Source organism: Lacinutrix sp., assembly GCF_037625555.1.
Lineage (GTDB): Bacteria > Bacteroidota > Bacteroidia > Flavobacteriales > Flavobacteriaceae > Lacinutrix.
This window is the reverse complement of the sequence record NZ_JASJHV010000105.1, coordinates 1-57,370: the sequence shown is the minus strand read 5'-3', so window position 1 is coordinate 57,370 and position 57,370 is coordinate 1. Positions and strand designations below refer to the sequence as shown.

Sequence of the window (57,370 nt, the reverse complement as noted above, 5' to 3'; positions counted from 1 at the left end):
CGGCAAGTAAGATTATATCTTTTCCGTTTACGTTGTATTTGTCAACTTGAGGCTTGATAGTATCTTTAGTATGACCATGCTTCTCGTTTAACCAACCTACTTGTATTTCATTATCAAAGTGACCAATATTAGCAACGATAACTTTGTCTTTCATTGCTTCAAAATGCTCAGCACGTACAATATCTTTATTTCCAGTAGTTGTAATTACAATATCGCTATTGCCAACAACAGTTTCTAGTTTTTTAACTTCAAAACCGTCCATTGCTGCTTGTAAAGCACAAATAGGATCAATTTCTGTTACAGTTACAATACTTCCAGCACCTTTAAAAGAAGCAGCAGTGCCTTTACCTACATCTCCATAACCACAAACGGTTACACGCTTACCAGCTAGCATCGTATCTGTTGCACGACGTATAGCATCTACTGCAGACTCTTTACATCCATATTTGTTATCAAACTTAGACTTAGTTACTGAATCGTTTACATTAATAGCAGGCATAGTTAATGTTCCGTTTTTTACACGCTCATATAATCTATGAACTCCAGTTGTAGTTTCTTCAGATAAACCTTTAATTCCAGCAGATAATTCTGGATAACGATCTAGAACCATATTAGTTAAATCTCCACCATCATCCAAAATCATGTTTAGTGGTTGTCTGTCTTCTCCAAAGAATAATGTTTGCTCGATACACCAATCAAACTCTTCTTCTGTCATGTCCTTCCATGCATAGACAGCAGTTCCTGCATCAGCAATTGCAGCTGCAGCTTGATCTTGTGTAGAGAAAATGTTACATGAACTCCATGTAACTTCTGCACCTAAGGCTTGTAAAGTTTCAATTAAAACAGCAGTTTGTATAGTCATGTGTAAACATCCTGCAATTCTAGCACCTTTTAAAGGCTGCTCGTTTTTATATTCTTCACGTAAACTCATTAAACCTGGCATTTCTGCTTCGGCTAAATTAATTTCTTTTCTTCCCCAAGCCGCAAGCGACATATCTTTTATCTTGTTAGGTACGTAAGCAACAGTTTTTGTACTCATAATTATTATATCTTAATTTTATAAATGAAACACCTTTGGGATTAGCACTTAAAATAGTTAAATTCGCTTAACAAAAATACTAAATTCGCCTTAGGCGATGCAAAGATAATCAATAACATTTAGAATATTAAATGGCTCTTTACAAATCCATTAGTGTAAACTCACAAACTACTGTTAAAATCTGGAAGATTGAAGAATCTTACGACGATTTATTTTCGCCTTTAGATTTGAAAACTGAGAGCTTATCTCGTGTTTTAGGTATGAAAAGTGAATTACACCAAAGAGGGTTTTTGAGTGTACGGCATTTGTTACGAGAATTGGGTTACACAGATCGAGATTTGTTTTATGATGACAATGGAAAACCTCATTTAAAAGATGGTAAACACATATCTATAACTCATAGTTTTATATTTTCTGGAGTAATTGTTAGTGACAAAGAAGTTGGAATTGATATAGAAAAGCAACGAAATAAAATAGTTATTATAGCCAAAAAATTTATTGAATATGAGTTTGCATATTTGGATAAAAAAGCGTCAGATTATATCAACAAGCTAACTGTAATTTGGGGAATTAAAGAATCCTTATACAAGCTATTTGCAACACCTGGAATGTTATTTATAGAACATTTTTTGGTGATTCCATTTAGTATTATGGATGCTGAAACCGTTTGTTGGATAGATTACAAAGGGTTAAAAAAACGGTATACTGCAAATTATTTAGAGTTTGAAGGTTTTACTTGTGCTTACGTTATTGAATAATGAGTATTTATAGCAACATAGTTTCCGCGATAACGCAACAAAAAAAGCTTTTGGCTATTTTGATAGATCCAGACAAATTTGATTTAAAATTAACATCGCAATTTGCGGATAAAATTAATAAATCAATAATAACTCATATTTTTGTTGGAGGAAGTAATGTTGAAACTGAAGTTACCCATCAATTAGTTTCTGTTTTAAAACCATTAACAGATTTACCATTAGTTTTATTTCCTGGAGATGTAACACAAATTTCAAAAGATGCAGATGCCATTTTGTTTTTATCATTAATTTCTGGTAGCTACCCTAAATACTTGATTGAAAAACAAATAGAAGCAGTTTCAATTTTAAAAAACACAAATCTAGAAGTGATTTCTACAGGTTATATTTTAATTAAAAATGGAAGAGAAACGATTGTTCAAAAAGTAACTGATACAAAACCAATACCTACAGCAATACATCAATTAATTGCAGACACAGCAAAAGCAGGAGAGTTATTAGGTAAAAAGCTAATTTACCTTGAAGCAGTTAGTGGAGCAATACATCCAGTACCTTTAGAGATAATTAATTTTGTAAAACAAGATTTAGACATACCATTAATTGTAGGTGGCGGAATTAGAAGTAAAAAACAATTAGATGATGCTTATAAAGCAGGAGCAGATTTAGTGGTTATAGGCACTGCTTTTGAAGAAAATGAAGATTTTTTTAATCAAATAAAAAAATAGTTATGAAAATTTCAATAGATTTAACGCTATCACCTTTAAGTAATGATTTCGAACAACACGTTATTGAATTTATAAAAGCATTGCGTAATTCTGGTTTTACTGTTTTAGAAAATCCGTTAAGCACCCAGATTTTTGGAGAATTTGATCAATTAATGCCATTTTTGAATCAAAAAATTAAGGAATCGTTTGAAAAACAAGACATTTGTGTGCTGACCATGAAAGTTGTAAAAACAGATAGAAGCGACTATGAGCCAAATTTTTGATTTCTTTTTTAAACAATATTTAGAATATCAAACCATAGATATTGTACTAGAAATTATTGCAGTTATTTTTGGTTTTTTATCTGTATGGTTTTCTAAACAAAACAAAATTTGGGTGTTTCCAACAGGAATGATTAGTACTGTCATATTTGTTTATTTGTTATTAAAATGTAGTTTGTTAGGTGATATGATGATAAACGCTTATTACTTTGCAATGAGTGTTTATGGTTGGTATATTTGGACTAGAAAGATTGATGAAGATCACGTAACACCCATTTCAACCATAACAAAAAAAGAAAAACAAACTAGTATTATAATATTTATAGCAACACTAATTTTTGTGTTTGTAGTTTACAAAACAATTGAAAAATGGACCAGTTGGGTTGCTTATGTTGACACTATAACGACTGCTATCTTTTTTGTAGGTATGTGGTTAATGGCAAGACGTAAAATAGAAAACTGGATCTTTTGGATTATAGGCGATATTATTTCTGTACCATTATATTTTCATAAAGGATTTACATTTACTTCTTTTCAATATTTAGGATTTACATTTATTGCAATATTTGGTTATTTAGCATGGAAGAAACACTTAAACAAAACCCAGCAAACTGCTTAAAAGTAGTCTTGTTTGGTCCGGAATCTACAGGAAAAACAACCTTGTCTAGACAGTTAGCACGATACTATAATTCGGTTTGGGTTCCAGAATATGCTAGAGAATATCTTCAAAATAAATGGAATAACACACGAACTACTTGTGAACCAAAAGATTTAATACCAATTGCAATTGGCCAAATAGCACTTGAAAATGAATTAGCAAATAAAACTGATACAGTCCTTATTTGTGATACAGATTTGTTAGAAACAAAGGTGTATTCTGAAACCTATTATTCGGGAATATGCGATCCAATTCTAGAAAAATATGCGCTGGAAAACACCTACGATTTATACTTTTTAACGTATATTGATACGCCTTGGGAAGCAGATGATTTAAGAGATAAGCCCAAAGAGCGTGAGGAGATGTTTAAAGTTTTTGAAAAGGCTTTAAAAAAAAACAACAGGCCTTATTTTTTGCTAAAAGGGAATAAAGATGAGCGACTTAAATTAGCAATTAAGCATATAGATAATTTGATGAAAGATAAAATTTGAATTTTACAACATTACAAATACAACAAATTGAGGATAAGGGATTAAACGTTGAAAAAGTTTTAAGTCAAATTGAGATTTTTAAAACAGGATTACCTTGTATAAGCCTAAAATCTGCCGCTATTTTAGGACACGGGATTTTAAGCCTTAATGAAGATGGGAATCTAGATTATTTAAGTTTTTATAATAAACATAAAGAGCAATTAAAAATAATTAAATTTGTTCCTGCTTCTGGTGGTGCTACCCGAATGTTTAAGTTTTTATTCGAGTTTCTAGAATCCTACAACATTAAAAAAGATAGCGTAAATGCTTATATAAATAAACATAAAGCAACAGAGTTATCATTGTTTCTGGTTGGCTTAGAGAAATTCCCTTTCTATAAATTACTTTTAGAAACTACAATAAAAAATAACCCGAATTATAATTCACTTTCAAATAACAAACAAGTTGTTTTGTTAGTTAAAACTCTTTTAGGAGAGAATAATCTAAATTATAGTTGGTACCCTAAAGGGTTATTACCTTTTCATAAATATAAAGACCACATTGCAACAGCATTCGAAGAGCATTTATTTGAAGCAGCGTTATATGCAACCTCTAAAGGCGAAGCTACTATACACTTTACAATTTCAGAAATTTATAAGAATATTTTTGAAGAAGAATTTAAACGTATACGAACTATTGTTGAGCAAAAAACAAGCACAAAATTTAAAATTTCCTATTCTTATCAAAGAGAAGAAACAGATACTATTGCTGTAACATTAAAAAATGAACCTTTTGAAAATGCTAATGGTACTTTACATTTTAGACCTTCTGGTCATGGTGCACTATTGGTTAATTTAAACGATTTTGATGCAGATATTGTTTTTATAAAAAACATAGATAATGTTGTAGTTTATAGATTTGAAAAAGAAGTTGCAAAACATAAAAAAATTCTTGCAGGTGTTTTGTTAAAAACACAGCAACAAGCATTTAGCTACTTAAAAGAGTTAGAGCAAAAGACACTTTCTGAAAACACATTAATTGAAATTGCACGTTTTTTAAGAAAAAAACTAAACGTTATTATTTCTCATGAATTCGAGAAATATTCATCAAAATATCAAGTAGAATATTTAAAAAGCAAACTAAATAGACCAATTAGAGTATGTGGTATGGTTAAAAACGAAGGAGAGCCTGGAGGAGGACCTTTTTGGGTAAAAGAAGAAAGTGGTAACGTGTCTCTTCAAATTATAGAATCTGCTCAAGTAGATAAAAAAAATAGACACCAAAAGAGTATATTAAAAAACTCAACTCATTTTAATCCTGTAGATTTAGTTTGTGGTATTAAAAATTATAAAGGTGAAAAGTTTGATCTTACCAAGTTTGTTGACCATAAAACAGGATTTATAACTATGAAAACTAAAACAGGTAAAGATATAAAAGCTTTAGAATTTCCAGGACTTTGGAATGGAAGTATGGCTAATTGGAATACTATTTTTGTAGAGGTACCTCTAGTAACTTTCAATCCTGTTAAAACAGTTACAGATTTACTTAAAGCAACACATCAAGTATAATGTTTAACGAATTAGCACCTATAAATGAGTTTAGTTATAAAGCGTTAAGAAGTTCTGGTGCAGGTGGACAGCATGTAAATAAAGTGTCCTCTAAAATAGAATTATCTTTTAATATATGCGAATCTTTAGTTTTAACTCAAGAACAAAAACAAGTTATTCAGCAAAAATTATCAAACCGAATAACTAAAGATGGAATTTTAATTTTACAATCTAGCGAAAGTAGAAGTCAACATAGAAACAAGAATATTGCTATTATTCGAGCTATCCAAATAATAAAATTGGCTTTATTTGTCCCAAAGAAACGCATTCCTACCAAAACTCCAAAAGCAGTAATTTTTAAAAGATTAAAAAGTAAACGCCTAAATGCAGAACGCAAAGTAAGTAGAAGAAAGCCTAATTTAGATTAAAAATAAATCATAAGATTTTGGTAAATTAAAAAAATAGACTTACCTTTATGTTGTTCTCAAAAAAGGGGTGCCCAAAACGGCTGAGATCATACCCATTGAACCTAGAACAGGTAATGCTGTTTAGGAAACGAGCTTAAAGAAAACAATTAGTGACTGTTTTTAGATAGTATAATAAGGTTGTAATATTGGTTCTTACTTTTAATCTAAATAATTATTTAGAAATTTTAATTAAAAAACTAATGTGCCATATTTTGATATTTAGAGCTCTTTATATTTTAATAGTAATAAAGAATAATGGCCTCTTTTTATTCGTAATATAAATGTATTTCGAATGAAAATTACAGTAAAAATAATAATTTTAGGTTCAGTTTTTACCTTACTCGCAATAAATAGTTTTGCGCAAAAAATTGCTCAAGATTCAACAAAAGTTGAAGCACTAGATGAGGTTTTAATCAAATCACTTCGAGTAGGTGCAAATTCACCAATTACACATTCTAATGTATCCAAGGAAGAATTAGAAAAACGTAATTTAGGGCAGGATATTCCAATTTTATTAAATTATTTACCATCTGTAGTAACCACTAGTGATGCTGGAGCTGGTGTTGGTTATACTGGTATTCGTGTACGTGGTGTAAGCTCACAATCTACAAACATAACTATTAACGGAATTCCCTATAACGATTCAGAAAGTTTAGGAACTTTTTGGGTTAACTTGGGAGATATGTCTTCTTCAGTAGAAAGTTTACAATTACAACGTGGAGTTGGAACATCTACTAATGGAGCTGGTGCTTTTGGAGCAAGTATTAATGTGTTAACAGATGCAGTTACTAAAGATGCTAAAGGAGAAATTTCTAATAGTTTTGGTAGTTTTAATACAAGAAAGCATACTGTAAAATATAGTACAGGATTGTTAAATAATAACTTTGAAATATCAGGACGTCTATCGCAAATAAATTCTGATGGATATATAGATCGTGCAACATCAGATTTAAAATCTTATTTTCTTCAAGGCGCATACGTAGATGATAATAGACTAATTAAAGCTGTTGTTTTTGGAGGTCAAGGAATTACCTATCAAGCTTGGAATGGTATAGATGCTGCTACGCTTGAAAATGATAGAACATTTAATCCGTCTGGACAATATATAGACCAAAATGGAAACACACGTTTTTACGACAACGAGGTAGATAATTACAAGCAAGACCATTATCAATTACATTGGAATGAAAAAATTAACAATAATTGGTCAACAAACCTAGGCTTAAATTATACTTATGGACGTGGTTATTTTGAGCAGTATATAGAAGATGAAGATTTTTCAACTTACGGTTTTAATGAGATAGCAACAGGTGGAGAAACTATTAACCAGACAGATGTTATAAGAAGGCGTTGGTTAGATAATGATTTTTATGTGCTAAATGCAAATGTTAATTATAAGGATGAAACACTAAATCTAAGCACAGGATTGTTTTATAGCTCTTATCATGGAGACCATTTTGGAGAAGTAATTTGGGCAGAGTATGCAAGTAATAGCGAAATTAGAGATCGTTATTATGAAGGTGATGGAGACAAGTACGATTTTAGTGTATTTACTAAAGCCACTTATCAATTAAACGATAAATTAAGTTTATTTGGAGATTTACAATTTAGAAGTGTAAATTATGATACTAGCGGAATAAGTTCGGATTTAGTCTTGTTTGAAATTGATAAAACATTTCATTTTTTTAACCCTAAAGCCGGAATTTCTCATAATTTAAACGATAAAAACAATTTTTATTTTTCCTATGCAAGGGCGAATAGAGAAGCAAGTAGAAGTGATTTTGAAAGTAATCCAGATATCAAGCCAGAACAATTAAATGATTTTGAGTTGGGATGGAGATTTAAAAGTCCCAAACTAATCTTTAACGCGAATGCTTACTATATGCTGTATAATGAACAACTAGTTTTAACAGGTGATATTGATGATGTAGGAGCACCAATAAGAAACAACTCAGGAGAAAGTTCTCGTTTAGGATTAGAACTAGAGGCTGTAATTAAAATAAACGATAAGTTTTCTTTGCAACCAAATGCAACACTTAGTTCTAATAAAAACAAAGAAACTATAGTTTCTAGAGATGGTGATTTTGTAAATTTAGGAAAAACTAATATTTCTTTTTCTCCAGAAGTTGTAATGGGTAATGCTATTAATTTTAAGCCTGTAGCTAATTTGCAATTAGCATTTTTAAGTAAATATGTTGGTGAGCAATTTATGGGAAATACAGATTCTGAAGTGTCTAAATTAGAAAGCTATTTTGTTAACGACTTTAATGTGACTTACGAGATTAAAACCAATAAAATATTTAAATCCATTCTATTATCTGGTTTAGTAAATAATATTTTTGGAGAAGAGTATGTGTCTAATGGATATTATTTTACTTTCGATGATACTTGGTCTAATCCAGGACAAACTACAACCATAGAAGGTGCTGGTTATTATCCACAGGCCACTACAAATTTTTTAATTGGAGCGACGTTAAAGTTTTAATTATAAAACATTTTAAATAAAAAAAGTGGCTAGATGCCACTTTTTTTTATTGCGAAAAGGATAGAACGGTTTGTTTAAGCTCCTCGAAGCGAGTAGTGATAGCCTGTTTTTTAATGCCATTATAAGCATTGAAAATTTGCCCTAATTATTGAAAACACGAATCACGCTTCCGCTTACTTCTACAAAATAACGTACCATTGTATATTGGCCACCTGTACCTTCTTGCCTTGTACCATTTAAAATTTCGTAGGCGTTTTCGTCTGCACAATTACAAGTAGCAACAATTCCATTTACAGTTAAGTTTGAACATGAACTTATAGCGTGGTTAGGGTCGCTAAGCTCGAAAGCGCTATAATTATTATTCCCTGCATAATATAAAACCACACCTTTTATACCATAATTGCTATTTAATGTTATGTAGTTTCCTGGGAATTGCATTTGGTTATATTGCGGTAAGCTAGTGTTTATAAGGTTTCCTGTATCGAAAACAGCATTAGGTATATTTGGGTTATTATTCTGATTATCATCATCATTCTTGTTACAAGAAGTAAACATAAGACTAGCAAATAAGAGAAGTACAGTTGTATTTAATTTCATATTTTTTTATTTTTTATAGCATTGCAATTTACAACAAAAGTAATTTGCGAATTAAATATTTTGTATATTTGTAGTATAATCTCGTGTATGCGAGATTTTTTTATTCCGAAGTGTTTTCGGAATCTTTTTCTTTATAGAATTAGTATTTAAACGAAAAAATTATGAGTAAAGTATCATATTATACTGCTGAAGGCTTAAAAAGATTAAGAGAAGAACTAAAGCAATTAAAATATGTAGAGCGTGTAAAAGCTAGTAATGCAATTGCAGAAGCTCGAGACAAAGGTGATTTAAGTGAAAACGCCGAGTACGATGCTGCTAAAGAAGCGCAAGGTATGCTAGAAATGCGCATAAGTAAACTAGAAGACCAAATGGCAGGAGCACGAGTAATAGACGAAAGCCAAATGGATACTTCTAAAATTTTAGTGCTTTCTAAAGTGAAAATTAAAAACAAAACCAATGGTATGGAAATGAATTACACTCTAGTTGCAGATGGTGAAGCAGATTTAGCTGCAGGTAAAATTTCTGTTAATTCACCAATTGGTCAAGGATTACTTGGTAAAACAGTAGGAGATATTGCAGAAATAAAGGTGCCAAGTGGTATTATTAAATTTGATATTGTAGAGATTAGTCGTTAATTTTATTTGGCTCTAGTCGCAATAAAGACGTAATAAATATTTTTCCTGTTTATTCTGAAATAATTTTCAGTTTAGCAGGAATCTTTTTTTATCTTTAATTTTTAATAGAAATAAGTATTATGGCATCAATATTCACAAAGATTGTTAACGGAGAAATACCATGTTATAAAGTAGCAGAAACAGAAGAGTTTCTTGCTTTTTTAGATGTAAATCCAAATGCAAAAGGCCATACACTATGTGTTCCCAAAAAAGAAACTAACAAGATTTTTGATTTAGATAAAGCAGAGTATGCTGGCTTAATGGAGTTTTCTAGGTTAGTCGCAATTGCTTTAGAGAAAACAGTAACATGCAAAAGAGTTGGAGTTTCTGTTATTGGTCTAGAGGTACCGCATGTTCATGTGCATTTAATACCTTTAAATACTATGGAGGATGCTTGTTTTGTTAATAAAGTTTCTTTAGAAAAAGAAGAGTTTGAAGCTTTAGCTGAAGCTATTCAAACAAATTTATAATTATTAATACGCTTGCAGTAATAACTACAATTGTAAGGCTTCCAACAAGTACCCAAAAAAGAGTTTTAAACTTTTTAGAAGTTTTTTTAGGTGTAAAAGCTTTCATTTGGTAATCGTACACACGCTCAATATCCTCTGTCCAGGTTACAGGATAAATAGAAGTATCACATATCTTACAATGCATAATAGTAGATATATCTTGAGTAATAGATTTGTAAAACTTAGTTTCAATAAATTTTTGTTTAAAAGTAAGCTCAAGTCCGTTTGTACTAAAACATTCAGGACAATTATTGTTTAGAGAAACCTTTTTTACTGTAATTAATTTTTCGCTCATTATTACACTGTTTTTAATGCTATTTGCATAATAGTACCTTTATCTATTTGTGACTGAACAACTTTTATTTTACCATCATGAAAATCTTCGACAATACGTCTAGCAAGAGATAAGCCTAATCCCCAACCTCGTTTTTTTGTAGTATAGCCAGGTTCGAATACACTTTTAAACTGATTTTTAGTTAAGCCCTTACCTGTGTCAATAACATTTATTTTTACATTATTTTCTAATTGAGTTATTACTATAGTAAGATCTCCTTTGCCTTTCATGGCGTCTATGGCGTTTTTAACTAAATTCTCGATTGTCCAACTGTATAACTGTGGATTTAAATTTACATAAATTGGATCTTCAGGAAGTTTTATTGTAAAATTAATAAGTTTAGAAGATCTAGATTTTAGGTAATTATAAGTGTCTTGAGTTTCTTTTACAATATCTGTTTTTTCTAGGGTTGGTAATGATCCAATTTTACTAAAACGTTCAGTAATTGTTTGTAACCTATCTATATCTTTTTCAATCTCTAATATGTATTCTGGGTTTACGTTTTCGGTTTTTAAAATTTCAGCCCAACCTATTAAAGACGATAAAGGCGTGCCTATTTGGTGAGCAGTTTCTTTTGCCATACCAGACCATAATTTATTTTGTGTTGCAATTTTAGAACTTCGGTAAAAGAAATATACAACAGATCCAAATAAGAAAATTATTAATAAAAGTGCTAATGGATAGTATTTAAGTTTGTTTAAAATATCTGAATCTCCATAATATAAATTTCCAATATTAACTTTCTTGTTGTTTTTGGGATCTATATAGGAAAGTTCAATTGGTTTGTTTTGTTTTTCAAACTGAAGAATCAGTTTGTTTATGTATGTAGAATCGTTTATTCTTTTTTCATTTATGTTTACAGTATTTATTTGTTTTTCTTCATTAATTACAATTTTTGGAGTTAAACTGTCTGAAAAAATAATTTTATCAACTAAAGGATTTATATCATCTGTTAAAAGACTTCTTTGAAGTTCTACTTGAGCAGCACTCCAAATAGCCATTTTAGCACGCTCTTCAGCTTTAAATTTTTGAAAAAAAGTATATGTATTCCAGAGAATTAATGAAATAATTGCAAACGAAGCTGTAATTATAATCCAGCGAACAAGTTGTCTGTTTTTTGTAAAAAACATGTAGTTATTTTTGTGTTAATATAGTTAAAAACTATATAATGAACTATTGTTAATAATATTGTACAAACCTAGAATAATCTTCTTTTAGTTCGTTTGTTAATTAAGTACATTTGCTCAAAATAAATAAGTTAATGACTTCTTTTGAACCTAAAGACTTGCCAACTGCAAAACTGCATGGCTATTTGTTAAGTACTGTGGCACCTAGACCTATAGCTTTCGCAAGTACGATAGATGAAAATGGAAACCCTAATTTGTCTCCCTTTAGCTTTTTTAATGTGTTTAGTGCAAATCCTCCAATTATGATTTTTTCTCCAGCGCGTCGCGTTAGAGATAACACCACAAAACACACTTTAGAGAACGCAGAAAGTACAAAAGAGGTAGTTATAAATGTTGTAAATTATAATATTGTACAACAAATGTCCTTAAGTAGTACAGAATATGCAGAAGGCGTAAACGAGTTTGAAAAAGCAGGTTTAACAATGCTAAAGAGTGATATTGTAAAGCCGTTTCGTGTTGCAGAATCACCTGTGCAATTTGAGTGTAAAGTTAACGAGATTGTAAAGTTAGGAACAGAAGGAGGAGCAGGTAATTTAATTATTTGTGAGGTTGTAAAACTTCATATTAATGATGCTGTTTTAACAGAAAGCGGAAGCATAGACCAAGAGAAATTAGACTTAGTATCTCGTGCTGGAGGAAGTTATTATAGTAGAGCTAAAGCTGGTTTTTTTGAAATACCAAAACCACTCTCAACTTTAGGAATTGGAGTAGATGCTTTACCCAAAAAAATTAGAAATAGTAATATTTTAACAGGAAACGACTTAGGCTTATTAGCAAATGTTGAGGCATTACCAACTAATGAGGTTGTAAACGCTTTTGCTAAAACACATGACAATTTAGCACTAACTCAAATCGAAAAACATAAAAAGGCACAGAATTTGCTTAGTTTTGGTAATGTTGAGAGCGCATGGAAAGTATTGTTATCGTAACAATACGATTAATTTAGACGAATATTTAATAATTATATAGACAATGGAAGTACAAGGAAAAGTAAAATTAGTAGGAGAAACACAAACGTTTGGTAGCAACGGATTTAGAAAAAGAGAATTGGTTGTAACAACAGAAGAGCAGTATCCTCAACACATACTAGTCGAGTTTGTTCAAGACAAATGCGATTTGTTAAACAACTACCAAGTAGGGCAAGATGTTAAAGTAAACATCAATTTACGCGGTAGAGAATGGGTTAACCCACAAGGAGAAACTAAATATTTTAATTCTATTCAAGGTTGGAGAATTGAAGGAGCACAATCTGCAGCTCCTGCTGGAATGCCAGAAGTTCCACCAGCAGCAGCTTTCGAGCCAGCAGCAGATTTAAAAGTAGATGATCACGACGATTTACCTTTCTAAGGTAAAATAGTTTTAGTTTTGCACGAGGTGTAGAATTTTTAAAAAACGGTAATAACATATAATTGTTATTACCGTTTTTTTTATTTTAGTGAAATAGAATTATGCATGTATTAAATAAAAATATAATATTCCCAAACGTTCAAGATACAGACGAAGAAGGTCTACTTGCTTTAGGTGGAGATTTATCTGTAGAACGTTTAATACTAGCATACAAAAGTGGTATTTTTCCCTGGTTTAATGAAGATGAGGTTATTATTTGGTGGTCTCCAAACCCAAGGTTTGTTTTGTTTCCAGCAGATTTAAAAGTCTCAAAAAGCATGAAACAATTTCTTAAAAATTGTAGCTATGAGATTACTATAAATAAAGACTTCAACACTGTAATTATTGAATGTTCTATAGCAAAACGCAGTGGTCAATCTGGCACATGGATTACTAACAACATGATAGATGCTTACATTAATTTACATGAACAAGGCTTTGCTAAATCTATTGAGGTTTGGAAAAACAATAGGTTGGTTGGTGGTTTTTATGGTGTAGACCTAGGTAACGGTGTTTTTTGTGGAGAAAGTATGTTTGCTAAAGAAAGTAATGCTAGCAAAGCGGCATTTATAACATTTATTCAAAATTCAAATTATAAACTTATTGACTGCCAAGTTTATACAAGTCACCTACAAACTCTAGGTGCTAAAGACATTTCTAGAGATAAATTTATGTCTTTTCTTTAACTAATAAAAATCATTTTTTAATTTTAGATAATGTGCGAACTTAGTTCTCTAATTACTAAGTATGCTAACAATTGAAGATTTTAAGAAAACAAAAAACAAACAATAAAAAGCAAGCCAGATTAGAGAGTATGCGTTATGTGTTATCAAAATTTAATTATGATAATAAAGGAAAATCTGGGACAACATTATTTAGAGACCCAAATATTGTACAACGTTACCATAGACTAGTAAAGTAAATAGATTAAAGCGTATGATTGATAAGAAAACAGAAAAAGATTTAAAGAAATTAAATTCTAAAAAAGGGATTAAACAGTTTTTATTAGAAGATGAAATTTCAATTTCTAAAGTTTAAAAAAACTTAAATTACGAATCAAGATTAAAGTCTCTACAAGAAGAACTTATTAAGTTACAACATTGGGTTGTAGAGAATAATGAAAGAGTAGTTATAATTTTTGAAGGTAGAGATGCAGCAGGAAAAGGAGGAGCAATAAGACGTACTACAGAGCATTTAAACCCAAGAGAGTTTAAGGTTGTTGCCTTACCAAAACCAACAGAAGAAGAAAAAGGACAATGGTATTTTCAACGCTATATTAATAAACTACCTAGAGAAGGTGAAATTGTTTTTTTTGATAGAAGCTGGTATAATAGAGCAGTAGTAGAACCTGTAAATGGTTTTTGTACTCAAAAAGAGTATAATGTGTTTATGAACCAAGTAAACCAGTTCGAACGTATGATTACAGAATCTGGCATAAGACTAATTAAATTTTACTTTTCTTTTTCTAAAGATGAGCAAGAAAAACGCTTTGAAGAAGTTAAATCAAGCCCATTAAAGAAATGGAAATATAGTGCTGTAGATCAAAAAGCACTAGAGCTTTGGGATGATTATACAGAATATAAAAAGAAAATGTTAAAAAAAACAAACACCAAAATAACATCTTGGAATGTAATAAAAGCAAATAAAAAAACAACTGCTAGAATAGAAGCTATTGAGCATATTTTAGAAGTTATTCCTTATAACCCAAAAGACGAAGCAATTATAGAGCAGATGGAAGTAGAGGAGAAAGTAATAGATTAAACTTCTTCATATCTAAAACAACCAATTTCATGATCGTTAATCATTCCAGTTGCTTGCATAAACGCATAAATTACTGTGCTTCCAACAAATTTAAAACCACGTTTTTTTAAATCTTTACTTAATTTATCACTTAAAGGAGTATTTGCAGGCGCATCCTTAAAATTCTTAAGTCTATTTTTAATAGGTTTATTAACAAATGCCCATAAGTAGTTGTTAAAGCTTCCAAATTCCTCTTGAATTTTTATAAATGCTTGAGCATTCGTTATTGCAGAATTTACTTTTAATTTATTTCTTATAACGCTTGCGTTATTGAGTAATTCATGCTTTTTGTCATCTTCATATTGTGCTATTTTTTTATAGTCGAAAAAATCGAAAGCCAAACGGAAATTTTCTCTTTTACGTAAAATTGTAATCCAACTTAATCCAGCCTGAAAAGTTTCTAAAATTAAAAATTCGAATAATTGATGGTCATTATAAACAGGAACTCCCCATTCATTATCATGATAGGCTTCGTATAAATCGTCACCTAGACACCAGCTACATTTATGTTTTGTCATCTTCTTTTGTTTTATAGTTAACCAATGTTGCTATAAATGAAACGACTACAAAAACAGCTCTTAAATCACTAAAAAGTTCTGATTGAGTAGTAGGATAACCTTCAAAATAGTTAAGTTTTTCTATAACTAAAAAAACTAACCATCCAATTGCACAAATAATTTGTATTATAATAAAAGGACGCCTTTTAAGTTTCATTGTAAGGATTATATAAATCCCTTACTAATGTAACAACAGTTGCTTAAATAAATAATTAATTAGAGTATTTTTATACTATTAAAACAACACAAGAAACCAGCTTACAAAATATTATAAAAAACAGCCTTGAAAATTCTATGAGTTATCAAGATTATAGAACTTTGGTAAAGGATTTGGTAGAAAAAGAATCTACAACAAGCAAAGAAAAAACCGAAGCGTTAGCAAATTATACAATGCTTAACGATAGACGTATGAAGCGTTGGGACAAAACCATTAAAACTGATGAAACGGTAAAGGAAAATGTTTCTAATTTAAATATAAATCAAACTTGGTTAGTATTAACAGAGAGTTGGTGTGGTGATGCTGCGCATGTTATGCCAGTAATTAATAAGGTAGCAGAATTGAATACTAACATCGATTTTAAGGTAGTACTAAGAGATGAAAACTTAGATTTAATGAATCAGTTTTTAACCAATGGAGGACAATCTATTCCAAAATTAATAATGATTGATAACAACACAAATAAAGTTATAAATACTTTTGGGCCAAGGCCAATAGAAGCAACCCAATTAGTTAACGATTATAAAACTAAACATGGTAAATTAACACCAGAGTTTAAGGAAGATTTACAAAGCTGGTACAATAAAAATAAAGGTCAAAATGTAATTGAAGATTTAGTTGGCTTATTAAACTAATTTAGTTTTAAGAATAATATTAATTACTTGTAGTACTTAAATTAGAAATAAATTTTTCTATTGACAGTGCATTGTCAACATTAAAATCGCCAATTTTTGTGCGCCTTAAAACAGATAGGTGTCCGCCAGAATTTAATGCTTTTCCAAAATCGTTTGCTAAAGAGCGAATGTATGTTCCTTTACTACAAACTACTCTAAAAGAAACAGTATTGCCTTCAATTTTAATAATATAGAACTCTTTAATAGTAACTTTACGCGATTTAACTTCTACAGCCTCACCAGCTCTTGCATACTCATATAAGCGTTTTCCATCTTTTTTTAGAGCAGAAAATACAGGTGGAACCTGGTCTATTTCGCCTATAAATTGTTTTGTAGCTTGGTGTATTAAATCTTCAGTTATATGTTGAGTAGAGAAAGTTTCGTTTATTTCTGTTTCTAAATCAAACGAAGGAGTTGTTGCACCTAAAATAATAGTTCCAGTATATTCTTTAATTTGTCCTTGAAAAGTATCAATTTGCTTTGTCATTTTTCCAGTACAAATCACTAATAATCCAGAAGCTAAAGGATCTAATGTTCCTGCATGACCAACTTTTATTTTTTTAATATTGAAAGCTTGTCTAATTTCCCATCGTAGTTTATTAACCACCTGAAAAGAAGTCCAATTTAAGGGTTTATCAATAAGTAAAACTTGTCCTGCTTGGTAGTCTTCAATTGTCATTAAACTAATTTAAAAGAGAAAAAATAATGGCAATTAAACCTACAATTACGCAGTAAGTTGCAAAATAAGAGAGTTTGCTTTTTTTAACTAATGCAATCATCCAAGTACATGCAAATAATCCAGATATAAATGCAGCAATAAATCCAGCTGCTAGAGCAGTAATGTTTTGGCTCTCGAACGATAATTCACCACCAAGAACATCTTTTGCAATTTTACCAAAAATTAGAGGCACAACCATTAAAAATGAAAAACGTGCTGCTTTAGTTTTATCATTACCTAATAATACCGAAGTTGAAATTGTTGCTCCACTTCTAGAAATACCAGGAAGCATTGCAATAGCTTGAGAGATACCTATAATAAGGGCGTTTTTAAAACTAACTTTCTTTTGTGTGTTTTTTGCTTTATGTGCTAGAAATAAAAGAGCAGCTGTAACTAAAAGCATGCAACCTACTAACATAATGTTTCCGCCAAATAATTGTTCTAATTGTTCTTCAAAGAAAAGACCAACAAAAACAGCTGGAAGCATTGATATTATAATTTTCCCAACAAAACGTTGATTGTCGTTTATGCCAGGTTTAAATATGCCTTTTACTATATCAATAATGTCTTTTCTAAAAATAACTATTGTGCTTAAAGCTGTTGCAAAGTGAAGCACAACGGTAAATAATAAGCTTTCTTCTGGTACAGAGTTATCACCTAAAATAGCTTTTCCTAATTCTAAATGACCACTAGAAGATACAGGTAGAAATTCTGTAAGTCCTTGAATTATGCCTAATATGATTGAGTCTATAATGTCCATTAGGCAAAAATATTAAATTGAATCAGCAATAAGATGGTTTGTAGTTATTTTTTAATATTCTAATCTTCCTTTCGTGTTAGAATAGCATAAATTTGAATACCAAAACCTATTAAAACTAGGGCAGGTGCTAAACGTATGCGTCTCCAGTGAAAAATATCTTCATTAAATATAGTAGGATCATCATTACCACCACCAGACATTAAAATAAAGCCAATTGCTATAAAGGCTAATCCTATAAACATAAATTTATAGTTGCGCTTACCAAAAATAAACTCACCTTTATTTTCTGAACCGATTTCTTTGCGTTTTTGTTCTCCCACCTTTTATGTAGATTTTATTTAATGCTATAAAATTAGCTTATTTCTAATTGCAAAGTAACGGATTTATTTAAAACTTTAGTCGTAAATACCTTTCACATGATGTTTTTTCACATCAGTTTTTACAATCTTAATAGATTTATCTTCTATTTTTTTTTAGATAGCAGCACAAAAGCTGTAATCGATATAATACCTATAAATACAAATGTTATTCGTTTCATAATAATAAAATTAAATAATGAATAAATGTATTGGTATAGTCAGTATATGTGGTTTTTTGTTATGTAAATATAACATCAAACTTTACTAATTATTGTTAAGGCTAAAGTTAAAACGTGTTAAAGTTTAGTAATATAATTTATCTGTATTAAGATTTAAAAAACGCTGAGTCGCGAAAAATGTAGATATCCAAGTAATAAAAATACCAAGTAAAAAGATAACAACAAACAAACCAATGATAAGAACAGGTTTGTTTAATAGTTCTAGTTCAGGAAATGTTTTATCTACAAAATAAAGTACAAAAGCCATACCTATTAATGCTATAATTGCACCTATAACTCCTAATTTAACACTCCTAAAAATAAAAGGTTTTCTTATAAAGCGTTTTGTAGCACCAACCATTTGCATGGTTTTTATGGTAAAGCGTTTAGAATATACAGCCAGTCTTATAGAGCTGTTAATTAGTAGAACAGCAATTAATGTAAATAAACCACTTATAAGTAGTATCCAAAAACTAATTTTTTTCACGTTATCATTCATTAAATTCACCAAGTCGTTATCATAACTTACCTCTTCAACAAAGTTTTTAGCTAAGGCTTGATCTGCTATAATTTGAAGTTTTTTTGAAGTAACAAAATCGGCTTTTAAGTTTACATCAATCGAATTTTTAAGCGGATTGCTTCCAAGAAAATCCATAAAATCCTCACCACTTTCAGCTTTCATAAATTCTGCAGCTTGTTCTTTAGAAACAGAAATGGTAGACTTTACATAGTCTGCCATTGCCAAACTCTTTTCAAGTTGTTTAATTTCTACATCTTTTGCAGTGTCTTTTAAAAAAATAGTAACTGTAACCTGTTCTTTAAAGTGGTCTGCTACTTTTTTAGCATTTAAAACCAAAAGTCCTAATAAACCTAGTAAAAATAAGACTAATCCAATACTTAAAACTACAGAAAAGTAAGAAGAGATTAATCGGCGTTTTTGGTATTTATCAAAAGAGGAGCTCATAAAAAGTATTTAGTTAACAGTGTAAAAATAATAAAGAATTCAAACAATACTACTTTACAACGTTTAAACTTTTAATTCTGTTGTAATATCTTTAAATTTGAAGCGTAAAATCAACACTATGCAATACGATTTTAATAGAATAGAGAAAGATTGGCAAAAATATTGGTCAGAAAACCAAACATTTAAAGCCTCTAACAATTGCGAAAAGCCAAAATATTATGTGCTTGATATGTTTCCTTATCCTTCTGGAGCAGGTTTGCATGTTGGTCACCCATTAGGTTATATAGCTAGCGATATTTATGCACGTTACAAACGCCACAAAGGATCTAATGTATTGCATCCTCAAGGTTACGATAGTTTTGGGTTGCCTGCAGAACAGTACGCAATACAAACAGGTCAACATCCAGCTATTACTACAGAAACGAATATTAAAACCTATAGAAGACAATTAGATCAAATTGGTTTTTCTTTTGATTGGAGTCGCGAAGTACGTACTTCTAATCCAGAATATTACAAATGGACACAATGGATATTTATTCAATTATTTCAATCGTATTATTGCAATAATGATAATAAAGCTAAAGATATAAACGAATTAGTTTCAATTTTTTCTTCGGAAGGCAATGCCAATGTTGCATGCGACGATATTATTGAAACATTTACTTCAGAAGCTTGGAATAGTTTTTCAACAGAAGAACAACAGGCAATACTATTAAAATACAGATTAACCTATTTAGCAGAAACCGAAGTGAATTGGTGTCCAGCTTTAGGAACCGTTTTAGCAAACGACGAAATTGTAAATGGCGTATCAGAACGTGGTGGACATCCAGTTATGCGTAAGAAAATGACACAATGGAGTATGCGAATTTCTGCTTATGCAGAACGCTTACTTCAAGGTTTAGAAACTATAGATTGTACAGATGCCTTAAAAGAAACACAACGTAACTGGATTGGGAAATCTGTAGGAGCAACCGTATCTTTTAACGTTAAAGGTCATGATGAAAGCATTGAAGTTTTCACTACAAGACCTGATACCATTTTTGGAGTATCATTCATGACACTTGCTCCAGAGCATGAACTCGTTTCTAAACTAACAACTGCAGAACAAAAAGCTGAAGTTGAAACTTATATAGAAAAAACAGCAAAACGTAGCGAACGTGATCGTATGGTAGATGTAAAAACCATTTCGGGTGTATTTACAGGTGCTTACGCAGAACATCCTTTTACAAAAGAGCCAGTACAAATATGGATTGGCGATTACGTATTAGCAAGTTACGGAACAGGAGCAGTAATGGCTGTGCCATGTGGAGACCAGCGTGATTACGATTTTGCAAAACATTTTAATATTCAGATTCCTAACATTTTTGAAGGTGTAGATATTAGCAAAGAAGCATTTACAGGAAAAGACAATGTAAAAATTGCAAATAGTGATTTCCTTAATGGAATGAACTACAAAAAAGCCAGTAAACGTGCTATTTACGATTTAGAGCAGTTAGGACAAGGCGAAGGCAAAACAAATTATAGGTTAAGAGATGCCGTATTTTCTAGACAGCGTTATTGGGGAGAACCATTTCCAGTGTATTACGTTAATGGAATGCCGCAAATGATAGACGCAGAACATTTACCAATTAGATTACCAGAAGTAGAAAAATATTTACCAACCGAAGAAGGCGAACCACCTTTAGGTCGCGCCAATGTTTGGGCTTGGTGCACAAAAACTAATACTGTTGTTGCAAACAATAAAATAGATAATAAAACTATTTTTTCTCTAGAGCTAAACACCATGCCAGGTTGGGCAGGAAGCTCATGGTACTTTTTCCGTTATATGGAAGAAGCAGCGAGTAGAGGCAATGTTTTTGCAAGTAAAGATGCGTTAAACTATTGGGAAAATGTAGATTTATACATTGGTGGTGCAGAACACGCAACAGGACACTTATTATATTCTCGATTTTGGGTAAAATTACTTAAAGATCGTGGTTTTGTAAATGTTGAAGAGCCTTTTAAGAAGTTGATAAATCAAGGGATGATTTTGGGTACTAGCGCTATTGCATTAAATGTTACAAATATTAGAGTAAATCATTTATCTAAACTGTATAGTTTAAAAGAGGATGAATTCAAATTTACTACAGATTATTCTCAAAATAGTTCTGGTCAAAAAGTAAATATATTAGTTTCAAAAGATTTGATGTTTGAAAGTACTAACACTAAAAATACCATTAGTTGTTCAGGTATAAATAATTTAAATCATGATCCATCTAAAAAGAATTCGCTTTTTAACACTATTCTCAGTATTTTAGATATTAATGAAGAAGTTAAAGATGAATTATTAAATGGGGAATCTATATTATCATATTTTATTAACCCTATACGAGTTGATGTAAACAAGGTTAATGCTTCAGATGAATTAGATATTGATTCTTTTAAGATCCAAAAAACAAGTAAGGAATATGAAAAATCACTATTTATATTAGAAGATAATGATATTTTTCTTGTTGGGAGAGAAGTTGAAAAAATGTCTAAAAGATGGCTTAATGTAGTGAATCCAGAAGTTATTTGCGAGCAATATGGTGCAGACAGTCTTCGTCTTTACGAAATGTTCCTTGGTCCGTTAGAGCAATACAAACCATGGGATACAGCAGGTATTTCAGGTGTGCACAGTTTCCTTAAAAAATTATGGAAATTGTATGTAGACGATAATGGATTAAAAGTAAACGATGCCGAACCCACAAAAGACAATCTAAAAACATTACACAAAACAATAAAAAAAGTACAAGAAGATATCGAGAATTTCTCTTTTAATACTTCGGTGTCCACGTTTATGATTGCTGTAAATGAGTTAACAGCTCAAAAATGTACGAGTAAAGAAATATTAGAACCTTTACTAGTTTTAATATCACCTTATGCACCACATATTGCTGAGGAATTATATAATAAATTAGGAAATAATACCTCAATTTCTACATCACCTTTCCCAGAGTTTGATGCTAGTCATCTTGTAGAAAGTAGTAAAAATTATCCAATTTCATTTAATGGTAAAATGCGTTTTACGCTAGAATTACCTATGGATTTTACAAAAGATGAAATTGAAAAAGCGGTTATGGCTCACGAAAAAACCATTACTCAATTAGACGGTAGAGAACCTAAAAAGATAATTGTTGTACCAGGTAAAATTGTTAATATAGTTGGGTAAAAAAATAGGAATATTTGTAGGTGTTTTACTTTTAGCAGGTGCTATTAGTTATTTTGTTATAGATGCTAATGAAAAGCAATTTAATAAAATACAATGGCATGAAACACCATCAACACGCTATGATATGGCTAAGGATATTATAGATAGTAATATGCTTTTTGGAAAAACAAAAGCAGAAATTATTTTATTGTTAGGCAGTACTACTAAACCTTCAACCTTAAAAGGTAAAGACCACTTGGTATATTCTTTAGGCAAAGCATCAAGTTTTTTTGAAGTAAAAGAAGAGACACTTATTATTGTTTTTCAAGACGAAAAAGTGATTAATGTTATTCATTCTTATCAAAACTAATTATTTTTATATATTAAAATAATAATAAAATGAAACAGTTTCTTAGTATTCTATTATTTATTACAATTAGTTTTTCTGTCCAAGCACAAGATGGAACCTTAACATTTCCAGAAGATTATTTAGGAGTTTATAAGGGAGAACTTGAGATTACTAATGCTAAAGGAAAGCAAAGTGTTAATATGGAGTTTCATTTAACAGCTACAGATTCTGTTGGTGTTTATAATTATATTTTAGTGTATGTAATTGATGGTAAACCAAGCCCTAGAAATTATACGTTAAAAACTATAAATAAAGAAAAAGGAGAATATGTTGTAGACGAAAATAATGGTATTGTATTGGATGCAAAATATGTAGATAACACTTTGTATTCCGTTTTTGAAGTTGATGATAACCTACTTATAACTACAGAACGCTTTCACCTTGACTATATGATATTTGAAATTGTTTTTTCTGGTAAGAATAAAAAAAATGTTATTGAAGGAAACGAAGAGATACCAATGGTCACAAGTTATTCAGTTACCGTAACGCAAAAAGCGTACTTAGAAAAACAGTAAAACTGACAAATTTTCTTATTATAGAATTGGCTTACTTTTTGATATATTATTAATTAGAATTTAAAACTTAAAATAATGATGATGACAGGACATATGGGATATTATATCCTAATAGGTGCAATAGCTTTAGTAAGTTGGTTAGTTAGTAACCAGTTAAAAAAGAAGTTTGCCAAGTACTCTAAAGTGCAATTGCGAAATGGTATGAGTGGTGCTGAAATTGCAACAAAAATGCTGGCAGATCATGGCATTCGAGATGTTGAGGTGATTTCTTCACCAGGACGTTTAACAGACCATTATAACCCAACAAATAAAACAGTAAATTTAAGTGAGGCGGTTTATAACCAACGTAATGCAGCAGCAGCCGCAGTTGCAGCTCACGAAGTTGGTCATGCTGTACAACATGCTATCGCATACCAATATTTAACAATGCGTTCTAAATTAGTGCCAGTGGTACAGGTTACTTCTAGTATGTCTCAATGGGTTGTTTTTGGTGGAGTAGCACTAATGGCATCTGATGCGCTTGGAGCTGCAGGTCAATATGTTGCCATTGCAGGTTTAGTAATGATGGCTTTTGCAACGTTATTTAGTATTGTTACTTTACCAGTAGAATACGATGCTAGTAATCGTGCTTTGGCTTGGTTAAAAAATAAGAATATAGTTTCTCAAGAAGAGTATAAAGGTTCTGAAGATGCTCTTAAATGGGCAGCAAGAACTTACTTGGTTGCTGCAATTGGTGCAATAGCATCGTTATTATATTGGGCTTTACAGGTTTTTGGTGGAAGAGATTAATTTGAAGCTTTTTATTTTATAAAGTATCGTTTTCTAAGGATACTAATTTGTTTTTTAGCCCATATATAACCTAGCCTGCAATATTTTTAGATTCTGTCTTAAGTAATAAACTGTTTCTATGCCATTCTACAGTTCTTGGACTAATAAAAAGAGTTTCTGCAATATCATTAGTAGTTAATTGCTTACAAATTAATTTTAAAACTTCAATTTCTCTTTTTGTAAAGTAGTTAGTATCAAAGTTTGATTTCACTTTTTTATCTGTAGGGTTAACAATGCTTTCATGGATGTATTTCATGACTTGTTCGTCATAATAAAAACCTTTTTTTGAAACTTCAACAATAGTTTTAATCATTAAATCTGGTGTGCTGTTTTTTGCTAAATAAGCAATAGCACCAATAGAAATCATATTAAGTATAAAGGGTTTGCTAAAATAGCTTGTTAATGCGATAACTTTAATGTTTGGGAAGCGTTTTCTTATAGGTTTAGTCACCTCTACACCATTTAATTCTGGCATTTTAAGATCTGTAATAACTATTTCAGGAAGTATTTTAGTGTTAGTTAATAGGTCTATTAAATGTTGCCCGTTTTCAGTATCAAATAGTACATCTATCGTATCGTTACTTTCTAGAATAGTTTTAAGACCTTGTCTAAATAAAAGCTCATCATCAGCTAATGCAATTTTTATTTTATTGTCCATATTTACAGCGTATTATAAATTGACTTCCACTATTTGGGGTACTCTCTATTTTTAGTGTGCCATTTAATATTTTAACTCTACTTTTAATATTTTGAAGCCCAATTCCAGGCTTTTTTTAACTTCATTAACAGTAAAACCTTTACCATTATCTTGAAATCTAAGTTCTAAGTTATCTTCAGGTATGTACTTAATGACATTAACATCTAATAATGTATCAACAGTTAAAAGTTGATAATTGAGTAAACAATATTTATTCTATAAAAAAAGCTCCTAATATTTTATAAGGAGCTTTTGTTTTGTTGTTAAATCTAAGATTTGTTTATATTTTTATTTGTCTCTCAATTTGCTGGTCTAAAGAAATAAAAGTCTCAGTTCTTGACACGCCTTCAATAGATTGAATTTCGTTATTTAATAAATGCATTAAATGCGCATTATCTTTACAAAGTATTTTAATTAAAATACTCCAGTTTCCTGTGGTGTAATGGCATTCTAAAACTTCAGGTATCTTTTTAAGTTGCTTTACAGCATCAGGATTGCTAATAGCTTTATCAAGATATATACCTACAAATGCCATTGTACTATAACCTAATATTTTAGGGTTAATAATAAATTTAGAACCTGCAATTAAACCTGATTTTTCAAGTTTTCTTAACCGTTGGTGTATTGCAGCTCCCGAAATACAAACTTGTCTCGCTATTTCTAAAACAGAAGTTCTGGCATCTGTCATTAATGTACGAAGTATTTTTTTATCAATACCGTCTATGTGTATGTTTTGATTTATAACTTTCAAAGCCTATATGTATTTTCGAATTAAAACATAAATGTACTAAACATGTAGAGGATTGTAACCTAAGTAAGGAACTTTTTTCTCGTTAAATATAATCCCAAAATCTTCAAGTTTTGTTAAAATAGGTTGGTAAACCTCTTTGGTAATTGGTCTTAAAACTCCAGGAGTTGTTATTTTTTTATTAAGAATAGCCATTGCAGCAATAGCGACTGGTAAACCTACAGTTTTTGCCATTGCAGTGTAAGTTTGATCTTCACCTAAAGTAACCATAGTAGCATCTATTTGGTGCTTTTTACCATTTAATTCGTAACCAAATTTATGGTACATTACAATCATATCTTTATCTGTTGGGTCTAAAGTCCAACTGTCCATCAATATTTTTTGTAAAATTTGAGCAGGTGTTGCTTTATCAAGATCTACCATTTTTGTTGAGCTAAATAGGTCTAACTCTTCCAGTTTATCCCAAACAATATCGTCCTGGTCTATTTTAAGCGCATGTCTAAATTTTATTTCAACAGAGTCTGTTGAGCTATATGGTAAGAATGAGTTTACAAAATCACGATAACTCATATTTTTACTATCGTCTATGGTGTAAATATCGTCAGTCATACCAAGTGCAGCAAATATATTCCAAGCACGACTAAAACCAACGCGTCTAATAGTACCACGATATAAAGTTTTAACATCGTCAAGGCCATAAATGTCTTGGTATTTTAGGGAGTCTCTATTAGCGTATGCCTCAAAACGTCCAAAACCATCTACCTCTAAAAACTCTGTACGTCTAAATAAACGGTTATATGGTATGTATTTATAGGTGCCTTCTTGAAGGAACTTAGCAGCACTTCCTTGTCCTGCAAGCACAACATTTCTTGGGTTCCAAGTAAATTTATAGTTCCATAAATTATTGTCGCTTTCTGGAGCAACTAATCCTCCTGTAAAAGATTCGAATAAAATTAGTTTTCCGCCATCTGCCTCAATTCTATCTATTACTTGCATAGCACTCATATGGTCGATTCCTGGATCTACTCCAATTTCATTCATAAATACTAAGCCTCTATTTTTTGCTTGAGCATCTAAAGCTTGCATTTCATCGCTTACATAAGAAGCTGTTACCATATTTTTACCAAAAGTAATACAATCTTTAGCTACTTCTATATGAAAACGCGCAGGCAACATTGAAATTACAATGTCTGATGCTTTTACTGCTTCTTCTCTAGATTTGTCATTAAATACATCTAAAGTAACAGCAGTTGCGTTTTTATGATTACCAGTTAGCTTTGAAGCATTCCCAATATTTAAATCACCCACTGTTATGTGGAGATTTTCAGTTTCAGATTTATCTAATAGATATTTTATTAAGTATGATGCAGATTTTCCTGAACCAATAACTAAAATGTTTCTCATAATGAAATTTGTTACCTAATTTTGTTTGGACGAAAGTACTAAAATGCAAATTGTTTTAAAACTCAAACAATAAATATATATGAACAAAAAAATATTAGTATTAGGTTCTTTTTTTGGGCTATTAGCAGTTATAATAGGCACCTTTGCAGCTCATGGTTTAAAACCAAAGATTACAGTTGAAGCTATGCAATCTTTTGAGACAGGAGTGCGCTATCAAATGTATCATGCATTTTTACTTTTAATTATAGGAAATCTTGAAGCTATTTCTATAAAAAGTAAAAAAATAATTTTCTATTTGGTAGCAGTAGGCGTGTTGTTTTTTTCAGGATCAATATACGCCTTAGCGACAAATACACTTACTGCTTTTAACTTTAAAGTAATAGGTTTTATAACTCCCATTGGTGGATTGTTACTTATTGTAGCTTGGCTTATATTGTTAATAAACTTTGTAAAAAGCGTTAAGAATTAACGTAGATTTATACAAGAGTTTTAGAATAATATGTACTTTTGCAACCTAAACAATACACCAAATTATGGTAAACCATACACAATCTACTAAAACGATTTCGTTAGAAAAATACGGTATTAAGAATGCTAATGTTCGATACCAATTATCACCAGAAAAATTACAACAAACTACTATTGAAAAAGGTCAAGGTGTGCAAGCATCTTCTGGAGCTCTAGCTGTTAATACAGGAGAGTTTACAGGACGATCACCAATGGACCGTTTTATTGTAAAAGATGATATAACTAGAGATCGCATTTGGTGGGGAAATATTAATATTCCTTTTGATGCAAATAAGTTCGATAAGTTTTATGATAAGGTTGTGAATTATTTGTCTGAAAAGGAAGTGTTTGTAAGAGATAGCTTTGTTTGTGCAGATGAAGATTACAAACTAAACATTCGTGTTATCAACGAGTATCCATGGAGTAACATGTTTGCTTATAATATGTTTTTACGCCCTACAGATGCTGAGTTAAAAAATTTCACGCCAGAATGGACCATTGTTAATGCACCAGGTTTTATGGCTGATGCTAAAGAAGATGGTACAAGACAACATAATTTTGCGATATTAAATTTTGAAAAAAAGATTGCATTAATTGGAGGTACTGGATATACAGGAGAAATTAAAAAAGGAATTTTTTCTGCTTTAAATTTTATACTTCCAGTGTTTAAAAATACATTACCTATGCACTGTAGTGCAAATGTTGGTAAAGATGGTGATACTTCAATTTTCTTTGGCCTTTCTGGAACAGGAAAAACAACTTTATCTACAGATCCAGATAGAAGCTTAATTGGTGACGACGAACATGGCTGGACTTCTGAAAACACAGTCTTTAATTTTGAAGGTGGTTGTTATGCAAAAGTGATTAATTTATCTCAAGAGCAAGAACCGAAAATTTTCGATGCAATAAAAGAAGGTGCTATTCTTGAAAATGTTAAAATGAATGAAAAAGGAGAAGTAGATTTTGCAGATACTTCAATTACACAAAACACACGTGTAAGCTATCCTATTCATCATATAGAAAATATTAAAGTGCCATCAATAGGTAAGAATCCTAAAAATATTTTCTTTTTAACTGCTGATGCTTTTGGTGTTTTGCCTCCTATTTCAAAACTAACACCAGGACAAGCTGCTTATCATTTTATTTCAGGTTACACAGCTAAGGTGGCAGGAACAGAAGCAGGAATTACTGAGCCTGTACCAAGCTTTTCTGCATGTTTTGGAGCGCCTTTTATGCCATTACATCCAACAAAGTACGCAGAGATGCTAAGTAAGAAAATGCAAGATGCAGGAGTAACTGTTTGGTTAGTAAACACTGGTTGGACTGGTGGACCTTATGGTGTTGGCAGTAGAATGAAATTAAAATATACTAGAGCAATGATTACTGCAGCTATGGATGGTTCTCTAGAAGAAGCAAATAAAGGAAACTACCATAAACATTCTATTTTTAATGTAGATCAGCCAAGAATTTGCCCTAACGTGCCAACTGAAGTGTTAAGTCCAAGAAAATCATGGAATAACGATGAAGGTTACTATAAAACTGCAGATAAGCTAGCGCGTTCATTTAATGATAATTTTAAACAGTTTGAAGACAATGCTAATGATGCTATTTTAGCTGGAGCTCCAAATGTAAAATAATACACAACAACAGTTTTGAGCATAACAAAGAAAAGGCTTCTCAATTTGAGAAGCCTTTTCTTTGTTATAAGTAGAAGACCTGAATGAGGTCTACTTTATTAACTTTATATATTTTATTTTTTGTTTACAGAATTTATGTACTTTTTAAGCGCCATTGTCATAGAAGGAGTTTCTGGAGTTGGAGCAGCGATATCTACTCTTAATCCTTTTGCTTCTACTGCTTTTATAGTTGTGTTTCCAAATACAGCAATTCTAGTATCTTTTTGTTGAAAATCTGGAAAGTTATGAAACAAAGAATCAATACCACTTGGGCTAAAGAATACTAATATATCATAGGTTACACTTTCTAAATCAGATAAATCACTAATTACTGTTTTATAAAAAACAGCTTCCTTCCAGTTTACACCTAGTCCATTTAGTACTTCAGGAACTTCTGCTTTTAATTTATCTGCGGCAGGTAATAAAAACGTTTCATCTTTATACTTTTTAATTAAAGGAGAAAGCTCAGTAAAAGTACGTTTGCCAACATATATTTTACGTTTTCTATACACAACATATTTTTGAAGATAATACGCTACAGCTTCAGATTGGCAAAAATATTTCATGCTATCTGACACTTTAAAGCGCATTTCTTCAGCAACTCTAAAAAAGTGATCTACAGCATTTCTACTTGTTAAAACTATAGCTGTAAACTTACTAAGGTCAATTTTTTGTTGCCTAATTTCTTTTGAAGGCAAACCTTCTACGTGAATAAAAGGACGAAAATCTATTTTCACTTTCTGTCTTTCTGACAAATCGAAATATGGCGAATTTTCAATTTTAGGTTCAGGTTGCGAGACTAAAATGGTTTTCACTTTCATATAATAATAGCTTTTTTTAAGGCCTTATTGTAACGTATATAACTTATACAAAACGAGATAAGGTGAAATTTCAAGTGTGCAAAGATACAAAATAAAATAAAACCAATTCTTTTTTATTGTTTTAAGATTATTTTTTATGAATAATAAAATTCCAGCAACATTGATTATAATTAGGAGTGCCAAGAAAATGGCTAGATTTAATTGGTTTGGAAGCCAAGAATAAATTAAAATAGCATTTATAGGAATTAATAAAATACCTATAAAATTCTTGTAACTTGTTTTTTGAAATATATAATTATCAATTATACTGTCTATGTTTAATACACTACTCACTATGCGTTCTAGCATTATTTTAGTAAGTATTAAAATACCAATGCCTAAAGCTAGCTTAGAAGAAATTAAAGGGTTATCTATAGGATAGTTATTGCTTAAATTTAAACACAACAAGGAAAATATTGCTAATCCAATACTTAGATTAGTAAAAAGTAAGCTTTCAAAAAAATCAAAAAACTTATGTTCTCTAACATAAACTTTTAAATATCTAAAGTTTATTAGTAACATTAAAAAATATTGAAATCGTTTTGGAGCCAAAAGCTTAGTAATTGCAACTAAAGTAAGACAAATTACAAGTAAAATGGTATAAAGTTCGGTTGAAAGCACTTCTCTTAGCATGTTGTAAAATTATTATAAAATAATTAAGAAAAGGCACCATTTATTAATAAATATTTACAAAAAACTAAAAGTCAAATATGTACATTTGCCATAATTTAAAAGCTACTAATGCAAGACGCTGTTGTAATTATACCAACTTATAACGAAATTGAAAACATAGAGTCGATAATCATGACTGTTTTTAATCAAGATAAAGCGTTTCATATCTTGGTTGTAGATGATAATTCACCAGATGGTACTGCAAGTAAAGTAAAGGAATTACAAAAGCAGTTTCCACAATCTTTGTTTTTAGAAATGAGACAAGAAAAATCTGGATTAGGTACAGCTTATATTCATGGTTTTAAATGGTGTTTAAAAAGAGATTACAAGTATATTTTTGAGATGGATGCAGATTTTTCTCATAATCCAAAAGATCTTATAAGGCTGTATAATGCATGCCATAATTTAGGAGCAGCAGTTAGTATAGGGTCACGTTATGTCAAAGGTATTAATGTTGTAAATTGGCCTTTAAGCAGGATTATCTTATCTTATGGAGCTTCAATATATGTAAAAATAATCACAGGAATGCTCATAAAAGATAGTACTGCAGGTTTTATTTGCTATCATAGAAGTGTGCTAGAGAGTATTAATTTTGATGATATTAAGTTTATAGGTTATGCGTTTCAAATTGAAATGAAATTTAAAGCCTATTTAAAAAAGTTTAAAATAGTAGAAGTACCAGTTATTTTTACAGACAGAACAAAAGGACAATCTAAATTAAGTTCAAGTATAATTTTAGAGGCAATCTTTGGAGTTGTATCTATGAAGTTTAAAAGTATATTCAACAAAGAAAAAGAATGAGCGAAAAAATAACACTTATTAAAAATGCCAAGATTGTTAATGAAGGCACTATTTTTACTGGAGATATATTAATTGAAGGTGAGTTTATTACAAAAATAGACACCTCTATAAGTGCTAAATCATCAGATGTAAATGTGTTTGATGCGGAAGGTAAATATGTGCTTCCTGGAATGATTGACGACCAAGTACATTTTAGAGAACCAGGTTTAACGCATAAAGCAAATATAGAAACAGAATCTCGTGCAGCAATTGCAGGAGGTATTACTTCTTTTATAGAAATGCCTAATACCAATCCGCAGACTACTACAATAGAAAAGTTAAATGATAAGTTTGCAATTGCTAAAGAAACATCTTTTGCTAACTACTCTTTTATGTTTGGTGGCACCAATGATAATTTAGAAGAAATTTTAAAGGTTAACCCAAAAGAAGTTGCAGGTTTAAAACTATTTTTAGGATCCTCTACTGGAGATATGTTGGTAGATAATCCAGAAGTTTTAAAAAAAATATTCTCAAGTACAGATTTGTTAATTTCCGTACACTGCGAAGATGAAGCAACAATTAAAGCCAATACAGAGGTTTATAAAGCGCGTTATGGAGAAGATATACCAATTAATTTACATCCAATAATTAGGAGTGAAGAAGCATGTTATTTGTCTTCATCCAAAGCAATAGAATTAGCTAAAAAAACAGGAGCAAGATTGCATGTTTTTCATTTGTCTACTGGAAAAGAAACAAAATTATTTAGTAATAAAATCCCTTTAAAAGACAAAAAAATAACAGCTGAGGTTTGTATTCATCACTTATGGTTTAGCGATAAAGATTACGACGATAAAGGCACTTTAATAAAATGGAATCCAGCCGTAAAGACAGAAAAAGATAGAGAGCAGCTATTAAAAGCGTTACTAGACGATAGAATAGATGTTATAGCAACAGACCACGCACCACATACAATAGAAGAAAAAAGTAATGTGTATACAAAAGCGCCTTCTGGAGGCCCTTTAGTGCAACATGCGCTACCAGCCTTATTAGAAATGCATCATCGTGGGCAAATTTCGATTGAGAAAATTGTAGAAAAAACAGCTCATAATCCAGCTATTTTATTTGAAGTGGAAAAACGTGGTTATATTAAAGAAGGGTATTATGCAGATTTGGTTGTTGTAGATTTAAATAACCCATGGACAGTAAATAAAGACAATATTTTATATAAGTGTGGTTGGTCTCCTTTTGAAGGCACTACATTTAAATCTCGTATTACTCAAACTTTTGTAAATGGAGGGTTAGCCTATAAAAACTTTAAGTTTTACGATACAAAATATGCTAAAAAACTTACATTTAATAGGTAATATACTTACAGTATTTTAAACTTTAATAGATATATGAAAAAAAAACACTTTTTATTTTTAATAATATTATTAATACTAAGCTCTTGTTATAAGGTTGAAAAACCTAATAAACCAGAAAATTTAATTTCTGAAGATAACATGGTTAATGTATTAGTGGATATGGCTATTATGTCTTCTGCGAAAGGTGTTAATAAAAGTAATATTGAGAAAAATGGTATTGTGCCAGACGCGTATATTTATAAAAAAAACAATATAGATAGTATTACTTTTGTAGAGAGTAACGCTTATTATGCTTTCGATATTAAAAAATATGATGCTATCTATTTACGTGTAAAAGATAGCTTATCTGTATTGCGAGAAAAATATAAAGCAATCGACACTAAAGAGAAAAAGGAAAAAGAAACTAAAGATTCTATTAATAGAGCAAAAATAAACGAAGAGAAACGAAGAAAATTTAAAGAAAACACAGAGTCTAAATTTCCTCAAGAGCGAAAACCAGTTGCCAAAGGAAAATAGAACTTTTTAGTCCAGTATTAAATATCTTTTAAATACAACTCGCACGTTTTTTTTATTTCAACTTCTAAATTAGAATATTCAAATTTTATAACTGCTTCAATCTTATCTCCATTGTATTGAGATTTTAATATTAAAGAATCTACAAGCTGTTTAGATAACACTCGTCTCTTTCCTGTAACTTTATGTTTTAACCAGTCAAGTCTCCAACCTATTTGTAATAACCAGTTTTTTGCTTCTTTTTTAGGTGGTTTAACATTTAAAGCCTCTGCACAAATAGTTAAGAATTTTTTATAAGTCCAATTTTGCGATACTAAAATAAAGCGTTCGTTTTTTACATTGCTTAGCATGAGTAAAACCATAATATCAACAACATCTTTAATAGCTACGCACCCAACAGTGCCCATGGTGTAATATTTTAACTTATTGTGTATTGTTTTAATTATAGAGCCGCTGCCATAATTCCAAATCCCTGGACCAATAATAACTCCAGGATTAATAATTACAGCGTCCAAACCTTCTTGTGTACCACGCCATACTTCTAACTCGGCTCCATATTTAGTAATAGCATAAACACTATTGTCTACCTCTTCATTCCATTCGGTTTCTTCGGTTGTAACTTCTCCAGATTTTGATTCACCTATTGCTGCAATAGAACTAACATAACATAATTTTTTAATATTATTTGAAACACAAAAATTTACAATATTTGCTGTGCCTTCAATATTGGTTTTTTGCAATAAATCAAATTTATCTGGTTCAAAAGAAACAAATGCTGCACAATGGTAAACATGTGTAATATCCTTAAAAGCTTCTGTTAAGGCAGGAATATCATTTAAATCTGCTTGAATCCAGTCTATTTTATTAAAAAGAGCTTCGGCATTGTTAGAGTAGTAAGAAAAAATTCGTTTAATCGTTTTAAACTTTTTTTCATTTCTATAAATTGCACGTACAGTTTGCTCTTCATTTAACAATTTAAAAAGCAAATGCGCACCTACAAATCCTGTTCCTCCAGTAACTAAAATCATACATCTAAGATAATAAATATTCAATATTGTATCTTAATTATATAGCTATTTTTATCTTTGTGAATCAATACACAAAATCAAGCATAAAATGGCTAATACATTTGTAGAAGAATTACGTTGGAGAGGTATGTTGCACGACATCATGCCAGGAACAGAAGAGCAATTAAATAAAGAGATGACAACGGCTTACATTGGCTTCGATCCTACAAGTGACTCTCTACATATTGGTAGTTTAGTGCCAATTATCTTATTAGTACACTTAGAAAAAGCAGGACATAAACCTGTTGCTTTGGTTGGTGGAGCTACAGGAATGATAGGTGATCCTTCTGGAAAAAGTGATGAACGTAATTTATTAGACGAAGTTGCTTTAGCACATAATGTAGCCGGAATTAAAGGCGTTTTATCTCGATTTTTAGATTTTAATTCTTCAAATAAAAACGCACCAGTTTTAGTAAATAACTACGATTGGATGAAAGATTTTAGTTTTATCGATTTTGCTCGTGATGTTGGAAAACGTATAACGGTAAATTACATGATGGCTAAAGACTCTGTTAAAAAACGTTTATCTGGAGACGAAGGAAACGTTGGAATGTCTTTTACAGAATTCACTTACCAATTAATCCAAGGTTACGATTTTCATCATTTGTACAAAACTATGGGTTGTAAATTACAAATGGGAGGAAGTGACCAATGGGGAAACATAACTACTGGAACAGAATTAGTAAGGCGAATGGACGATGGTGAAGACCAAGCAAAAGCTTTTGCCATGACATGTCCATTAATTACAAAAGCAGACGGTTCTAAATTTGGTAAAAGTGAAGGTGGGAATGTTTGGTTAGACACAAATAAAACATCAGTTTATAAGTTTTACCAATTCTGGTTAAATACTTCAGATGATGATGCTGAAAAGTATATTAAAATCTTTACGTTTTTAGATAAATCTACAATTGAACCATTAGTTAGTGAACATAAGGAAACACCACATTTACGTTTGCTACAAAAGCGTTTAGCTAAAGAAGTAACTACTTTTGTACATTCTGAAAATGATTTTTTAAATGCTAAAAAAGCCTCTGGAATTTTATTTAGTAAAACGTTTAATGAAGATATACGTACACTAGATGAAAGCTTATTTTTAGATGTTTTTGAAGGTGTGGCTCAAGCCGAAATAACAAAAATAGATTTAGCTGAAGGTCTAGACATGATTGCTGCTTTAGCAGATAAAACAAACTTCCTAAAAAGTAATAGCGAAGCAAGACGTGCACTTAAAGAAAATGCTGTTTCTGTAAATAAAGAGAAAGTAAATCAATACTATAAAATTACTGCTAAAGATTTAATAAACAACAAGTATGTTGTTTTAAATAAAGGAAAAAAGAATACTTATATTTTGAAGGTAGTTTAAAACCTTTATTAATGGTAATGTCTCTTCAATAAAAAAAGTCCGAATGCAAAGCTGCAAACGTACTTCTAAAAATTAGTCAACCAACTAAAAACTAATTTTTCTTTCTCATAATTTTAAATCAATCTTTTTCCCTTTCTCGGCTACTGCATAGGCACAGTATCCACCATATTGCGGGATGTATTGTTCTGGGTTTGCTGTAAACTTGTCTAAATGTATTTGAGACACAAACTTAAATTTTGTACCATCGTAAGTAGTTGTGAAGTTCTTATTTCCCTCTTCTGCTTTATTCTCAAAATAAGAAACCACATCATATCCTTCTGCTACAAAACCTTTTTTTGTATTGTAATCAGATTGTGTTTGCGTGAAAAATATTCCAAAGAAAAAAATGTAAATTAATTGTTTCATACCTATTCTGTAGTTATAGGTATACAATAATTACTGTAATACTTTTTTATTTTATAATACCATAAGGTTACAACCTCTAATATCGCTAGTATCAAAGCGCCCAATAATTTCGAAAGAGCCATCAATATTTACTTTACCTAAATCCTGAGTAGCAATAAATGAACAAGAATTAATATTTGCCAAATCGATAACATTAATACCTCCTGTTTTACCTTTTTTTGTTAATGATAAAGCATCTTCAGTATCGCGTGTTAATATTCGCATCCAATTGGGTAAATTAAAAACGCCATTACCTTTAGAATAGGCTTGGCTTAATAACTCTGTCATACCATATTCGCTATGTATAACATTAACTCCAAAGCCAGATTTTAAAACAGCGTGTAGTTCTTCTCTAATTAATTCTTTACGCCTGCCTTTCATACCTCCAGTTTCCATTATAATGGTATTGTTGAGGTTAAAGGATTGTGTTTCAACTAAATCTAATAAAGCAAAAGAAACTCCTATTAGTAATACTTTTTTACCTTTTGCATCTAAATGATTTAAAGTTTCGCTTAAAGCAGAAAGATTATCTAAGTAAAACCCGCTTTCTGGATGCTTAGAATCCTTAATCAAACTATCTACCATATAAATAAGAGACGAACCTTTACGTTCTAAATAACTTGGAAGTAAAGCCAGAACTACATAATCTCTTATATTTCCATAGAAAGCACTAAAGCATTTTTTAAAGCTATTCTGGTAAATAGAAAGTTCTGTTATGTGGTGTTTACTGGTAATGCTTCCTGTTGTTCCACTACTTGAAAATGTTTTTTTTATAGCTTCGGAAGAACTTATAACTTGATGGGATTTAAAAAACTGAATAGGCAAAAACGGAATGTCTTCAACAACATTTATATCACTAGGGTTTTTATATAATAAATCACAAAAAGAACGATAAATAGGATTGTTTTCAAATTGAAATCTAAAAATTTGTAAAGCTAAATCGTTAAATTCGGCTTCTGTTTCAATATTAAAGATTTGGTTTTGGTCTATCATTTTTATTTGTCAGTTCGAGTGAAAATTGCCTTACAATTTTTGTATCGAGAACATGAAAACAAAAGTAAACAAAAAGAGCGTTACCAAAAGCAACGCTCTTTTAAAAAGTATAATTATAAAGCTTATTTAATTACTAATTTCTTAGTAGTAGTTGCTCCATTTTGGTTTAATTTTAAAATGTAAACTCCAGTATTTAAATTAGAAACATTTAAACGATTGTTATTTATAGTTTGAGATATTACTTGCTTTCCTAAAATATCGAAAACAGTTACATTAATTGTTTCGTTAGAAGTAGTAGTAATGTTTACAAATCCAGTATTTGTAGGATTTGGATAGATTGAGAAATTTGTAGTTGTAAAATCTTCAGTAGACAATACATCATTAGTATAAACATCAATTGGGTAAGGAGTTACAGCTGTTGCATTATCACTTTGTCCATCAAAAGCATCTGCACCACTAAAAGTCCAGTTTCCGATTACGAATGTTCCATCAGGTCCTGTATTACTTACTCTGTAAGCCCAACCATCTACATAATCCCAAGCTTGTGAAGTACCATCTATATTAACATCTCCAAAAGTGTCAATTATTGTAGCACCTTCATAAAGTTCTATAGCATCATCACCATTAATTCCAACAACATTGTCAGTGTAAGTAGGTGCAAAACCAAAGAAAGTAGTAAATCCTGTAGATTCTGTTGCTAAAAATATGCGGTCTCCAGCGCTTACAGCATCTGCAGGAAAATTATATTCTACAATTCCAGCAGAAGAACCAGCACCATTTGTTATTGAGCTAATTCCAAAAACACTTAAATCTGGAATATCTGCTAAAGCCACAAGTTCAATACCTTTAGGAACACCTCCAGATAAAGGACCGTCATAAGCACCTACTAATACTAAAGTATTAGTAGCAGCTCCAAATACATTACCGTTTAAGGCTACAGATAAACTTCCAGCTGGTGCAGAAGCTACTGTAATATCTCCAATGTATAGTCCAACTGCTAATCCAGATGTTAATCTTACAAATACATCTGTGTTAGCTACTGTACCACTAACTTGAGAAACGGTTACAGATGTTGTAAACGTTCCACCAGAAGTTAAAGACACTTCAAAATTTGCAGGAGCAGTTACAGTTATGTCATTTGTTAAAAATAAACCTTCAACAGAAATAGATTCTTCATTAGATGGTCCTGCACTTAAAGCGTAATTTAATGCGATATTAGATGGAGAGAAAACACTAAATTGAGGAGTTGAAGGACTAACCGTTCCTGTAAGTGGTGTAGTTGTATCTGTTGCTCCCATAGAAGAAGCTGCAGCATCACCAGTGTATGTGTTCACTGTTAATCCTGCAGCTAATCTTACATAAATTGTACCCGAAGCTGAACCAGCAGTTTGAGCCAATGTAGCAGTTGGACCAAAAGGACCTCCAGTAACAGTTGACACTTCAAAACTTGTTGGAGCAGTAACAGTAACGTCTTGTGTTAAATTTAAACCTGAAATATTAAAGCTTTCTTCAGAAGAAGGACCGTTAGCTTCAAAATAATCCATACTAGCTGTGCTTCCTGAAATTGTAATAGATGGTGTTGTAGAAGCTGTTGCTGAATAAGTTCCAATACCTCCTAATAAAGTTTCAAAAGTTTCTGCTCCTCCTTGGCAAGTTCCTAATGTATTTATTGTTCCAACTCCTGGTATAGACCAATTTGCTTCTGTAAATCCTGCATCTGGACCAGTGCCATTTAAACGCTTAGCGTAAGAATCTGCATATTCCCAAGTTTCTCCAGTACCATCAATAGAATCTACACCATATTGATCAATGACTGTAGTTGTTGCAGTTTCTATAATTCTAATTCTATCGTCACCATTTAAATTTACAGTTCCAGAAACTAGTACAAGACTACTACTACCAATTGAAGGAAATTCTGATGCAATTGCAGCAGTACTTCCACTAGTTGTAACATAAACAAAAGCGTTAGTAACCGTACCAAAAATAGATAAATCTTGAGTGCTTCCCCAAGCAGTATTACTATTTGTTTGGTTTTGTAAAGAGTATAAATTAAAGTCTACAACACCATCAGCATATATTTCTAAAAGTTTAGGGTTTCCACCACTACAGTCACCATCAACAATAGCTGTAATTATTGGAGACTGTGCAAAAGATGCAGTCGCTATTAATAATGTAAATAAAAAGTAAATTTTCTTCATAATTTTTTGTTTTAAAATTTAGACTGCTAATATAAGAATATTTAATCGTAATTCTAAAAATATATGATCTATGAAACTAATATTTAACTATTAAATAACATTATCAACAATAATATCCTTTTATATCCTGAATAGTTAGTATTTAGGGTTTTAATATTAACTTAATGTTATTATTTTTAAATTTATTTAAGGTTATCTATTTAGTTTTATCTTTACTATCTAGAAACATAATTTTGTAATGAATAAAAAAGATATTAAAATACTTCTTGTAGATGATGAGCCAGATATTTTAGAAATTGTAAGTTATAATTTATCGCAAGAAGGTTATCAAGTTATTACAGCTAAAAATGGCGTAAAAGGTGTGGCAAAAGCTAAGTTAGAAAAGCCTCAACTTATCGTTTTAGATGTAATGATGCCAGAAATGGATGGTATTGAGGCCTGCGAGCAAATAAGAAAAGTGCCAGAATTAAAAAACACTATTATTACTTTTCTTACAGCTAGAGGAGAAGATTATTCTCAAGTTGCAGGTTTTGATGCTGGAGCAGACGATTATATCACTAAACCAATTAAACCAAAAGTCTTGGTTAGTAAAGTGAAAGCATTACTAAGACGTCTAAAAACCGAAGACTCTAGTATTCCTATTATTAAAATTGGTGATATAGAAATTAATAGGGAAGAATATAAAATAACCGTTAAAGGAAAAGAGGTTATTTTACCTAGAAAAGAATTCGAATTATTATACTTATTAGCCTCTAAATCTGGGAAAGTATTTAAAAGAGAAGATATTTTAGATAAAGTTTGGGGAAACGAAGTTATTGTAGGAGGAAGAACAATAGATGTACACATAAGAAAGCTAAGAGAAAAACTAGGCGATAACTCTTTTAAAACAGTAAAAGGAGTTGGTTATAAGTTTGTAGAATAAAATATGGGTTTAATAAAAAATTATAAATTTGCGCTTAAAACAGCACTATTACTCACTGTGTTATTAACACTCGTTATAAGTGTTTTTTTATATTTATTTCACACAGTTATAATTTTACAAATTTTATATTTTGCTATTTTTTGTTATGCTTTATCTTTTGCTGCTGTTCAATATCGAGTACAACATTTCATTTACAAAAGAGTTAAGCAAATTTATGATGATTTAAAACTTTTAGAATCTACTTCTTATAGAAAAAAAAGAATTACCACAGACATGGCAACTTTAATTCAAGAGATTGACAAATTTGCTAGAGATAAAAAAATAGAAATAGAAACTTTAAAAGTAAGAGAAGAGTACAGAAAAGATTTTCTAGGGAATGTTTCTCATGAATTAAAAACACCACTATTTACAGTTCAAGGCTATTTAGAGACTTTAATTGATGGAGCTGCAGATAATGAAAAAATTAGAGAAAAGTATTTAGATCGCGCAAATAAAGGAGTCGAAAGACTAATTTATATTGTAAAAGATTTAGATATGATTACAAAGTTAGAAGTTGGAGATGTTAGAATAGAAAAACAAACATTTAATATTATAGAATTAGTAAAAAGTGTTTTTGATTTATTAGAAATGAAAGCCGCTAAAAAGAAGATTACATTAACTTTTGATAGAGAATATTTAAAACCAATTTTAGTTAGTGCCGACAAGCAAAAAATACAGCAAGTTTTAACTAATTTACTTGTAAACTCTATTAAATATGGAAGAGAAAAAGGCACCACAGAAATAAGTGTTGAAAACCTAACAAAAAATAAGGCTATTATTCGTATTACAGATAATGGAGAAGGCATAGAAAAAGAAAATATACCAAGACTTTTCGAACGTTTTTATAGAGTAGACAAAAGTGGTTCAAGGAAAGAAGGAGGTTCTGGTTTAGGTTTAGCGATTGTTAAACATATTATAGAAGCGCACGACGAAAACATATATATTGAAAGTGAATATGGTGTAGGTAGTGAATTTTCTTTCACTTTAGAAAAGGTGAAATAAAACTTCTAAATCAGGTGTTTTATATTCCATGTTTAATCCTTTAAAATTTTCTATTTTTTCAAGTTCATTAATATTAAACTCGTCTTGATTGCAAAATGGCGCTAATTTTAAATCACTTAAACGTTTAGCTAAATATTCTTGTTCAAATTGGCCTGGAGTTGGTATAAAAAAAGCAGTTTTTTCTAGCTTTGCCAAATCCATTACTGTTGTGTATCCAGAACGAGAGATAATTATACTACTATTATTAATGGCTTTTTCAAGTTCATGAGTAGTCATGTAATTATATATAGTAAACTTATTTTTAGAAATTTTTGTTTGCTTGCTTTCAATTTTTCTTTTTACAAAAAGAATACTCCCAGAGAAAGTATCTAACTCTTTAAAAAGTATAGTTTCTATTATACTACGTTGAGGTTCTGGTCCAGAAAGTAAAACCATGATGTCGTGTTTTTTTTCCGATTTAGTTTTATTAAGCTTACTTAAAGGCCCTAAATATCTAATTTTAAACTTGCTTTTTTTTGGTAAGTGTCCAAGCTTACCGCTTAAGTTAGATTCGTTTTTAAAGTCTGGAACCCAAATTTCGTCAAAATTTTTAAGCTGAAAATTATTTAAAAGAGAGCTCATAAAACTTGTGTTCCCACTTAAAACATTAAGTTGATGTGTTATAATTACAGAAGGATTTTTTTTTGTTATAAACACCAAATCTGCAGTCAGATATTATCCCATCAATAGCATAGTCTTTAATAATGTTTTTTATACTTTTTTTTCAGCTCTAAAAATTTTAATGCTGGAAATTCCTTTTTAAGTAATAGTAAAGCTTCTCCATCTGTTGCAATAATAGGTTCAAAATCACGATCTATAAGCCATTTAAGAATAGGAATACATCTGGTTGCATGTTCAATTCCCCAATTTAAAGGTACTACGAGTATTTTTTTTCTTCATAATATCGATAACAAAGAAAATCATTGATCAAATTATTACACTCTCGTATATTTCCTTAATTTTACCAAAAATTAAATAAAGCAGTGGGAAGTAAGAATAAACTAAAAAGATTTAACGAAAACGAAACGTTTGCAAACGTTTTTCAGCCTAAACGCGAGGAGTTAGTAGATGCAGAATACAAAATGAAAGGACACTGGAATGCTAATCATTTTAAAAATAATAATCCGTTAGTTTTAGAATTGGGTTGTGGAAAAGGAGAATATTCCGTTAATCTGGCAAAAAAATACCTAAACAAAAATTTTATTGGTATCGATATCAAAGGTGCACGTTTTTGGAGAGGCGCAAAAACAGGTGTTGAAGAAAGCATACCAAATGTTGCATTTATAAGAACTCAAATAGAACTTATAGATCATGTTTTTGCTGAAAATGAAGTTGATGAAATCTGGATTACTTTTCCAGACCCTCAAATTAAATACAAGCGTACTAAGCATAGAATGACAAATTCTAAATTTTTAAAACGCTACAAAAAAGTGTTAAATCCAGAAGGTGTAATGAATCTTAAAACAGATAGTGAGTTCATGCATGGCTATACTTTAGGGCTATTACATGGAGAAGGACATGAGGTATTATATGCTAATCATAATGTATACAAACAAGAAGGAAGTCCAGAAGAAGTAACGAGTATTCAAACCCACTACGAAAGCATCTATTTAGAACAAAACAAACCAATTACGTATATTAGGTTTAAAATTAAGTAATCTAGAAATTAATTTGGAGATAACACTTACATTTGGAATTGCATTATTAGTTGCCTTGGTAGGCGTAATACCACCAGGTTTATTAAACATGACGGCTGCCAAAATTAGTATTAAAGATGGGCATTCAAGAGGTTTAATATTCTCTATTGGTGTTTGTTTAATAGTGATTTTTCAAACTTTAATAGCTTTAGTTTTCGCTAAATATTTAAGTAACCACCCAGAAGTTGTAGATATTTTACAACGTGTGGCATTTGTGTTATTTGTTTTAATTACTGTTTACTTTTTATTAATTGCAAAAAAAACAGACAAACCAGATGTCGAGTCTAATGTAAAGAGTAAAAAAAGCCGTTTTTTTCAAGGACTACTTCTATCTGCTTTAAATGTTTTTCCAATTCCTTATCAAGCCTATATTGCTATTACTTTTGTAACTTTTAAATGGATTAAATTAGATCTAGTTGGTATTACATCTTACGTCGCAGGAGCTGCAACTGGAACTTTTGTTATGCTATATATTTATGTTTTCTTTTTTGAAAAAATAAATAGTAAAAAAATTAAATCACCAAGAGGAATGAATGTCACTATAGGAATTATAACTTGTGTGATTTCCATTATAACTTTAATTAATATTATTAAATAGTGCTGACAAATAAATCTCATATTTAATTTAAAGCCAAATGAAGCCAGAAACACTCAATTTTTTTGAGAAAGTTTATAGTGTAGCAAAACTAATTCCTTATGGAAGAGTAACAAGTTATGGTGCCATTGGAAATTATCTTGGAGCACCAGGAAGTGCAAGAATGGTAGGTTATGCAATGAATGGTTCTCATAATAAAGATGTGCCAGCTCATAGAGTTGTAAATAGAAAAGGCTTACTAACTGGAAAACATCATTTTGAGGGCACAAATTTAATGCAGCAACTTTTAGAGAGTGAAGGAATTGTTGTAGTAGAAAATCAGATTCAAAACCTAGAACAAGTGTATTGGGACCCATCAAAAAAATTGCTTTAAAATCACTATGGATTTTAAGAACTCAGAATAATTGATTTTACTTATTCTTTCATAAAAAACTTCAAACCAAGCGCTTTAATCTTCTGCCTTTATATAGTATATTTGTACTTTAGAATCATTCTGAATTAAAACATAATTTAAGGAGTGAGTTATAGAGAACAAAAAGCTATTCTCTTTATTCTAATATTTTATTCTAAATAACTTATGAAAATTACAAAACAAGACATACTTAATGCCCTAAAAACTATAACAGTTCCAGGAGAAGGACAAAATATGGTAGAAAGTGGTGCTGTTAAAAACGTAGTTACATTTGCAGACGATGTAATTGTAGATATAACCATTAAAAACCCAACTTTACAAGCGCGTAACAAAACCGAAGTAGAAATACTTAAAGCTATCCATGAGCAGGTTTACCAAAAAGCACAAGTAAAGATTAATATAACGGTAGATGCACCAGTTAAGCCAACAGCAAACGAAATTAAAGGAAAATCTATTCCTGGTATTCAAAATATTGTAGCTATAGCCTCTGGAAAAGGAGGAGTAGGTAAATCTACAGTTACTGCTAATTTAGCCGTAACGTTAGCTAAAATGGGATTTAAAGTTGGTATTTTAGACGCAGATATTTACGGACCATCTATGCCTATTATGTTCGATGTTGAAATGGAAAAACCATTGTCTGTAACAGTAGACGGTAAATCTAAAATGAAGCCTGTAGAAAATTATGGTGTAAAAATACTTTCAATAGGATTTTTTACTAAACCAGATCAAGCAGTTGTTTGGCGTGGACCAATGGCAGCAAAAGCATTAAATCAAATGATTTTTGATGCTGCTTGGGGAGAATTAGACTTCTTGTTGTTAGATTTGCCTCCAGGAACAGGAGATATACATTTAAGTATTATGCAATCACTCCCTATTACTGGAGCAGTTGTAGTAAGTACACCTCAAAATGTTGCATTAGCAGACGCCAAAAAAGGTGTAGCGATGTTTCAACAAGATAGTATCAACGTACCAGTTTTAGGAATTATTGAAAACATGGCATACTTTACACCAGAAGAATTGCCAGATAATAAATATTATATCTTTGGAAAAGAAGGCGCTAAGCATTTAGCAGAAGATTTAAAAGTGCCGCTTTTAGGAGAAATACCTCTAGTGCAAAGCATTCGTGAAGCTGGAGATATTGGAAGACCAGCAGCTTTACAAACCGATACAATACTAGAGAAAGCATTTCAAACTATTACCCAAAATGTAGTGCAAGAGGTAGTTAATAGAAATGAAAATTTGCCTGAAACCGAAGCAATAAAAATTACTACAATGGCTGGATGTTCAGCAGTTAAAAAATAATAAATGACAACAGAAGAACTAAGACTTAATGTGGAGAAAGCGCTAGACGAGATTCGTCCGTTTTTACAAAGTGATGGAGGAGACATTTCATTACTTTCAATTGAAGATAATAAGTTGGTAAAAGTACAACTAGAAGGTGCTTGTGTTGGTTGTAGTGTAAACCAAATGACACTAAAATCTGGTGTAGAAATGACCATAAAAAAATATGCTCCACAAATAGAACAAGTTATTAATATTGAGGCTTAAGTGTAACTTTTGTCACAATAATTTTATTATATAAGTAATAACTTTGTCTTTTGAAACCTAATACAGATGATTAAAACAGATATCCTAATTATTGGTGCTGGACCAACTGGCTTATTTACCGTTTTCGAAGCTGGTTTACTAAAATTGAAGTGCCATTTAATAGATGCTTTGCCACAAGCTGGTGGTCAATGCTCAGAAATTTATCCTAAAAAGCCTATTTATGATATTCCTGCTTATCCCGAGATTCTAGCAGGAGATTTAACTCATAAACTACTTGAGCAATGCAAACAGTTTGAGCCAGGTTTTACTTTGGGAGAACGTGCAGAAACCATAGAGAAACAAGAAGATGGAAGTTTTATTGTAACCACAAATAAAGGCACAAAACATCAAGCGCCAGTTGTAGCAATTGCTGGTGGTTTAGGTAGTTTTGAACCACGAAAACCTTTAATTCATAATATAACAGATTTTGAAGATAAAGGTATAGAGTACATAATTAAAGATCCTGAAATTTATAGAAATAAAAAAGTTGTAATTGCTGGTGGAGGAGACTCAGCATTAGATTGGAGTATTTTTTTAAGTGATATAGCTTCAGAAGTGACATTAATTCACAGACGAACGGAGTTTAGAGGCCATTTAGATTCTGTAGAGAAAGTTCAAGAATTAAAAAACCAAGGCAAAATAAACTTAGTCACTCCAGCCGAAGTTATTGGAATTTTAGGCCATGATAAAGTCTCAGGAGTCGTTGTTAAACAGGCAGATAAAATAGAAAAAAAATTCGAATTAGAATGCGATCATTTTATTCCTCTCTATGGTTTATCTCCAAAACTAGGACCAATTGCTAATTGGGGATTAGAGATAGAGAAAAATGCAATTAAAGTAAATAACAGCCTAGATTATCAAACAAATATTCCTGGTATTTATGCTATTGGAGATGTTAACTCTTATCCTGGGAAGCTAAAATTGATTTTATGCGGATTTCATGAGGCTACGTTAATGTGTCAATCTGCTTATAAAATAATTAATCCAGGAAAACGATATGTTCTAAAATATACAACAGTCTCTGGAATTGATGGATTTGATGGTACAAGAAAAGAAGCGCCTAAGGCAGTAATTAAGAAAATAGAATAATTAGGCATTAAATTTGCTTAAACTTAAGCATAAAACAATAATTGTAAGTATTTGGAACAAGATATAAACATAAAAATAACAGATAGGGATGGTGTTACTCACGAAGTGTTAGCACCAACAGATATGGCTATGAACTTAATGGAAGTCGTTCGTTCTTACGAGTTAGCTCCGGAAGGTACTATTGGTATTTGTGGAGGCATGGCTATGTGTGCTTCATGTCAATGTTATGTTAATAGTGATACGGTTTTGCCAGAAATGCAAGATGATGAAGAGGCAATGCTCTTTGAGGCTTTTAATGTTAAAGATAATTCGCGTTTAGGTTGCCAAATACAAATGACATTAGAAATGGAAGGCTTGGAAGTCGAGTTGGCTCCCGAGAGTTAAACTTTCAATTCATTTAATATAGCATCAGTTTTTATTCTGTGCTCGCTTTTTTTAAAACCAGTATCTTCTTATTTTCGTAAGTAAGCCATAAACATATATTATGGCTTCACTAGAAATTATATCTTTTAAATCATCTGATTATAGAGTTTTGTATAATAGTACAGATGCTTTAGAGTTTACAAGCATAGCTTGTGCGTCTAAAAATTTGTGCTTTAATTTAATAATTGCAATTAGAAGGAATAGTATTAAAGCTACTGTTTTCGAAATTAGTCAGTTAAGTTGTGGTAGTTGGTGTTTTTTTTAAGGAACACAAATACAAATGCAATTCTTGGGCAAAGTAAAACTTACCTAGAAAAATCTACAGTTGTTGAAAAATTAAAAGCAGTTAGGTTAAATATGCCTAAAGCAGTCTATATAAGCAAAAGGTTGTATTAGTTTTTTAACTTGTTTTATAGCTTTTTAATTCAATAGGTCCTTCCAAAAGCACTCTTACAATCTTTAAATTCCCATCATCGCTTGGAGAAATTTGCCATTTTATAAGTGAAATTTCTCCATTTTCAATTTCAATACCAGTAATACTCCTTGGGTGCACACAGCTTCCATCGTTAAAAAAAGCAATATCTCCAGGTTCAGGAAAACGAGGTCTATGGGTATGCCCAACAACAGTTATTAGGTTGTTATTTTCTGTAATCCATTTTTTTGTTCTTCGCTCTACTTTAATAAGCTCCTTATAGTTTTTTGCAGGACTTGTAGGATCTGCAATTCCCATAACATTTAATGGTTTCCAAAGTACTCTAACCATAAAACGACTACATTTCCAAAAAATATAATTCCACCAATCTGCTTGATGCCCATGAGTTAAAAATATCTCTTGATCTGTACTGCAATGTTTTAAAACAATCCCTTCATGGTATATAATATCCTTAAAGAGTTCTACATTTTCACCAGTTTTAGCATCAAAATAAGTTGCTAAATTTTTTTTAACATATTCTGGATTTTTGTAGACCATGTCATGGTTTCCCCAAATCATGTGCAGTCTATTATCTTTATGAAATAATTTCATAAGCATGTACACATTTTTATGTGCATTTAAAATAGAATCGAAAGAGAGGTTTTCCCACAATTCATCACCATCACCAAGTTCGCAATAGCTAAAACCTTCAGAATAATAATGTTTTAAGGCATGAAAATAGATATTCCTATTATTCGCAAAATCATCAGCAAAACTATTGTCTCCACGATGACAATCACTAAAAAGTATAATTTTACTCTCATTATCGAAATCAACAATTTTTGCCTCTTTGTATGCGCGATCTAATCTCTTTTTAGCTGAAAACATGAAAGTAAAAATAGTGTAAAAAAAATACACATCAAATAGATGTGTATTTTATATTATTTAGTGCTTCAGCAAAATATTAAAAAGAATAATATTTTATTTAAATAAGTTGCCAAATGTCTTTTAGTGAATTATTTAAAGGCGTTTAATCCAGTAACATCTAGACCTGTAATTAATAAATGAATATCGTGTGTTCCTTCGTAAGTAACAACACTTTCTAAATTCATCATATGTCTCATAATAGAATATTCTCCACTAATTCCCATACCACCTAGCATTTGCCTAGCATCACGAGCAATAGTTAAAGCCATATCGACATTATTACGTTTAGCCATAGAAATTTGTGCTGAGGTTGCAGTTCCATTTTCACGCATAACACCAAGTCTCCATGCTAATAATTGAGCTTTGGTTATTTCTGTAATCATTTCGGCTAACTTTTTTTGTTGTAATTGAAACTGTCCAATTGGTTTTCCAAATTGAATACGTTCTTTACTGTAACGTAAAGCAGTGTCATAACAGTCCATAGCAGCACCTATTGCTCCCCAAGCAATACCAAAACGCGCAGAATCAAGGCAACCTAATGGTGCTCCTAATCCAGACTTGTTAGGTAATAAATTTTCTTTGGGTACTTTTACATTGTCAAAAATAAGTTCACCAGTTGCACTCGCGCGAAGTGACCACTTATTATGTGTCTCTGGCGTAGAAAAACCTTCCATGCAACGTTCTACTACCAAACCATGAATTCTTCCTTCTTCATTTTTTGCCCAAACAACAGCTACGTTACAAAACGGTGAATTAGATATCCACATTTTTGCTCCATTTAAAAGGTAATGGTCACCCATATCTTTAAAATTGGTTACCATTCCTGCTGGATTAGATCCATGATCAGGCTCAGTTAAACCAAAGCTACCAATCCATTCTCCGCTAGCTAGTTTAGGTAAATATTTTTTTCTTTGTGCTTCGTTTCCATATTTCCATATAGGATACATAACTAAAGACGATTGTACAGAGGCTGTACTACGTACACCACTATCTCCACGTTCTATTTCTTGCATAATTAAACCATAAGAAATTTGGTCTAAACCTGCACCACCATATTCTTCTGGAATATATGGTCCAAAAGCACCAATTTCTGCTAAACCACTAATAATAGATTTTGGAAATTCTGCTTTTTGTGCAGCTTCTTCGATAATTGGTGAGACATCACGCTTTACCCATTCTCTAGCAGCATCACGTACTAATTTATGTTCTTCTGTGAAAAGTTCGTCTAGATTATAATAATCTGGAGCTTCGAATAAATCTGGCTTCATAATTTTATTTTTAATTTTCGCTTAACAAAAATAACGAAAACGTTTGCAGTTGGCAATTTAATTATCACATTTTAAAATAAAAATCTTGAGTAAGTTTTATGTATGCTTCTGTATAATCATGTCTTGCGTTTTCAATTACTAGTTCGTTTGTTTTTATTTCACTTTCACTGAAAGACAACTCTATTAAAGAGCGTTTAATATCTGAGTTTATATTGCCGCGAATGTGAGTAATTTTATTAGCTTTTAAGTTTACTGTTGTTGCTAAATTTAAAAAGTTGTCTTCCTCTTTAAAAGGGATTATGGTGCAGAATGTGCCATCTTCTATTAATAATTTAGAAACACTATCTAACAAATGGTTAAAAGGCATTGCGTCTTGAAAACGTGCTAAGTCACGTTGTATATTTTCGGATTTATAATCTTCGCTATAAAAAGGAGGATTGCAAATTATTAGGTCGTATTTATCGTCTACTTCTTCTGTAAATTCAGCTAAATCTGCATGGTAGCAAAATAGTCTATCACTCCAAGTAGTGGTTTCAAAATTATCGACACATTGCTCGTATGCTAAGTCGTCAATTTCTATGGCATCAATAACTTCAGCATCACATCTTTGCGCTAGCATAAGAGATAAAATTCCAGTTCCAGCTCCAATGTCTAAAATTGCAAATGGTGCTTTATCCATAGTTGCCCATGCTCCAAGTAAAACACTATCTGTACCAATTTTCATGGCGCACTGGTTTTGGTTAACAGTGAATTGTTTAAATTTAAAAGGCTTATTCATCTTCTAGGTATAAGTCAATAAGTCCTTCTGGTGTTACTACATGTATAGTTTTATTTTCTTTATCAACTTTGGAGATAAATTCATCGTTCATAGGTATTAAAATCTCAATTCCTTCTCTGTCAATCTCAAAAAGTGATTGAGAAGTAGAATCATTTACACCTTTAATAATGCCTACAGCACCAAAATTTTCATCTACTACTTTAAAACCAATTATCTCATGAAAGTAAAACTTATCATCTTCCAGTTCTGGTAAAAATGTTAATGGTAAATAACATTCACATTTAATTAATGCGTCAGCATCAGCTTCTGTATCCACATCTTCAAATTTTACACGTAGTAATTCACTTTTGTGTAATTGAGAGCGTTCAATAAAAAAAGGAATAAAATTTCCGCGCAAGTCTATAAAAATAGCATCAAGGTTTTCATACAGATTAGGCTCATCTGTATCTAGTTTTATAAGTAACTCACCTTTAAAGCTGTATTTTTTTACAATTTTGCCAAGAAAGAAGCATTCATCTTTATTCATAGAGAATGAGATTAGTTTTATTATTTAGGTTGCTTAATAGATTTTTTACAAAAAAAACTCCGATAAAAATTTATCGGAGTTTAAAAGTATAAAAAATTAATTTTCTATTCTTCTTCGTTTGTAGCTTTTGCATCTTCAGCCGGAGCTTCTTCTGCAACTTCCTCTTCAACAACTGGAGCAGCTGCTGCGATTCTTGCTTCATTTGCAGCTTTTTCAGCTTCAAATGCTTTGGCTTTTACATCAGCTTCCGCTTTAGATAAACCATCTTTTTTAGCATCTACCTTACCAGCTTTTTCTTCTAACCAAGTAGCGAATTTCTTCTCAGCTTGCTCTTCAGTTAAAGCACCTTTACGAACACCACCAGCAAGGTGATTTTTCAATAAAGCTCCTTTGTAAGACAATAATGCTTTGGCAGTATCAGTTGGTTGTGCACCATTCTGAAGCCATTGTACTGCTCCATCAACATCTAATTCGATTGTTGCAGGATTAGTGTTTGGATTGTAAGCACCTAATTTTTCTAGATATTTACCATCTCTTGTCGCGCGAGCATCTGCTGCTACGATCCAGTAATAAGGTTTTCCTTTCTTACCGTGTCTTTGTAATCTTATTTTTACAGGCATAAAAATTAATTTGTGAGGTTCTCGACCTCGATTATTAATAAGTCCGCAAATATACAATATTTATTTAAATACCAAGTTTTTATATTAAATCTCTCTCATTGTAATTTTTTATTTTATTTTTGAGTCTTGAAATATAAAAACTATGAAAAAAATTATCGTTTTAATTCTTGCAAGCTTTGCTTTTTTTAGTTGTGGAGAAGAGCTGGAGTTCAACACTCCTTCGTTCCAAGCTAATAAAGATGGTAACTTATGGGAAGCTAGTAGTTACTTTGCAACTGTAGATGCTAATGGAGTAATTACAGTTACTGGAACAGATGGTCTAGAAACTATAACTCTTACTGCTTTTCCGCAGGATAGTTTTGTTTGCAGTAATAATGATAATAGTGTGTTTGTTGCACAGGAAGGTAGTTGTTATGATGTTTACACTAATACCAATTATTCATTTGCTACGATTACAGATATAAATAATATGATTTGGTCTACTAATAATGTTCCAGACCAGAGTATTCAAATTTACACTGGAGACGGTGAAATTAATATTCGAGAGGCAAATATAGAAACAGGACTTATTTCAGGAAAATTTCATTTTACTGCATTTAATGGTTCTGGATTGTCATCAACCAATATTAACCAAGGCTTTTTCTACAATATACCTTTTACTACGGGAGATACATTAACTTACTTTACCTGTGTAGATGCTCAAGAGGCAACCGCAGCAGCGTTAGTTAATTTCAATAATGTTAGTACGCTTGATGCAGTAGCATACGAGCTTGCTTGTAATAGTTATACAGCTGCAATGCAGGTGCAAATGGATTTGTGTGGTGATCCAAATGGTGAGATTCAAGAAATTTTAGATGAGTTAAATGCTAATAATTGCCAAATTACATGCGATCAAGCAATAGATAATTCACAAGTTGGATTAGATGCTTACGTAGCTGCTAATATGGCGAACTATATAGAAATGTGTAGTAATTACGCACAGTATTTAACATTGCAAATACAATTTTGTGGAGATACAGATGGTACTATTCAAGCTATAATTGATAGTTTAGATTGTAACGATGATGATGGAGATGGAGTTGCAAATGTTTTTGAGGACTTAAATAATGATGGAGATTATACAAACGACGATACAGATGGAGATTTGAATCCAGATTATTTGGATGATGATGATGATGATGACCTTATAACTACCGCAACAGAACTAGTTTTTGATGTAAACGGAAATCCTATTGATACAGATGGAGATGGTATTCCAGACTATTTAGATGAAGACGATGATGGAGATGGGATATTAACCATCAACGAAACAGGAGATACAGATGGAGATGGTATACAAGATTACTTAGATGCAGATGATGATGGAGATGGTATATTAACAATTTTTGAAAGTCCAGATGTAAATTTCGATGGCGATCCTGCAGATGCGATAGACACAGATGGGGATGGTGTTCCAAATTATTTAGATAATGATGATGATGGAGATAGTATATTAACAATTTTTGAAAATCCAGATCCAAATACAGATGGAATCCCGAATGATGCTCAAAACTTCGATGGAGACACACTTCCAGATTATTTAGATGACGATGATGATAATGATGGCATACTAACAATAAACGAAAATCCAGATCCTAATGGAGATGGTAATCCAGATGATGCAGATAATACAGATGGAGATTCTGCGCCAGATTATTTAGATGCAACATAAACAAAACGTTTATAGATATTTTAAAATGCAACCACTTTTTGTGGTTGCATTTTTTTTGTTAAAAACTCTTAAACTAGCTGTAAATACTCATAAAACCTGTTAAATCACTTGACATCACCTCTCATTTCTATTATATTAAGAATGTTGATGTGAAACAAAACGCATCATAAAAAAAGGTATTGAAATTTAAAATGATAAAAGATATTATGAAGTACACAGAAGAAATTTCAAACAAATTAAATGAATTGTTAGTAAAAAATTATGATGCCGAGAACGGTTATATTGATGCCTACAAAAACCTAGAAAGTAAAGACCTAAAAATGTTTTTTAAACGAAGAGCCACAGAGCGAAGCTAATTTGCCAAAGAGCTTAGAACAGAAATTCTGCAATATGGACAAATTCCTGAAGATTCAGGATCTTTTAAAGGTGCTATGCATAGAAATTGGATGAATTTAAAATCGACTTTCAAATCAAATAATGAAGATGCTATTTTAGAAGAAGCCATTCGAGGAGAAGAAGCCAGTCTCGAAGAATATAACGAATTGATTACTGAAAAAAATTTACCACCAACAATAGATGGTCTAATTTCCAAACATAGAAATGCAATTCAAGGTGCAATTAACACTGAGAAAGCAAAACTTGAATTAGTTTCCTAATAAATATTAAATAATAAAAACTGCCAAGAAAGTCAGCTATAAAAAGCTGGCTTTCTGTGTTTACAACTGTTTATAACTTTCGTTGTAAAAAGGCTTTATTTTTTTGTAATTTTATAAACTCTGTTTACAAGAACAAACAGCTTCACATTTCTATAAAAACAATACATGTATTTAATCTTCGATACTGAAACTACAGGCTTACCAAAACGCTGGGATGCACCAATTACAGATACAGATAATTGGCCAAGATGCATACAAATTGCTTGGCAATTGCATGATGCAATGGGTAATTTAATAGAGAGTGAAGATTATCTAGTAAAACCAGAAGGATTTAATATTCCTTACGATGCAGAGAAAATTCATGGTATTTCTACAGAATTAGCGCAAGAGCAAGGTGAAGAATTATCTATAGTTTTAGAGAAATTCAATATTACACTAAGTAAAACCAAATTTGTAGTTGGACAAAATGTAAAATTCGATCTCAATATTATGGGAGCCGAATTTGTCAGAGGAAATATTGAAAACCAGTTACAAGAGTTACCAGTTCTAGACACCTGTACAGAACACACTGCGAGTTTATGTGAGCTTCCAGGCGGAAGATATGGTAAGTTTAAACTACCAACATTAACAGAACTACACCAATATTTATTTAATCAGCCATTTGGAGAAGCACACAACGCAACAGCAGATGTAGAGGCTACAACACGTTGTTTTTTAGAATTAATAAGAAGACAACAATATACACAAGAACAACTTGATGTTCAACCAGATTATTTCAAGAATTTTTCGGAAGCGAATCCGCAACCTATAAAATTAATTGGGTTAAAACATATTAATCTAAAGAGCGAAAGCGCAAAGATTAATGCAAGACTACAAAAAGCGCAAGCGGTCGATATTTCTTCCGAAGAAATAAAAGAAAATATAGCAGATTTAGAGTCTGTAGATTTTGTGCATTTACATAACCATTCTCAGTTTTCAGTATTACAATCCACAATGAGTGTTGCAGATATAGTTGCTGTAGCAGCGCAAAATAATATGTCAGCAGTTGCATTAACCGATCATGCTAATATGATGGGAGCGTTTCATTTTGTAAACGCTGCAAACAAGCATAATAAGTCTGTAAAAGTTAAGATAGCTGAGGCTGAAGAAAACGGAACTGAAACAGATGTAAAGGAGATTAAACCAATTATCGGTTGCGAATTTTTTGTTTGCGAAGACCATTTAGATAAAACTCGAAAAGACAACGGTTACCAAATAGTACTAATCGCTAAGAATAAAAATGGGTATCATAATCTCTCAAAATTATCATCTCATGCCTTTGTAAATGGGTTTTATTATTTACCTAGAATCGATAAAAAACTTATAGAGCAGTACAAGGAAGACTTAATTTGTTTAACAGGTAATTTATATGGTGAAGTACCAAGCAAGGTTTTAAATGTAGGTGAAAAACAAGCAGAAGAAGCTTTGCTTTGGTGGAAAGAAACGTTTAAAGATGATTTGTATGTGGAGATTATGCGTCACAATCAAGAAGATGAAGATCGCGTAAATCCAACGCTAATCAATCTTGCTAAAAAGCATAATGTAAAACTGGTAGCTACAAATAATACTTATTACGCAAAACAGGAGGACGCTAATGCGCACGATATTTTATTGTGTGTAAAAGATGGCGAAAAACAGGCGACTCCAATTGGTCGTGGTCGAGGTTATCGCTATGGTTTACCAAATCAAGAATACTATTTTAAGTCTGCTGAAGCTATGAAAAACATCTTTAAAGATGTGCCAGATGCTATTAGTAATGTTCAAGAAGTTGTCGATAAGATTGAAGGTTTTCAATTGGCTCGTGATGTTTTATTACCAGCTTTCGATATTCCTGAAGAATTTGTAAGTAAAGAAGATGCAGTCGATGGTGGTAAGCGTGGAGAAAACGCTTTTTTACGACACTTAACGTATGTTGGCGCAAAGAAACGTTATGGAGAAGAATTGTCTGATGAGGTTGTCGAGCGACTTGATTTCGAGCTTAGTGTTATCGAGAATACAGGTTATCCAGGTTACTTTTTAATTGTAGAAGATTTTATTCGCGAAGCCAGAAACATGGATGTATCAGTTGGTCCAGGACGTGGTTCTGCAGCTGGTTCTGTGGTTGCTTACTGTCTTTGGATTACCAATATCGATCCGTTATTGTACAACTTACTTTTCGAGCGTTTCTTAAATCCAGATCGTGTAAGTATGCCAGATATCGATATCGATTTTGACGACGAAGGCAGGAGTCGTGTTATGGATTACGTTATCGATAAATACGGAAGCAACCAAGTAGCGCAGATTATTACCTATGGTACTATGGCTGCAAAGTCATCGATTAGAGATACAGCACGTGTTTTAGATTTACCTTTATTTGATGCAGATCGCATTGCGAAGCTAATTCCAACAATGTCTAAATTGAATAAGATTTTTGGTTTATCTGAGAAAGAATTAGGAAGTAAATTTAGAGCTGAAGATTTAGAAAAAATTAACGAACTTTTAAATATTTCTGAAGGTGAAGATCTCCAAGCAGAAACCGTAAACATTGCAAGATCGCTTGAGGGTTCTGTTAGAAATACAGGAATTCATGCGTGTGGTGTAATTATCACACCAGATGACATTACTAAGTTCGTTCCAGTGGCTTTGGCAAAAGATTCCGATTTGTATGTCACACAATTTGATAACTCTGTCGTAGAAGATGCAGGATTATTAAAAATGGATTTCTTAGGATTAAAAACGTTGACTTTAATTAAGGATACTGTAAAAATTGTAAAGGCAAAACACGATATTTTACTAGATCCAGATACTTTTCCTTTAGATGATGAAAAGACTTATGAGCTTTTCCAAAGAGGAGAAACCGTTGGAGTATTCCAATATGAATCTCTAGGAATGCAAAAGCATTTAAAAGATTTAAAACCTACGGTTTTCGACGATTTAATAGCCATGAATGCGCTTTATCGTCCAGGACCAATGGAATACATTCCAAGTTTCGTTAAACGTAAACATGGAGACGAAGATATTGAGTACGATTTACCAGCTATGGAAGAGTACTTGAAAGAAACTTACGGTATTACTGTTTACGAAG

62 protein-coding genes and 2 pseudogenes (1 of these 64 cut by a window edge) are annotated in these 57,370 nt (G+C 31.3%); 39 read left to right on the top strand and 25 right to left on the bottom strand.

Annotation, left to right across the window (positions count from 1 at the left end):
• Positions 1-1,039, bottom strand: the 5' portion of a protein-coding gene (gene ahcY / locus QNK89_RS08980; RefSeq protein WP_340170684.1) for an adenosylhomocysteinase. The gene continues 278 nt to the left of window position 1, outside the view; 1,039 of the gene's 1,317 nt are visible here — the first part of the coding sequence; the start codon lies at positions 1,037-1,039; the stop codon falls past the left edge of the window.
• Between the two features lie 131 nt (positions 1,040-1,170).
• Here ahcY and QNK89_RS08975 point away from each other — a divergent pair, with 131 nt between their 5' ends.
• The 8 genes from QNK89_RS08975 to QNK89_RS08940 all read left to right on the top strand — a co-directional run bounded on the left by QNK89_RS08975 (position 1,171) and on the right by QNK89_RS08940 (position 8,406).
• Complete coding sequence (locus QNK89_RS08975; protein WP_340170683.1) at positions 1,171-1,797, top strand: 4'-phosphopantetheinyl transferase superfamily protein; 627 nt, start codon at positions 1,171-1,173, stop codon at positions 1,795-1,797.
• On the top strand, positions 1,797-2,519 hold the full coding sequence (locus QNK89_RS08970; RefSeq protein WP_340170682.1) for a geranylgeranylglyceryl/heptaprenylglyceryl phosphate synthase: 723 nt from the start codon (positions 1,797-1,799) through the stop codon (positions 2,517-2,519). The genes QNK89_RS08975 and QNK89_RS08970 overlap by 1 nt, the downstream gene beginning before the upstream one ends.
• Positions 2,520-2,521: 2 nt before the next feature.
• Positions 2,522-2,782, top strand: coding sequence for a thiamine-binding protein (locus tag QNK89_RS08965; protein ID WP_340170681.1), 261 nt, complete (start codon positions 2,522-2,524; stop codon positions 2,780-2,782).
• Complete coding sequence (gene pnuC, locus QNK89_RS08960; RefSeq protein WP_340170680.1) at positions 2,766-3,398, top strand: nicotinamide riboside transporter PnuC; 633 nt, start codon at positions 2,766-2,768, stop codon at positions 3,396-3,398. The genes QNK89_RS08965 and pnuC overlap by 17 nt, the downstream gene beginning before the upstream one ends.
• Entirely contained in the window at positions 3,359-3,928 is a 570-nt protein-coding gene (locus QNK89_RS08955; RefSeq protein ID WP_340170678.1) for an ATP-binding protein, read from the top strand. Before pnuC ends, QNK89_RS08955 begins: the two co-directional genes overlap by 40 nt.
• The gene (locus tag QNK89_RS08950; RefSeq protein ID WP_340170677.1) at positions 3,925-5,475 is read left to right on the top strand and encodes a DUF4301 family protein; all 1,551 of its coding nucleotides are present in this window, start codon (positions 3,925-3,927) and stop codon (positions 5,473-5,475) included. The genes QNK89_RS08955 and QNK89_RS08950 overlap by 4 nt, the downstream gene beginning before the upstream one ends.
• Positions 5,475-5,882: an alternative ribosome rescue aminoacyl-tRNA hydrolase ArfB gene (gene arfB / locus QNK89_RS08945; RefSeq protein ID WP_340170676.1), complete on the top strand. Its 408-nt coding sequence runs from the start codon at positions 5,475-5,477 to the stop codon at positions 5,880-5,882. The genes QNK89_RS08950 and arfB overlap by 1 nt, the downstream gene beginning before the upstream one ends.
• Positions 5,883-6,213: 331 nt before the next feature.
• Positions 6,214-8,406 (top strand): TonB-dependent receptor, encoded by a 2,193-nt coding sequence (locus tag QNK89_RS08940; RefSeq protein ID WP_340170675.1) that lies wholly within the window; start codon positions 6,214-6,216, stop codon positions 8,404-8,406.
• 141 nt (positions 8,407-8,547) lie between these two features.
• Here QNK89_RS08940 and QNK89_RS08935 read toward each other — a convergent pair whose 3' ends face one another.
• Positions 8,548-9,003: a hypothetical protein gene (locus QNK89_RS08935; RefSeq protein WP_340170674.1), complete on the bottom strand. Its 456-nt coding sequence runs from the start codon at positions 9,001-9,003 to the stop codon at positions 8,548-8,550.
• Between the two features lie 161 nt (positions 9,004-9,164).
• On the opposite strand from QNK89_RS08935, the gene greA reads away from it, so the two are divergent.
• Complete coding sequence (greA, locus tag QNK89_RS08930; RefSeq protein ID WP_340170673.1) at positions 9,165-9,638, top strand: transcription elongation factor GreA; 474 nt, start codon at positions 9,165-9,167, stop codon at positions 9,636-9,638.
• Positions 9,639-9,757: 119 nt separating this feature from the next.
• Positions 9,758-10,147: an HIT family protein gene (locus QNK89_RS08925; RefSeq protein WP_340170672.1), complete on the top strand. Its 390-nt coding sequence runs from the start codon at positions 9,758-9,760 to the stop codon at positions 10,145-10,147.
• Here the strand turns inward: QNK89_RS08925 and QNK89_RS08920 are convergent.
• Both QNK89_RS08920 and QNK89_RS08915 read right to left on the bottom strand, forming a co-directional pair.
• Complete coding sequence (locus QNK89_RS08920) at positions 10,128-10,481, bottom strand: hypothetical protein (RefSeq protein WP_340170671.1); 354 nt, start codon at positions 10,479-10,481, stop codon at positions 10,128-10,130. The genes QNK89_RS08925 and QNK89_RS08920 overlap by 20 nt on opposite strands.
• Positions 10,482-10,483: 2 nt before the next feature.
• Complete coding sequence (locus tag QNK89_RS08915) at positions 10,484-11,650, bottom strand: HAMP domain-containing sensor histidine kinase (RefSeq protein WP_340170670.1); 1,167 nt, start codon at positions 11,648-11,650, stop codon at positions 10,484-10,486.
• 131 nt (positions 11,651-11,781) lie between these two features.
• Here QNK89_RS08915 and QNK89_RS08910 point away from each other — a divergent pair, with 131 nt between their 5' ends.
• From QNK89_RS08910 to ppk2, 5 genes and pseudogenes are all read left to right on the top strand, one after another.
• A complete protein-coding gene (locus QNK89_RS08910; protein WP_340170669.1) occupies positions 11,782-12,636 on the top strand; it encodes a flavin reductase family protein in 855 nt (284 codons plus the stop codon).
• A gap of 43 nt (positions 12,637-12,679) precedes the next feature.
• Complete coding sequence (locus tag QNK89_RS08905) at positions 12,680-13,054, top strand: DUF3127 domain-containing protein (RefSeq protein ID WP_340170668.1); 375 nt, start codon at positions 12,680-12,682, stop codon at positions 13,052-13,054.
• Between the two features lie 101 nt (positions 13,055-13,155).
• Positions 13,156-13,779, top strand: coding sequence for a leucyl/phenylalanyl-tRNA--protein transferase (gene aat / locus QNK89_RS08900; protein ID WP_340170667.1), 624 nt, complete (start codon positions 13,156-13,158; stop codon positions 13,777-13,779).
• A 71-nt stretch (positions 13,780-13,850) separates the two neighbouring features.
• Entirely contained in the window at positions 13,851-14,015 is a 165-nt protein-coding gene (locus QNK89_RS08895; protein ID WP_340170666.1) for a hypothetical protein, read from the top strand.
• A gap of 14 nt (positions 14,016-14,029) precedes the next feature.
• Positions 14,030-14,854: pseudogene (ppk2, locus tag QNK89_RS08890) on the top strand (polyphosphate kinase 2).
• On the opposite strand, the gene QNK89_RS08885 reads toward ppk2, so the two are convergent.
• Entirely contained in the window at positions 14,851-15,411 is a 561-nt protein-coding gene (locus QNK89_RS08885) for a DNA-3-methyladenine glycosylase I (protein WP_340170664.1), read from the bottom strand. The pseudogene ppk2 and the gene QNK89_RS08885 overlap by 4 nt on opposite strands.
• On the bottom strand, positions 15,398-15,607 hold the full coding sequence (locus QNK89_RS08880; protein WP_340170663.1) for a hypothetical protein: 210 nt from the start codon (positions 15,605-15,607) through the stop codon (positions 15,398-15,400). Before QNK89_RS08880 ends, QNK89_RS08885 begins: the two co-directional genes overlap by 14 nt.
• 137 nt (positions 15,608-15,744) lie before the next feature.
• Between QNK89_RS08880 and QNK89_RS08875 the strand changes: the two genes are divergently transcribed.
• Entirely contained in the window at positions 15,745-16,302 is a 558-nt protein-coding gene (locus tag QNK89_RS08875; protein ID WP_340170661.1) for a thioredoxin family protein, read from the top strand.
• 19 nt (positions 16,303-16,321) lie between these two features.
• Here the strand turns inward: QNK89_RS08875 and truB are convergent, their stop codons facing one another.
• The 4 genes from truB to QNK89_RS08855 form a co-directional block, all read right to left on the bottom strand.
• The gene (gene truB / locus QNK89_RS08870) at positions 16,322-17,020 is read right to left on the bottom strand and encodes a tRNA pseudouridine(55) synthase TruB (protein WP_340170659.1); all 699 of its coding nucleotides are present in this window, start codon (positions 17,018-17,020) and stop codon (positions 16,322-16,324) included.
• Positions 17,021-17,024: 4 nt separating this feature from the next.
• Entirely contained in the window at positions 17,025-17,819 is a 795-nt protein-coding gene (locus QNK89_RS08865; RefSeq protein ID WP_340170658.1) for an undecaprenyl-diphosphate phosphatase, read from the bottom strand.
• 59 nt (positions 17,820-17,878) lie between these two features.
• Positions 17,879-18,139 (bottom strand): DUF3098 domain-containing protein, encoded by a 261-nt coding sequence (locus tag QNK89_RS08860; protein WP_340170657.1) that lies wholly within the window; start codon positions 18,137-18,139, stop codon positions 17,879-17,881.
• A 342-nt stretch (positions 18,140-18,481) separates the two neighbouring features.
• Entirely contained in the window at positions 18,482-19,360 is an 879-nt protein-coding gene (locus QNK89_RS08855) for a permease-like cell division protein FtsX (RefSeq protein ID WP_340170656.1), read from the bottom strand.
• Between the two features lie 118 nt (positions 19,361-19,478).
• Between QNK89_RS08855 and QNK89_RS08850 the strand changes: the two genes are divergently transcribed.
• From QNK89_RS08850 to QNK89_RS08835, 4 genes are all read left to right on the top strand, one after another.
• Positions 19,479-22,550, top strand: a complete 3,072-nt coding sequence (locus QNK89_RS08850; RefSeq protein WP_340170699.1) for a class I tRNA ligase family protein — start codon at positions 19,479-19,481, stop codon at positions 22,548-22,550.
• On the top strand, positions 22,543-22,899 hold the full coding sequence (locus QNK89_RS08845; protein ID WP_340170655.1) for a hypothetical protein: 357 nt from the start codon (positions 22,543-22,545) through the stop codon (positions 22,897-22,899). Before QNK89_RS08850 ends, QNK89_RS08845 begins: the two co-directional genes overlap by 8 nt.
• Positions 22,900-22,928: 29 nt before the next feature.
• Complete coding sequence (locus tag QNK89_RS08840; RefSeq protein WP_340170654.1) at positions 22,929-23,453, top strand: hypothetical protein; 525 nt, start codon at positions 22,929-22,931, stop codon at positions 23,451-23,453.
• A 75-nt stretch (positions 23,454-23,528) separates the two neighbouring features.
• Entirely contained in the window at positions 23,529-24,242 is a 714-nt protein-coding gene (locus QNK89_RS08835) for a zinc metallopeptidase (protein WP_340170653.1), read from the top strand.
• A gap of 70 nt (positions 24,243-24,312) precedes the next feature.
• On the opposite strand, the gene QNK89_RS08830 is transcribed toward QNK89_RS08835, so the two are convergent.
• The 3 genes from QNK89_RS08830 to QNK89_RS08820 form a co-directional block, all read right to left on the bottom strand.
• Positions 24,313-24,939 carry a response regulator transcription factor gene (locus QNK89_RS08830; RefSeq protein ID WP_340170652.1) on the bottom strand — a complete coding sequence of 209 codons (627 nt, stop codon included), beginning with the start codon at positions 24,937-24,939 and terminating at the stop codon, positions 24,313-24,315.
• 319 nt (positions 24,940-25,258) lie between these two features.
• Positions 25,259-25,729 (bottom strand): Lrp/AsnC ligand binding domain-containing protein, encoded by a 471-nt coding sequence (locus QNK89_RS08825; RefSeq protein WP_340170651.1) that lies wholly within the window; start codon positions 25,727-25,729, stop codon positions 25,259-25,261.
• A gap of 36 nt (positions 25,730-25,765) precedes the next feature.
• Positions 25,766-27,130, bottom strand: a complete 1,365-nt coding sequence (locus QNK89_RS08820; protein ID WP_340170650.1) for a saccharopine dehydrogenase C-terminal domain-containing protein — start codon at positions 27,128-27,130, stop codon at positions 25,766-25,768.
• Positions 27,131-27,209: 79 nt separating this feature from the next.
• Here QNK89_RS08820 and QNK89_RS08815 point away from each other — a divergent pair, with 79 nt between their 5' ends.
• The gene (locus QNK89_RS08815) at positions 27,210-27,599 is read left to right on the top strand and encodes a DUF423 domain-containing protein (RefSeq protein WP_340170649.1); all 390 of its coding nucleotides are present in this window, start codon (positions 27,210-27,212) and stop codon (positions 27,597-27,599) included.
• A gap of 64 nt (positions 27,600-27,663) precedes the next feature.
• Positions 27,664-29,274 (top strand): phosphoenolpyruvate carboxykinase (ATP), encoded by a 1,611-nt coding sequence (gene pckA / locus QNK89_RS08810; protein WP_340170648.1) that lies wholly within the window; start codon positions 27,664-27,666, stop codon positions 29,272-29,274.
• Between the two features lie 113 nt (positions 29,275-29,387).
• On the opposite strand, the gene QNK89_RS08805 is transcribed toward pckA, so the two are convergent.
• Both QNK89_RS08805 and QNK89_RS08800 read right to left on the bottom strand, forming a co-directional pair.
• Positions 29,388-30,134, bottom strand: coding sequence for a uroporphyrinogen-III synthase (locus QNK89_RS08805; RefSeq protein ID WP_340170646.1), 747 nt, complete (start codon positions 30,132-30,134; stop codon positions 29,388-29,390).
• Positions 30,135-30,158: 24 nt separating this feature from the next.
• On the bottom strand, positions 30,159-30,806 hold the full coding sequence (locus QNK89_RS08800; RefSeq protein ID WP_340170645.1) for a DUF4271 domain-containing protein: 648 nt from the start codon (positions 30,804-30,806) through the stop codon (positions 30,159-30,161).
• Positions 30,807-30,914: 108 nt separating this feature from the next.
• On the opposite strand from QNK89_RS08800, the gene QNK89_RS08795 reads away from it, so the two are divergent.
• From QNK89_RS08795 to QNK89_RS08785, 3 genes are read left to right on the top strand one after another with little or no spacing between them, the layout of a single operon-like run.
• Positions 30,915-31,646: a polyprenol monophosphomannose synthase gene (locus QNK89_RS08795; RefSeq protein ID WP_340170644.1), complete on the top strand. Its 732-nt coding sequence runs from the start codon at positions 30,915-30,917 to the stop codon at positions 31,644-31,646.
• Positions 31,643-32,989, top strand: coding sequence for a dihydroorotase (locus tag QNK89_RS08790; RefSeq protein WP_340170643.1), 1,347 nt, complete (start codon positions 31,643-31,645; stop codon positions 32,987-32,989). Before QNK89_RS08795 ends, QNK89_RS08790 begins: the two co-directional genes overlap by 4 nt.
• A gap of 33 nt (positions 32,990-33,022) precedes the next feature.
• Positions 33,023-33,505, top strand: coding sequence for a DUF4296 domain-containing protein (locus tag QNK89_RS08785; RefSeq protein WP_340170642.1), 483 nt, complete (start codon positions 33,023-33,025; stop codon positions 33,503-33,505).
• A 17-nt stretch (positions 33,506-33,522) separates the two neighbouring features.
• Here the strand turns inward: QNK89_RS08785 and QNK89_RS08780 are convergent, their stop codons facing one another.
• The gene (locus QNK89_RS08780; protein WP_340170641.1) at positions 33,523-34,530 is read right to left on the bottom strand and encodes an NAD-dependent epimerase/dehydratase family protein; all 1,008 of its coding nucleotides are present in this window, start codon (positions 34,528-34,530) and stop codon (positions 33,523-33,525) included.
• Between the two features lie 88 nt (positions 34,531-34,618).
• On the opposite strand from QNK89_RS08780, the gene tyrS reads away from it, so the two are divergent.
• Complete coding sequence (tyrS, locus tag QNK89_RS08775; RefSeq protein WP_340170640.1) at positions 34,619-35,929, top strand: tyrosine--tRNA ligase; 1,311 nt, start codon at positions 34,619-34,621, stop codon at positions 35,927-35,929.
• 105 nt (positions 35,930-36,034) lie between these two features.
• Here the strand turns inward: tyrS and QNK89_RS08770 are convergent, their stop codons facing one another.
• The 3 genes from QNK89_RS08770 to QNK89_RS08760 form a co-directional block, all read right to left on the bottom strand.
• Positions 36,035-36,334 carry a YHS domain-containing (seleno)protein gene (locus tag QNK89_RS08770; protein WP_340170638.1) on the bottom strand — a complete coding sequence of 100 codons (300 nt, stop codon included), beginning with the start codon at positions 36,332-36,334 and terminating at the stop codon, positions 36,035-36,037.
• A gap of 51 nt (positions 36,335-36,385) precedes the next feature.
• Positions 36,386-37,366 (bottom strand): acyl transferase, encoded by a 981-nt coding sequence (locus tag QNK89_RS08765; RefSeq protein ID WP_340170636.1) that lies wholly within the window; start codon positions 37,364-37,366, stop codon positions 36,386-36,388.
• Between the two features lie 122 nt (positions 37,367-37,488).
• Positions 37,489-39,564 carry a T9SS type A sorting domain-containing protein gene (locus QNK89_RS08760; protein ID WP_340170635.1) on the bottom strand — a complete coding sequence of 692 codons (2,076 nt, stop codon included), beginning with the start codon at positions 39,562-39,564 and terminating at the stop codon, positions 37,489-37,491.
• Between the two features lie 238 nt (positions 39,565-39,802).
• Between QNK89_RS08760 and QNK89_RS08755 the strand changes: the two genes are divergently transcribed.
• Together QNK89_RS08755 and QNK89_RS08750 are read left to right on the top strand one after the other, a co-directional pair.
• Complete coding sequence (locus tag QNK89_RS08755) at positions 39,803-40,486, top strand: response regulator transcription factor (protein WP_340170634.1); 684 nt, start codon at positions 39,803-39,805, stop codon at positions 40,484-40,486.
• A 3-nt stretch (positions 40,487-40,489) separates the two neighbouring features.
• Complete coding sequence (locus QNK89_RS08750) at positions 40,490-41,527, top strand: ATP-binding protein (RefSeq protein ID WP_340170633.1); 1,038 nt, start codon at positions 40,490-40,492, stop codon at positions 41,525-41,527.
• On the opposite strand, the gene QNK89_RS08745 is transcribed toward QNK89_RS08750, so the two are convergent.
• Positions 41,510-42,148 carry a glycosyltransferase gene (locus tag QNK89_RS08745; RefSeq protein WP_340170632.1) on the bottom strand — a complete coding sequence of 213 codons (639 nt, stop codon included), beginning with the start codon at positions 42,146-42,148 and terminating at the stop codon, positions 41,510-41,512. The two genes, QNK89_RS08750 and QNK89_RS08745, sit on opposite strands and share 18 nt — an antisense overlap.
• A gap of 401 nt (positions 42,149-42,549) precedes the next feature.
• Here QNK89_RS08745 and trmB point away from each other — a divergent pair, with 401 nt between their 5' ends.
• The 8 genes from trmB to QNK89_RS08705 all read left to right on the top strand — a co-directional run bounded on the left by trmB (position 42,550) and on the right by QNK89_RS08705 (position 47,634).
• Entirely contained in the window at positions 42,550-43,224 is a 675-nt protein-coding gene (trmB, locus tag QNK89_RS08740) for a tRNA (guanosine(46)-N7)-methyltransferase TrmB (RefSeq protein ID WP_340170631.1), read from the top strand.
• A gap of 13 nt (positions 43,225-43,237) precedes the next feature.
• A complete protein-coding gene (locus QNK89_RS08735; protein WP_340170630.1) occupies positions 43,238-43,861 on the top strand; it encodes a LysE family transporter in 624 nt (207 codons plus the stop codon).
• A gap of 37 nt (positions 43,862-43,898) precedes the next feature.
• On the top strand, positions 43,899-44,231 hold the full coding sequence (locus QNK89_RS08730; RefSeq protein ID WP_340170629.1) for an MGMT family protein: 333 nt from the start codon (positions 43,899-43,901) through the stop codon (positions 44,229-44,231).
• Between the two features lie 204 nt (positions 44,232-44,435).
• Complete coding sequence (locus tag QNK89_RS08725) at positions 44,436-45,572, top strand: Mrp/NBP35 family ATP-binding protein (RefSeq protein WP_340170628.1); 1,137 nt, start codon at positions 44,436-44,438, stop codon at positions 45,570-45,572.
• Between the two features lie 3 nt (positions 45,573-45,575).
• Positions 45,576-45,818, top strand: coding sequence for a NifU family protein (locus tag QNK89_RS08720; RefSeq protein ID WP_340170627.1), 243 nt, complete (start codon positions 45,576-45,578; stop codon positions 45,816-45,818).
• Positions 45,819-45,884: 66 nt separating this feature from the next.
• Complete coding sequence (locus tag QNK89_RS08715; RefSeq protein WP_340170625.1) at positions 45,885-46,946, top strand: NAD(P)/FAD-dependent oxidoreductase; 1,062 nt, start codon at positions 45,885-45,887, stop codon at positions 46,944-46,946.
• A 51-nt stretch (positions 46,947-46,997) separates the two neighbouring features.
• Positions 46,998-47,330: a ferredoxin gene (locus QNK89_RS08710; protein ID WP_340170624.1), complete on the top strand. Its 333-nt coding sequence runs from the start codon at positions 46,998-47,000 to the stop codon at positions 47,328-47,330.
• A 100-nt stretch (positions 47,331-47,430) separates the two neighbouring features.
• Positions 47,431-47,634, top strand: a complete 204-nt coding sequence (locus QNK89_RS08705) for a hypothetical protein (protein ID WP_340170622.1) — start codon at positions 47,431-47,433, stop codon at positions 47,632-47,634.
• 135 nt (positions 47,635-47,769) lie between these two features.
• Here QNK89_RS08705 and QNK89_RS08700 read toward each other — a convergent pair whose 3' ends face one another.
• The 5 genes from QNK89_RS08700 to QNK89_RS08680 form a co-directional block, all read right to left on the bottom strand.
• Complete coding sequence (locus QNK89_RS08700) at positions 47,770-48,669, bottom strand: serine/threonine protein phosphatase (RefSeq protein ID WP_340170621.1); 900 nt, start codon at positions 48,667-48,669, stop codon at positions 47,770-47,772.
• A gap of 128 nt (positions 48,670-48,797) precedes the next feature.
• A complete protein-coding gene (locus tag QNK89_RS08695) occupies positions 48,798-49,976 on the bottom strand; it encodes an acyl-CoA dehydrogenase family protein (RefSeq protein WP_340170620.1) in 1,179 nt (392 codons plus the stop codon).
• A 64-nt stretch (positions 49,977-50,040) separates the two neighbouring features.
• Entirely contained in the window at positions 50,041-50,754 is a 714-nt protein-coding gene (locus QNK89_RS08690) for a methyltransferase (RefSeq protein WP_340170619.1), read from the bottom strand.
• Positions 50,747-51,280: a ribosome maturation factor RimM gene (rimM, locus tag QNK89_RS08685; protein WP_340170618.1), complete on the bottom strand. Its 534-nt coding sequence runs from the start codon at positions 51,278-51,280 to the stop codon at positions 50,747-50,749. Before rimM ends, QNK89_RS08690 begins: the two co-directional genes overlap by 8 nt.
• A gap of 104 nt (positions 51,281-51,384) precedes the next feature.
• Complete coding sequence (locus tag QNK89_RS08680; protein WP_340170617.1) at positions 51,385-51,900, bottom strand: 30S ribosomal protein S16; 516 nt, start codon at positions 51,898-51,900, stop codon at positions 51,385-51,387.
• A 142-nt stretch (positions 51,901-52,042) separates the two neighbouring features.
• Between QNK89_RS08680 and QNK89_RS08675 the strand changes: the two genes are divergently transcribed.
• From QNK89_RS08675 to dnaE, 3 genes and pseudogenes are all read left to right on the top strand, one after another.
• Positions 52,043-53,611: a DUF6252 family protein gene (locus QNK89_RS08675; protein ID WP_340170616.1), complete on the top strand. Its 1,569-nt coding sequence runs from the start codon at positions 52,043-52,045 to the stop codon at positions 53,609-53,611.
• A gap of 191 nt (positions 53,612-53,802) precedes the next feature.
• Positions 53,803-54,267, top strand: a pseudogene (locus QNK89_RS08670) (PA2169 family four-helix-bundle protein).
• Positions 54,268-54,432: 165 nt separating this feature from the next.
• Positions 54,433-57,370, top strand: a 2,938-nt coding sequence (gene dnaE / locus QNK89_RS08665; RefSeq protein ID WP_340170615.1) for a DNA polymerase III subunit alpha, incomplete at its 3' end; no start/stop codon positions are given.

What these genes read in the sequence shown, in the direction of transcription:
- QNK89_RS08750 (WP_340170633.1), top strand. Translation starts at nt 40,490, where the DNA reads ATGGGTTTAATAAAAAATTATAAATTTGCGCTTAAAACAGCACTATTA.
- QNK89_RS08850 (WP_340170699.1), top strand. Translation starts at nt 19,479, where the DNA reads ATGCAATACGATTTTAATAGAATAGAGAAAGATTGGCAAAAATATTGG.
- QNK89_RS08800 (WP_340170645.1), bottom strand. Translation starts at nt 30,806, where the DNA reads ATGCTAAGAGAAGTGCTTTCAACCGAACTTTATACCATTTTACTTGTA.
- QNK89_RS08795 (WP_340170644.1), top strand. Translation starts at nt 30,915, where the DNA reads ATGCAAGACGCTGTTGTAATTATACCAACTTATAACGAAATTGAAAAC.
- QNK89_RS08715 (WP_340170625.1), top strand. Translation starts at nt 45,885, where the DNA reads ATGATTAAAACAGATATCCTAATTATTGGTGCTGGACCAACTGGCTTA.
- QNK89_RS08975 (WP_340170683.1), top strand. Translation starts at nt 1,171, where the DNA reads ATGGCTCTTTACAAATCCATTAGTGTAAACTCACAAACTACTGTTAAA.
- QNK89_RS08725 (WP_340170628.1), top strand. Translation starts at nt 44,436, where the DNA reads ATGAAAATTACAAAACAAGACATACTTAATGCCCTAAAAACTATAACA.
- QNK89_RS08970 (WP_340170682.1), top strand. Translation starts at nt 1,797, where the DNA reads ATGAGTATTTATAGCAACATAGTTTCCGCGATAACGCAACAAAAAAAG.
- QNK89_RS08865 (WP_340170658.1), bottom strand. Translation starts at nt 17,819, where the DNA reads ATGGACATTATAGACTCAATCATATTAGGCATAATTCAAGGACTTACA.
- QNK89_RS08785 (WP_340170642.1), top strand. Translation starts at nt 33,023, where the DNA reads ATGAAAAAAAAACACTTTTTATTTTTAATAATATTATTAATACTAAGC.
- QNK89_RS08720 (WP_340170627.1), top strand. Translation starts at nt 45,576, where the DNA reads ATGACAACAGAAGAACTAAGACTTAATGTGGAGAAAGCGCTAGACGAG.
- QNK89_RS08760 (WP_340170635.1), bottom strand. Translation starts at nt 39,564, where the DNA reads ATGAAGAAAATTTACTTTTTATTTACATTATTAATAGCGACTGCATCT.
- QNK89_RS08905 (WP_340170668.1), top strand. Translation starts at nt 12,680, where the DNA reads ATGGAAGTACAAGGAAAAGTAAAATTAGTAGGAGAAACACAAACGTTT.
- tyrS (WP_340170640.1), top strand. Translation starts at nt 34,619, where the DNA reads ATGGCTAATACATTTGTAGAAGAATTACGTTGGAGAGGTATGTTGCAC.
- QNK89_RS08680 (WP_340170617.1), bottom strand. Translation starts at nt 51,900, where the DNA reads ATGCCTGTAAAAATAAGATTACAAAGACACGGTAAGAAAGGAAAACCT.
- QNK89_RS08915 (WP_340170670.1), bottom strand. Translation starts at nt 11,650, where the DNA reads ATGTTTTTTACAAAAAACAGACAACTTGTTCGCTGGATTATAATTACA.
- QNK89_RS08885 (WP_340170664.1), bottom strand. Translation starts at nt 15,411, where the DNA reads ATGACAAAACATAAATGTAGCTGGTGTCTAGGTGACGATTTATACGAA.
- pnuC (WP_340170680.1), top strand. Translation starts at nt 2,766, where the DNA reads ATGAGCCAAATTTTTGATTTCTTTTTTAAACAATATTTAGAATATCAA.
- pckA (WP_340170648.1), top strand. Translation starts at nt 27,664, where the DNA reads ATGGTAAACCATACACAATCTACTAAAACGATTTCGTTAGAAAAATAC.
- QNK89_RS08820 (WP_340170650.1), bottom strand. Translation starts at nt 27,130, where the DNA reads ATGAGAAACATTTTAGTTATTGGTTCAGGAAAATCTGCATCATACTTA.
- QNK89_RS08835 (WP_340170653.1), top strand. Translation starts at nt 23,529, where the DNA reads ATGATGATGACAGGACATATGGGATATTATATCCTAATAGGTGCAATA.
- rimM (WP_340170618.1), bottom strand. Translation starts at nt 51,280, where the DNA reads ATGAATAAAGATGAATGCTTCTTTCTTGGCAAAATTGTAAAAAAATAC.
- QNK89_RS08780 (WP_340170641.1), bottom strand. Translation starts at nt 34,530, where the DNA reads ATGATTTTAGTTACTGGAGGAACAGGATTTGTAGGTGCGCATTTGCTT.
- QNK89_RS08805 (WP_340170646.1), bottom strand. Translation starts at nt 30,134, where the DNA reads ATGAAAGTGAAAACCATTTTAGTCTCGCAACCTGAACCTAAAATTGAA.
- greA (WP_340170673.1), top strand. Translation starts at nt 9,165, where the DNA reads ATGAGTAAAGTATCATATTATACTGCTGAAGGCTTAAAAAGATTAAGA.
- QNK89_RS08920 (WP_340170671.1), bottom strand. Translation starts at nt 10,481, where the DNA reads ATGAGCGAAAAATTAATTACAGTAAAAAAGGTTTCTCTAAACAATAAT.
- QNK89_RS08745 (WP_340170632.1), bottom strand. Translation starts at nt 42,148, where the DNA reads ATGAGCTCTCTTTTAAATAATTTTCAGCTTAAAAATTTTGACGAAATT.
- QNK89_RS08875 (WP_340170661.1), top strand. Translation starts at nt 15,745, where the DNA reads ATGAGTTATCAAGATTATAGAACTTTGGTAAAGGATTTGGTAGAAAAA.
- aat (WP_340170667.1), top strand. Translation starts at nt 13,156, where the DNA reads ATGCATGTATTAAATAAAAATATAATATTCCCAAACGTTCAAGATACA.
- arfB (WP_340170676.1), top strand. Translation starts at nt 5,475, where the DNA reads ATGTTTAACGAATTAGCACCTATAAATGAGTTTAGTTATAAAGCGTTA.
- QNK89_RS08790 (WP_340170643.1), top strand. Translation starts at nt 31,643, where the DNA reads ATGAGCGAAAAAATAACACTTATTAAAAATGCCAAGATTGTTAATGAA.
- QNK89_RS08815 (WP_340170649.1), top strand. Translation starts at nt 27,210, where the DNA reads ATGAACAAAAAAATATTAGTATTAGGTTCTTTTTTTGGGCTATTAGCA.
- truB (WP_340170659.1), bottom strand. Translation starts at nt 17,020, where the DNA reads ATGACAATTGAAGACTACCAAGCAGGACAAGTTTTACTTATTGATAAA.
- QNK89_RS08830 (WP_340170652.1), bottom strand. Translation starts at nt 24,939, where the DNA reads ATGGACAATAAAATAAAAATTGCATTAGCTGATGATGAGCTTTTATTT.
- QNK89_RS08755 (WP_340170634.1), top strand. Translation starts at nt 39,803, where the DNA reads ATGAATAAAAAAGATATTAAAATACTTCTTGTAGATGATGAGCCAGAT.
- QNK89_RS08690 (WP_340170619.1), bottom strand. Translation starts at nt 50,754, where the DNA reads ATGAATAAGCCTTTTAAATTTAAACAATTCACTGTTAACCAAAACCAG.
- QNK89_RS08940 (WP_340170675.1), top strand. Translation starts at nt 6,214, where the DNA reads ATGAAAATTACAGTAAAAATAATAATTTTAGGTTCAGTTTTTACCTTA.
- QNK89_RS08910 (WP_340170669.1), top strand. Translation starts at nt 11,782, where the DNA reads ATGACTTCTTTTGAACCTAAAGACTTGCCAACTGCAAAACTGCATGGC.
- QNK89_RS08705 (WP_340170622.1), top strand. Translation starts at nt 47,431, where the DNA reads ATGGCTTCACTAGAAATTATATCTTTTAAATCATCTGATTATAGAGTT.
- QNK89_RS08840 (WP_340170654.1), top strand. Translation starts at nt 22,929, where the DNA reads ATGAAACAGTTTCTTAGTATTCTATTATTTATTACAATTAGTTTTTCT.
- QNK89_RS08925 (WP_340170672.1), top strand. Translation starts at nt 9,758, where the DNA reads ATGGCATCAATATTCACAAAGATTGTTAACGGAGAAATACCATGTTAT.
- QNK89_RS08675 (WP_340170616.1), top strand. Translation starts at nt 52,043, where the DNA reads ATGAAAAAAATTATCGTTTTAATTCTTGCAAGCTTTGCTTTTTTTAGT.
- QNK89_RS08700 (WP_340170621.1), bottom strand. Translation starts at nt 48,669, where the DNA reads ATGTTTTCAGCTAAAAAGAGATTAGATCGCGCATACAAAGAGGCAAAA.
- QNK89_RS08935 (WP_340170674.1), bottom strand. Translation starts at nt 9,003, where the DNA reads ATGAAATTAAATACAACTGTACTTCTCTTATTTGCTAGTCTTATGTTT.
- QNK89_RS08765 (WP_340170636.1), bottom strand. Translation starts at nt 37,366, where the DNA reads ATGATAGACCAAAACCAAATCTTTAATATTGAAACAGAAGCCGAATTT.
- QNK89_RS08965 (WP_340170681.1), top strand. Translation starts at nt 2,522, where the DNA reads ATGAAAATTTCAATAGATTTAACGCTATCACCTTTAAGTAATGATTTC.
- QNK89_RS08955 (WP_340170678.1), top strand. Translation starts at nt 3,359, where the DNA reads ATGGAAGAAACACTTAAACAAAACCCAGCAAACTGCTTAAAAGTAGTC.
- QNK89_RS08880 (WP_340170663.1), bottom strand. Translation starts at nt 15,607, where the DNA reads ATGAAACTTAAAAGGCGTCCTTTTATTATAATACAAATTATTTGTGCA.
- QNK89_RS08695 (WP_340170620.1), bottom strand. Translation starts at nt 49,976, where the DNA reads ATGAAGCCAGATTTATTCGAAGCTCCAGATTATTATAATCTAGACGAA.
- QNK89_RS08730 (WP_340170629.1), top strand. Translation starts at nt 43,899, where the DNA reads ATGAAGCCAGAAACACTCAATTTTTTTGAGAAAGTTTATAGTGTAGCA.
- QNK89_RS08855 (WP_340170656.1), bottom strand. Translation starts at nt 19,360, where the DNA reads ATGAGCTCCTCTTTTGATAAATACCAAAAACGCCGATTAATCTCTTCT.
- QNK89_RS08770 (WP_340170638.1), bottom strand. Translation starts at nt 36,334, where the DNA reads ATGAAACAATTAATTTACATTTTTTTCTTTGGAATATTTTTCACGCAA.